Origin of the sequence: Flavobacterium anhuiense, from assembly GCF_004151235.1 — a bacterium.
Classification (GTDB): Bacteria; Bacteroidota; Bacteroidia; order Flavobacteriales; family Flavobacteriaceae; genus Flavobacterium; species Flavobacterium anhuiense_A.
This window is the reverse complement of record NZ_JUIV01000016.1, coordinates 1-57,671: the sequence shown is the minus strand read 5'-3', so window position 1 is coordinate 57,671 and position 57,671 is coordinate 1. Positions and strand designations below refer to the sequence as shown.

General features: G+C 34.6%; 30 protein-coding genes and 1 pseudogene (1 of these 31 running past the window's edge). 10 read left to right on the top strand and 21 right to left on the bottom strand.

What is annotated here, in order from left to right; translation table 11 throughout:
- The 3 genes from NU08_RS17150 to NU08_RS22380 all read right to left on the bottom strand — a co-directional run.
- Positions 1-658 carry the 5' portion of an alpha-galactosidase gene (locus tag NU08_RS17150; RefSeq protein ID WP_242502583.1) on the bottom strand. Its footprint begins 1,298 nt before the window's first position, so only the first 658 of its 1,956 coding nucleotides appear in the window; it begins with the start codon at positions 656-658; the stop codon falls past the left edge of the window.
- Between the two features lie 444 nt (positions 659-1,102).
- Positions 1,103-3,778, bottom strand: coding sequence for a T9SS type A sorting domain-containing protein (locus NU08_RS17145; RefSeq protein WP_129748335.1), 2,676 nt, complete (start codon positions 3,776-3,778; stop codon positions 1,103-1,105).
- Positions 3,779-4,452: 674 nt separating this feature from the next.
- Complete coding sequence (locus tag NU08_RS22380) at positions 4,453-4,602, bottom strand: hypothetical protein (protein ID WP_165352475.1); 150 nt, start codon at positions 4,600-4,602, stop codon at positions 4,453-4,455.
- 579 nt (positions 4,603-5,181) lie between these two features.
- On the opposite strand from NU08_RS22380, the gene NU08_RS17140 reads away from it, so the two are divergent.
- The 7 genes from NU08_RS17140 to NU08_RS17110 all read left to right on the top strand — a co-directional run bounded on the left by NU08_RS17140 (position 5,182) and on the right by NU08_RS17110 (position 19,639).
- Positions 5,182-5,727: an RNA polymerase sigma factor gene (locus NU08_RS17140; RefSeq protein WP_129748334.1), complete on the top strand. Its 546-nt coding sequence runs from the start codon at positions 5,182-5,184 to the stop codon at positions 5,725-5,727.
- Between the two features lie 75 nt (positions 5,728-5,802).
- The gene (locus NU08_RS17135) at positions 5,803-6,855 is read left to right on the top strand and encodes a FecR family protein (RefSeq protein ID WP_129748333.1); all 1,053 of its coding nucleotides are present in this window, start codon (positions 5,803-5,805) and stop codon (positions 6,853-6,855) included.
- A 176-nt stretch (positions 6,856-7,031) separates the two neighbouring features.
- Positions 7,032-10,592, top strand: a complete 3,561-nt coding sequence (locus NU08_RS17130; protein WP_129748332.1) for a SusC/RagA family TonB-linked outer membrane protein — start codon at positions 7,032-7,034, stop codon at positions 10,590-10,592.
- An 18-nt stretch (positions 10,593-10,610) separates the two neighbouring features.
- A complete protein-coding gene (locus NU08_RS17125; RefSeq protein WP_129748331.1) occupies positions 10,611-11,969 on the top strand; it encodes a RagB/SusD family nutrient uptake outer membrane protein in 1,359 nt (452 codons plus the stop codon).
- An 8-nt stretch (positions 11,970-11,977) separates the two neighbouring features.
- Positions 11,978-13,954, top strand: coding sequence for a TlpA family protein disulfide reductase (locus tag NU08_RS17120; RefSeq protein WP_129748330.1), 1,977 nt, complete (start codon positions 11,978-11,980; stop codon positions 13,952-13,954).
- Positions 13,955-13,978: 24 nt separating this feature from the next.
- Positions 13,979-16,576, top strand: a complete 2,598-nt coding sequence (locus tag NU08_RS17115; protein ID WP_129748329.1) for an alpha/beta hydrolase family protein — start codon at positions 13,979-13,981, stop codon at positions 16,574-16,576.
- A 267-nt stretch (positions 16,577-16,843) separates the two neighbouring features.
- Positions 16,844-19,639, top strand: coding sequence for a M16 family metallopeptidase (locus NU08_RS17110; RefSeq protein WP_129748328.1), 2,796 nt, complete (start codon positions 16,844-16,846; stop codon positions 19,637-19,639).
- Positions 19,640-20,048: 409 nt separating this feature from the next.
- Here NU08_RS17110 and NU08_RS22585 read toward each other — a convergent pair.
- The 18 genes and pseudogenes from NU08_RS22585 to NU08_RS17020 form a co-directional block, all read right to left on the bottom strand.
- Positions 20,049-20,186, bottom strand: a pseudogene (locus NU08_RS22585) (RHS repeat-associated core domain-containing protein); the annotation flags it as partial.
- Positions 20,187-20,425: 239 nt separating this feature from the next.
- Complete coding sequence (locus tag NU08_RS17100; RefSeq protein WP_129748327.1) at positions 20,426-20,662, bottom strand: hypothetical protein; 237 nt, start codon at positions 20,660-20,662, stop codon at positions 20,426-20,428.
- Positions 20,663-21,168: 506 nt separating this feature from the next.
- Positions 21,169-23,640 (bottom strand): glycosyl hydrolase family 95 catalytic domain-containing protein, encoded by a 2,472-nt coding sequence (locus NU08_RS17095; RefSeq protein ID WP_129748326.1) that lies wholly within the window; start codon positions 23,638-23,640, stop codon positions 21,169-21,171.
- 25 nt (positions 23,641-23,665) lie between these two features.
- Positions 23,666-25,645, bottom strand: coding sequence for an alpha-L-arabinofuranosidase C-terminal domain-containing protein (locus NU08_RS17090; RefSeq protein WP_129748325.1), 1,980 nt, complete (start codon positions 25,643-25,645; stop codon positions 23,666-23,668).
- A 111-nt stretch (positions 25,646-25,756) separates the two neighbouring features.
- Entirely contained in the window at positions 25,757-27,196 is a 1,440-nt protein-coding gene (locus NU08_RS17085) for a glycoside hydrolase family 28 protein (RefSeq protein ID WP_129748324.1), read from the bottom strand.
- A gap of 142 nt (positions 27,197-27,338) precedes the next feature.
- A complete protein-coding gene (locus NU08_RS17080) occupies positions 27,339-28,868 on the bottom strand; it encodes a glycoside hydrolase family 28 protein (RefSeq protein WP_129748323.1) in 1,530 nt (509 codons plus the stop codon).
- A 153-nt stretch (positions 28,869-29,021) separates the two neighbouring features.
- Positions 29,022-30,659, bottom strand: a complete 1,638-nt coding sequence (locus NU08_RS17075) for a sodium/sugar symporter (protein WP_129748322.1) — start codon at positions 30,657-30,659, stop codon at positions 29,022-29,024.
- A 55-nt stretch (positions 30,660-30,714) separates the two neighbouring features.
- Positions 30,715-31,857, bottom strand: coding sequence for an acyltransferase family protein (locus NU08_RS17070; RefSeq protein WP_129748321.1), 1,143 nt, complete (start codon positions 31,855-31,857; stop codon positions 30,715-30,717).
- A 104-nt stretch (positions 31,858-31,961) separates the two neighbouring features.
- Positions 31,962-35,099: a glycoside hydrolase family 2 TIM barrel-domain containing protein gene (locus tag NU08_RS17065; RefSeq protein WP_129748320.1), complete on the bottom strand. Its 3,138-nt coding sequence runs from the start codon at positions 35,097-35,099 to the stop codon at positions 31,962-31,964.
- Between the two features lie 177 nt (positions 35,100-35,276).
- The gene (locus NU08_RS17060; RefSeq protein WP_129748319.1) at positions 35,277-36,158 is read right to left on the bottom strand and encodes an inositol oxygenase family protein; all 882 of its coding nucleotides are present in this window, start codon (positions 36,156-36,158) and stop codon (positions 35,277-35,279) included.
- A gap of 496 nt (positions 36,159-36,654) precedes the next feature.
- On the bottom strand, positions 36,655-40,686 hold the full coding sequence (locus NU08_RS17055; protein WP_129748318.1) for a two-component regulator propeller domain-containing protein: 4,032 nt from the start codon (positions 40,684-40,686) through the stop codon (positions 36,655-36,657).
- A gap of 53 nt (positions 40,687-40,739) precedes the next feature.
- The gene (locus NU08_RS17050) at positions 40,740-42,575 is read right to left on the bottom strand and encodes a metallophosphoesterase family protein (protein ID WP_129748317.1); all 1,836 of its coding nucleotides are present in this window, start codon (positions 42,573-42,575) and stop codon (positions 40,740-40,742) included.
- A gap of 218 nt (positions 42,576-42,793) precedes the next feature.
- On the bottom strand, positions 42,794-43,354 hold the full coding sequence (locus NU08_RS17045) for a hypothetical protein (RefSeq protein WP_129748316.1): 561 nt from the start codon (positions 43,352-43,354) through the stop codon (positions 42,794-42,796).
- A gap of 15 nt (positions 43,355-43,369) precedes the next feature.
- The gene (locus NU08_RS17040) at positions 43,370-45,643 is read right to left on the bottom strand and encodes a GH92 family glycosyl hydrolase (RefSeq protein ID WP_129748315.1); all 2,274 of its coding nucleotides are present in this window, start codon (positions 45,641-45,643) and stop codon (positions 43,370-43,372) included.
- A 20-nt stretch (positions 45,644-45,663) separates the two neighbouring features.
- Complete coding sequence (locus NU08_RS17035; protein ID WP_129748314.1) at positions 45,664-47,976, bottom strand: GH92 family glycosyl hydrolase; 2,313 nt, start codon at positions 47,974-47,976, stop codon at positions 45,664-45,666.
- Between the two features lie 268 nt (positions 47,977-48,244).
- Positions 48,245-49,858 (bottom strand): RagB/SusD family nutrient uptake outer membrane protein, encoded by a 1,614-nt coding sequence (locus NU08_RS17030; protein ID WP_091134444.1) that lies wholly within the window; start codon positions 49,856-49,858, stop codon positions 48,245-48,247.
- A 19-nt stretch (positions 49,859-49,877) separates the two neighbouring features.
- Positions 49,878-52,889, bottom strand: coding sequence for a SusC/RagA family TonB-linked outer membrane protein (locus NU08_RS17025; RefSeq protein ID WP_129748313.1), 3,012 nt, complete (start codon positions 52,887-52,889; stop codon positions 49,878-49,880).
- A gap of 276 nt (positions 52,890-53,165) precedes the next feature.
- Complete coding sequence (locus NU08_RS17020; protein WP_129748312.1) at positions 53,166-55,334, bottom strand: alpha-N-acetylglucosaminidase; 2,169 nt, start codon at positions 55,332-55,334, stop codon at positions 53,166-53,168.
- Between the two features lie 339 nt (positions 55,335-55,673).
- Here NU08_RS17020 and NU08_RS17015 point away from each other — a divergent pair, with 339 nt between their 5' ends.
- The 3 genes from NU08_RS17015 to NU08_RS17005 all read left to right on the top strand — a co-directional run.
- Positions 55,674-56,408: a helix-turn-helix domain-containing protein gene (locus NU08_RS17015; RefSeq protein WP_129748311.1), complete on the top strand. Its 735-nt coding sequence runs from the start codon at positions 55,674-55,676 to the stop codon at positions 56,406-56,408.
- A 72-nt stretch (positions 56,409-56,480) separates the two neighbouring features.
- Positions 56,481-57,035, top strand: a complete 555-nt coding sequence (locus NU08_RS17010) for a dihydrofolate reductase family protein (RefSeq protein WP_129748310.1) — start codon at positions 56,481-56,483, stop codon at positions 57,033-57,035.
- 180 nt (positions 57,036-57,215) lie between these two features.
- On the top strand, positions 57,216-57,671 hold a 456-nt coding region (locus tag NU08_RS17005; protein ID WP_129748309.1), incomplete at its 3' end, for a MarR family winged helix-turn-helix transcriptional regulator.

Sequence of the window (57,671 nt, the reverse complement as noted above, 5' to 3'; positions counted from 1 at the left end):
CTTTTTCACCTTTTATTATTCCGTGCCCAATACTATCTCTAGTTATTTCTTTTTCTGAAAATCCAGCCCAAGCCGAAAATTGTGCTTCTTTATTTTTATTGATTGTTTTAACAGCGCTTTTCCAAACGGTATGTTCAAGCGAACCTACAATAAAACTGTTTCTTGAATTGTTGTTGAATATAATTCCAACTTCTGCACTAGTATTTTGAGAAATAGTATCTAGTTTTTTAGAATTATAACTTATAAAAGCATCATTGTCATAAGGAACAAAAACGCTATGCAGATTTTCAATTTTATCAAAAGCAATTTTGCCTAAATCTAATGGTGAGATATAATTGGTCGCAATTTGTTTTCCGTTACTTATTATTTCTATTTGAGTTATAAAGTAAGACTTATTGGTATAAGTATAAAAACTCTGAATTAAAGTTGGGTTATTTTTCTCTTTATAAGTTAAAGTATATTTTAAACCATTTCCTAAATCATCTTTAATAGTTTGTTTTGCAAAAACAGCATCTGGATATGAATCTGTCGTTATGGTTTTTCCGTTAACTATAACAGAAGCTTTTGCTCCGCTAAATACAGTTTTTCCAGATTGGCTTACTGAAATCGTTTTTTGTTTCGCATCATAAATAATGATTCCGTTTTTACCAAAATTCATTGTAATATTTTTTTGCGCTAAAGCTGATACACAAAAAAATACTGCCAGAAAAATGGATAAAAACAGTTTTTTTAAAGGAAAAGGATAGTGGTTCATTAGATAAGTTTTTTGGTTTATTATACTATTCTATACTACAATAATACAAATTAAAATTAACCCTGCAAGAATATAAGTAAAAATAGTGCTCATTTTTTCCGATTCCAAAAACATAAACTCCTATAAATCAACAAACAAGTTTACTTAACGAAAATTATTTTTTTTGTTTCAAAATAGTCAATCTGACAATAAACGGATAAAAATTTCAAAAAGATAAACAAAAAATATGCATCGCAAAAAGTACTATATTTCAAATTTGCCGTTTAAAAATTCTAAAATATCGATACAAAAAATCCCGATTCTCAACAAAATGAAAATCGGGATTTTTAAAAAGTTACTTAAAGATTTTTAATTCTTAACAAATTTAAAGTTTTGCTGCGGATGTCCAGATGCTTTCACTTTTACTACATAAACGCCTTTTGTAAGCCCGTTTACCGGAATTTCTGAACTAATTGTTCCATTTGTCGTAACAGTGGTTTTCCAAACTTCTTTTCCTGTTATATTATGCACCGAGATTGCTGTTGGACCATTAATTTCATGATCAAACTTAATTCTAAAACTGTCTGTCGCAGGATTAGGAAAAACATAATTAGTAGAAGCATTCGCCCAATTATAACTTGGAGTACTTAATGTCCCACTAGAAATAGCATAAATCGCAGCATCAGCCTGAGGCAATTGAACACTTAATGTGCTTTGAGCTGTACTCGTAGCTCCAGAATAAAGTTCTTTAACAGTATAATTGCCTGAACCAAGCCCTAAACGACTCAAACTGATATTATTTGTCGTAGCCGAATTGCTGTAATTAAAAACTGCGACATAAGTAACGTTATTGTGCGTTGCCGAAAAAACATTCGCCGCATTATATCCCGTATTTCCATCTGCAGGAATAAAGTGCATTTCATTACGTGCGACATCCATTACATCATTATTTTGCAAAAGGCTCTGCGCAGTGGTTTTCCATTGTCCAGCAACAGAAAAATCATCACCAGTAATTACCGTTCCTGTAACTACACTGCTTAATAATCTTGCACGATTCTGTCCGATTGAAGCGTTTCCGAAAACTACGTGATCTGCATCTATATAATCATAAATTTGATTTTGCCACCATCCATAAGTTGTACTATTCAAAGTATAATCAGTATCACTTATTGTCGCGTACGCATCACATGCAATACGTCTTACATGCACAAAAGGACCAGTAGCGAGATTAGGAGATATAGCTGCCTGAACCAACATAGTTCCTCCAATTTGGTCAATCAAGAATTTCATTCCTTCTTGATACGCTTCCATTCCTGTATGCAATTGGTTATTTGCAAAGCTGTCTGCTTCAATGCTTGCATGAGTTAAAAAGTCAATTTTTATCATTTCGAATCCAGCAGTTTTAAAACGATTTATAAAATATTGAATTCTCGCTTTAGTTCCTGGACTTGTTGGATCCATAGCATAAGCCCCATCCAATTCTAAAGGATTTCCATTGACTTTTGTCCAACACTGATTATAAGTATACGAACTTCCCTCAACCTGACGATTGTATTTTCCCCAATCTACAAACGGAGCCCAATAAATTCCAGCCTTATATCCTTTACTTTTTGCATAAGTAACAAATTGTGCCAATTCGGCATCGCTCATATTATCCCAATACGAATCCAAGTCGATGAATAAAGTATTATCTTCTGTTTTAAATGCAGGGCAATCATTATGAAAAAAATCTACAACTGCTTTTGCCTTCGTTAAGTTAATATTGGTCTGCATAGCTCCCCAGCTGTTCCATCCAATTGGTTTTGGAGCTGTCCAATCAAAAATATATTTAGGTTGCATCGCTGCGTTGGCTTGCGCAAATTCTTCAAATCCTGTTCTCCAGTCGTTCGTAGCATTAATCATTATTTTTGGAGAAGGACAACTCGTTTGCCCAACATTTACCCAACCGTGTCCTCGTGTATCTCTGGTTACGTCTTGTTTAGTCCAACCCGCAATAACCGAAACATAAGCCGATGAAGAACCACCACCGCTTACAGTAACACCTGTTTTCCATTTGGTATGTTCCAAAGAACCAATTACTAAACCTTTTCGATTGGTATTGTTATAAATATTAGTTACTTCTGATGCTGTAAACTCAGCTGAGTTTAAAGTATAAGCATTGTAGCGAATCCAGGCGTCATTATCGTAAGGAACAAATACTGCTCTTGTATCTCCTGTTCCAAAATTGGGCGTTATCTGGTTACTGGTTAAAGGCGACATTTTATAGCAGTTTGATCCGCTTCCTGTTAAGACTACTTGCACAGCTAAATAGTTTTTATTGGTATAAGTGTAAAAAATCTGTTGCATTCCAAGATTATAATTCCCACTTAAAGTAAAAATATGTTTGGTGCCGCTTCCTATATTGTCTGCAAACGGTTCTGAAGTATAAACTGCTGAAGCAAAATTACTGCTTAAGTATTGTTGATCACTGTTTGCATAAGCAGATGCATTGCTAATTACAGTTGCACCATTAAACTTTATGCTATAGGTTTTATTAGTGAGGTTATAAACAATACTATTGTTTGTTCCAAAAGCGATAGTTTGGTTAGTTCCTGCCGCTAATGGTGTCAAAATAAACTTATCCAGATTAGGAGCCCACGAATTCGTATTATCCCAAAGCAGAGTGGTTATTCCGCTGTTTAGATAGACACTTATATTTTTGGACGCCGCTGTACTCCATCCTCCACTTGGCTCACATGGAATTGCAATAGCCGTGGCTGAACCTGCAGTTAACCTAATCGTGCGTGGATCTCCTGTACAATAAAATAATTGCAGATTGTACCAGCCTGATGCTGTTACATTGACGTTTACCGAAACGCTACCTGTTCCTCCTAAATTACCGACTATTTTTCCTGAACAGGAATCGCAATTCTGAATGTCGGCATTTCCTGTACGAGTACCGTTTTCAAACTCGTAAGTCTGTCCCCAGCTACAGATTGTTAATAAAAAAAGCATTAAAGCTAGAATGTTTTTAACTGGTAATGTTTCATTTGTAATTTTTTGCATGGTTTTCTTAATTAGTTAGTAAATAACAGTTCTATACTGTACTATACTACAATAATACAAAAAATATTACTATGTAACTTAAAAAGAGTCGTTTAAAAAGAATTCAATAATCTTAATTGTCTTTTCATTCTTGAATTCAAAAAAAAGAGTTAAATACTTCTACGAACATCTTAAACTCTTTTTTAAATTATATTTTGGATTTCTTAGCTCCCTCTACTTGCCAATGCAGAAATTAACTTTCCTAATTTTACAACGGGTAAACTAGGTCGGAGCACAAATAAGGCACGAAAAAAAATACAATTTAAAATCTTACAAAAAACATCATTTGTAATGTGTCTCTTAATTAAAATAAAATGACAGGTTTTCAAAAAAACTAATTGCTCTGTCCTAATTATAATATCAAAATCTTAGGATATTGGTACATGTAAATTTTTTAAATCGACAAAAACACAGTAAAAAAATCTCAAAAAAAACAAAGACTAACTAACTAACTAACTTTTAAATAGTCTATCCATTTAAACAAATTCGCTAACCGGATCAATTTTTGCATCGCCGGCCAAAATCGCAATTAAAAAATCTTTAGAAAGAAAGAAAGAAAGAAAGAAAGAAAGAAAGAAAGAAAGAAAGAAAGAAAGAAAGAAAGAAAGAAAGAAAGAAAGAAAGAAATCTTTACCTTAAAAAGGATCTAATCTCCAGTTTAAAGAACTAGTTTGAATCTTGTTGAGGTCACTGAGCCAGATGGCGCCAATTGTCTTCAATTGGCGCCATTTTTTATTGAGACTATAAACAAAGTAATTCTGAATCATTTTTGCTTTTAATTTCATTTTTTTAATCAGAGCCAAATAATGTGAAAGAACCTGTATAGACTCCATATTTTTTTTCACACAAAAAAATAGGCGAATTTGAAAATAGCCTTTGACTTTAAACATGAGATTGTAAAAAATAAGGAGCAAAAATGTGCCCTTAACTTTAACTACATTTTTCGTTAGCACATCCATTTATTTAATAATAGAGTAAATTGCAGTTTTTGCTTCATTTCATCTTATTTAATTTCATGGACTTTGTTTTATAATTGTACATCTCAATATGGGTTCCGTCCAATTTACAAAATCGATTAAACGTAGTTATCGTTGACTACAATCATCTGAGCCTTCCCAAAAAAATGACAAGACTTTAATTCCGCTAAATACTCATTTTGTCGATTCAAAACTTTTAAGACCCAATACATTTAAAAACATCTAAAACAAGAAAAGCAACCTTGAAAACTAGTTTGATTTTAACAAAATAATACACATTATTTCAAGAAAAATCTTCAAAATGATGCGAAAAATTCGAAATATTATCTAATCAACTGATAAAAGTTATAGATTTGTTCAAAAATCAAAAGCAATTTCATTCCTTAAATGGAGAATACCACAACAGATATTTTTTTATGGCAGCAGATTAAAAAAGGTGATATTACCGCCTTTGAGAAGTTGTATGATATCTACGCTGATGTTTTGCTAACTTTTGCTTTACAATATACTAACGAAACTTCAATTGCTAAAGATGCTATTCATGATGTTTTTCTAGACATCTACAAATACCGAAGCGGTCTTGCCGAAAGTGTCAATGTAAAATCGTATTTGTTTAAAATCACGCAACGAAATGTTTTAAAAAAACATAAAGCTACGCAGAAAATATTTTCCCTAAGTACTGATTATGATTCTGTTATATTAAAAGAACTTTCTTTTGAAGATGCTTTGATCGAAGAAGAAAATCATACAGCGCTAAACTCCAGACTGGCTTTTGCAATGGAAGAACTTACCGAAAAACAGCGCAAAGCATTATTCTACAGATTTAACGAAGACAAACCTTATGAAGAAATTGCTTCTATTTTGGGCATTTCTATCGAGTCTTGCAGAACACTGATTTACAGGTGTTTGAAAGAATTAAGAAAAAAACTTTAAAAAAAGGTTATTTTTTATGTCTATGTTTTACAAGAGTTGTTCTCTTAGTATTATATACCCCATAAAAACATCGCCTTGCAAATTAACTTTAACAAAATATCGAACGATGAAAAAGACTCTTTAAAGAGTCAAATTCGTCATGGACTAATAGAACTGGAGCAAAAAGAATCCAGAATCAGGAATAAGAAAAGATTAATCGCCTTTTCTGCGGCTGCCAGCGTAGCATTATTAGCCGGATTGTTTATTAGTCGAACTCCAGAAAGCAAACCTAAAACAGATTTAGAGCTTTTTGCTGAAAAAGGAGAAACAACAATGTCTAATGCAGACTTAGAGAATATCTCTCTTGTACTGCAAGACCAAAAAACTATTGCTGTACAGGACAGTTCAGTAATTAGTTATGGAAAAAACGGTGAAAAAGTAACAGTTGGAACGCAGTCAATTAACACAAATGCTAACAGCACTTCTTTTAATACAGTTAGAGTTCCTTACGGTAAAAGAACGCAGATTGTTTTAACTGACGGTACAAAGGTTTGGCTGAATTCAGGTTCTTCCTTAATTTATCCAGCTCAATTTGATGGAGCAATTCGTGAAGTGTATTTAACTGGCGAAGCGGCGTTTGATGTAGCGCACAACAAAGCCAAACCTTTTTTTGTAAAAACAAAAGAATGCGATGTCCGTGTGCTCGGAACGGTTTTCAATGTAAGTTCCTATCCTGAAGACCAGACAGTCCAAACTGCCTTATTGCAAGGAAAAGTTCGAATTACGTATAACAAAAAAGGGCTGTTAAGCAATAAAGAAATTCAGGAAGATTTAACGCCTGGAATGATGGCCACAATCGACAAAGATAAAAAGCAGATTAAAGTCGAACTAAAAGATGTTGCTTCTGCATTGTCTTGGAGAGAAGGCTATTTTACTTTCAAAAGCCAGTCATTGAATACGATTTTAGGCAAACTTTCAAAATATTATAAAATAGAATTTATCAAAGGCGATAATTTAAACCTCGACGCTAATTATTCTGGATCTTTTGCCTTAAATGAAAACCTTAATTCGCTGGCGAGTACTTTAGCGAGTATTACCAACAGCAGCTGTACTGTTAACGCAAACCAAAGAACTATTACAATTAAATAAATAAAAAAATCAATTCTAAAACCACCAAAGCCTATGATAGAAGACCAGAAATAAACATATCAACCTTATTTGTAAAAACTAACCAAAAAAAAACCAAAAGATGTTGGAACCATCTTTTGGCATTGTAGAACAGTAGTCAACGCTAATTGACTATATCTTAAATTCAAAACAAAATTATGAATAAAAAACATAATTCAGAAAAGTATTTTTCTGAACGATACCACTATTACCTATATCTGCTGCTTATGAGATCTGTTACTGCATCTATTTGGATAAGTATGTGTAGTTTATATGCGAACCCTTCTTTAGGACAAAATAAAATACATGTTCGTTTCAAGAACACGCCACTAACCGAGGTATTTTCTACTTTAGAAAAACAGACTAACTATGTCTTTTTCTATAATGACGATGTGCTTAAATCTGCCAATACCATTACATTGGACAAAGATGCTACTTTAGAAGAAATCTTAAATAATGCTTTCACCAACAACAATCTTACTTTTGATATTATTGATAAGCAAGTAATTGTAAAGAAAAATAAAAAGAAAGCAGAACAGCTGGAATATGAACTAACAGGAAAAGTTACCGACAAAAATGGTGCCCCGATGGTTGGCGTAAACGTAGTGCTAAAAGGAAAACAAACTTGGGATATTACTAGAAAAGAAGGTGATTACCGAATGAGGGTTTCTCCTTATGATACCATTGTTTTCAGCTCTTTAGGATATAAGACTGTAACCGTAGCCGTTAACAATAAAAGAGTAATCAATACTACACTTGTACCAGATGTTATGGAACTCCATTCTGTTGAAATTCCTGCTTCTAACGGTTATACTGAAATCCCGAGAGAAAGAGTTACGGGAGCTATTGGAGTAATAGGCGCAAAAGAACTTGCTGAGGTTCCGACAGTAGACATCCAGTCAAGGCTAGAAGGAAAACTTGCTGGTGTAAATGTTGATCCAAGAACAGGATCAATCAGTGTCAGAGGAACAAATAATTTTGGCGGAACAGGACAGCCGTTAATTGTTATTGATGGTTTTCCGCAGTCAAGAGAAGATTTTGCATTTTCTAAAAGAGGCGTACCAGGAACTTCTATTTTAAGTTTTCTTAATCCAGATGATGTAGAAAGCATTTCGGTTTTAAAAGATGCCGCAGCAAGTTCAATTTGGGGATCAATGGCTGCTAATGGCGTTATTGTAATCACAACCAAAAAAGGAAAAAAAGGTGAACCATCTATAACTTTTAATACTACTACAAGTATTGGAGAAAAAATAGACTTGGGAAAACTTCGTGTTATGAATACTGCACAATACATCGATTATGAAAAAGATCTTGTGGCTGGCGGATTTGTAGCTGATAATATTTCGAACTGGCAAGCCCTTAATCCAAGTGCAGCACAAGAAATAATGTTCAGACAAAAAAGAGGGCAAATCTCTGTTTCTGAAAGAGATGCATTATTGAGCCAGCTATCGCAAAATGATAATTTGGGGCAGATAAACAGATATTTATTAAGAAATTCAGTTACGACCCAATACGATTTATCTATAAATGGAGGAAACGAAAAAAGCACTTACTATCTGTCTTTAGGCTATAATAAAGATCAGGCTGCAATGCAAGGAAACAATTCCCAATCTTATAATATCACATTAAACAATTCTTTTCAGCTTAAAAGCTACTTAAAGTTAAATACAGGAGTAAATTACGTTCCAAGTACCTATCAAAACAATAACGTTGCAAACGAAGCTCTTTCAAATGTATCTGCCACAGCCTTGCGACCATACGATATGATTGCTGATGAAAACGGAAAAGGAATTGACCGCTATTTCCTTTTCAGACCAGAAGTCGCAAAAGGATTTGAAGCAAAAGGATACTTGCCTTGGTCTTACAATTATTTAGATGAGCTGAATTATTCTAACGTGATAACCAAAGGTGCTAATTTAAGATTAAATGCCAGTTTAACAGCAACAATTACAGATTGGCTAAATTTTGAAGCGTCTGGAATGTACACTAATATTACCAACAAAATCAAGTCTTTGAGTGAATTAGACAGCTATTATACTCGAAATATGATTAATCAGGCAACATCAGTTAATACAGCTGGAAAATTAGTTTATGGTATACCCTTAGGATCTTATTTGTATAATACCAATTCCAGCAATGATACTCAGAGTATGCGTTTTCAGATGAATATCAATAAGAACTTTAACGAAAACAACAGCCTGCATTTCTTAGCTGGTTCTGAAATTAGAGAAGAACGCAGAGAAGGTTCAAGCCAAAGATACTATGGTTACAATATTGATACTAACTCAGGACAATCGGTAAATCCTACAGTGTATTATACTACTGTTTACGGATGGCAGAGCATTATTGGAAGCACTGATAATAGTATCAGCAAATCAAGAAACCGTTATTTATCCTATTACGGACTAGGTTCTTATGATTATAAGAACCGTTACCATGTTTCTGGAAGCATTCGTTTTGATGATTTTAATCTATTGGGAGCTTCTAGAAAAAACAGAGCATTGCCATTATGGTCTGTAGGCGGAAAATGGGACATCAATAAAGAAATTTTCTTAAGCGATGTAAACTGGTTAAGCAGTTTAGCATTAAGAGTTACTTATGGAAAATCTGGAAGTTCGCCTGCTGGAGGATTTGGAAGCCAGAGTCCTGTAATCAGTATTGGATCTGTCGATTTCAACACGCAATTACCAACAGCTTCTATTTCTATCCCTGAAAACCCTGAAATTAAATGGGAAACAACTGCAACACTAAACTATGGTCTAGATTACGGATTTTTCAAAAATCGTTTACGAGGAAGTCTTGATTTATATTATAAAAAAACAAATGATATTCTAGCAAGCCTTCCTTTCAATCCAACTTATGGATGGTCATTTGTAACGTATAATACCGCTTCTTTAAAAGGCCATGGTGTTGATCTGTCTCTTTCAGGAACAATTATAAATACTGCCTTTAAATGGAACAGCAACCTTAATTTCTCCTACAATACCAATGAAGTTACAGACTCTCGCTATGTATTAAACAGCACTAACCAATATTTTGGTTCAGCAGCTATGGTTGGAAACAGTATTGGAACAATCTATGCTTACAACTGGGCTGGACTGGATGCAACTGGACAGTCTCAGGTGTATAAAAAAGACGGTACAATCGTTAACTCTTCTCAAGGAATTGCAGCAATAGATAAAGACGATTTGAAAAAAATGGGAACTTCTTTTGCTCCTTATTTTGGAGGCTTTATTAATGATTTTTCTTTTAAAAATTTCAGATTAGGAGTTCAAATAACTTATTATGCAGGACACGTATTTAGAAATACCGTATTGCAAAATTATCCTTCATATTCTGGCGTACAGTCTGGAGCTGTTGCTAAAGACGAGCTAGTGGCTGACAGATGGAGAAAAGCAGGAGACGAAGCTATTACAAATGTTCCTGGCCTAACCAATATTAGCTTTAACAGCTTGAACCGTTACCAGATGGCAGATATTAATGTGCTTCCTGCAGACAATATTAGATTGCAGCAGATTTCGTTAGGATATAATGTGCCATCACAATGGTTAGAAAGAACATTTATTAAGTCATTAAGTTTCAATTTTGCCGCTAGAAATCTTGGATTGCTTTGGGTTAAAAATGATTTAGGAATCGATCCGCAATACTTGTCAAACGCTAATTACAATACACTTGCCCCACAGCGTAATTACTCGTTACAATTTAATTGCACTTTTTAATTTAAAAAACAGATTATCATGAAATTTCTAAAAACCGCATTATATATAATCCTTCCTTTGCTTTTACTAAACTCATGCCGAGATTATGTTGAAGTTGAACAGGTTGGAAATAACAGAATTTTAAAATATACTTCTGATTACAGGGCATTGGCTAACAGCTATAACGATATGACTTCTTCTGGAGGAATCTATCTTATTGCTAATGCTGATGTTGAATTTCCGACAACTTATCAAAACGGAGTAAGTACGATTTGGGCAAACAGCTATACTTGGCAGGACAGAATTTACGATCCTTCTCAGGGCGATTCAGACTGGATCGGATTATACAAAGCAATTTATTACAGTAACGTAATCCTAGATGGCGTAATGAGCAGCCAAAAAGGAACAGATGCAGAAAAAAAAGAAATCTATGCTGAAGCTTTTGTGCATAGAGCATTTGCTTACTTGCAGCTAGTAAACACTTACGGACCTCAATTTGATCCAGCTTCTGCGAATTCAGAAAAAGCTGTGCCTATTTTATTGAAACCTGAACTGTTTTCTTCATTAGACAGAAGCACTGTTGCTCAAGTTTACGATCAAATTATATCTGATTTAAAGAATGCCTTAGCCAATGATATTCAGGATTCTCCTCCATTTAATGTGCTTCCTTCTAAAAAAGCGGTGTATGCATTACTTGCCAGAACATATCTATATATGGGGCAATATCAGTTGAGTCTTGAAAATGCAGAAAAAGCTTTACAGATGCAAAATGGCCTGATTGATTTAAAAACATTTGCTTCTGGCTACAGTTATCCCGTTCTGATTCAGAATCCTGAAGTAATATTTTCTAAAACTTTACTCAATACCTACAATAGAGCTCCTTTGTCTCCTGATTTATTAAGCAGTTTTGGAACTAATGACTTGCGCTACGATTATTATACAATTGCTGGTAATATTGCCATCTCTCCTACTTACACAGGAAGAGGATTTGGAATTGCGACTTACAGCAATACAAACGGTATAAACGTTGGGGTTTCAGTGCCAGAAATGTATCTTATCGCAGCAGAATGTTATGCGCGAGGCGGACAGCCGCAAAAAGCAGTTGATTATTTAAATATCTTAAGAGCTAAACGTTTTAAAACAGGAACGGCTTACAGTGTTACTGCGGCAACAAACAAGGAAGCTTTGGATTTGGTTTTAACTGAAAGGCAAAAAGAATTTATCGGACGCGGATTCAGATGGTTTGATCAGCGCCGCTTAAATTTAGATCCGACTTATCAGAAAACTTATAGCCGAGTTTTCAAAGGCCAAACCTATACCCTAGCTCCAAACAGCGACGGATATGTTTTCCCAATCAATCAAAATTATATCGATTTAAACCCAGAACTGGGCAAATAAAACTTACAATGTTCAATAAATTAATAAATATCAAAGTATTGGTATTGGTGTTCTGCGCCCTTACCTTACAGGTCAAAAGCCAAGAAGTTAAATCCAGATTACGAGGAATGGTCGATATTCCGATTCCTGGAGCAACTTTCAGCATGACGTATGATCCAAAAGGCGGACCTTTAGAAAACGTTAAAAATATCAATGGTTATGCTTATGTTTTTAATGATTACAGATGGGAAATTGAAGACCTAAAAATGAAAAAAAATGGCGCTGTTTACAGCGCCGATTTTACAGTTCCAAAAAACTGTGCTTTTATGGCTTTCAAATTCTATGGCAATACCGAAAACGGATTAGTTACCGATACTAATCAGGATACTGGTTATATGCTGGTTGCTTTTAAAGAACCAAAAGTTAAAATGCCTGGTGCAGATTTGGCTTGGGCAACTTTTAGAAATAAAGATTTTAATGGCCAATTTGGAGGTTATTTTAAAGATTTTTCTATTGATGGCGATGCTACAGAATATTGGTTAAAAAAAGAAGTAGCAAGTAATGGCAACAGATTTCCAGAGTTTTTTGATACTTATTTCCAAGTTCTGAAAGTTCAAAAACCTGAAAAATTTCAGGAATTGGGCACTCGTTTCCTTGGAGATTTTACAAAAAATATGAAGGGAATGCCAGAAGAAGTTTATCTAAAAGTGTATCAAATTTATTTGAATGATTTAAAAAACAAAACAAAAGCAGATTCTCTTGAAAATGTAATCGTAAAACAGTTTCCAAAAGGAGCATTTTTAAGGCAAAAAGCTTATCAAAAAATTATGCCTACTGCAGATGCCGCAGAAAGGAATAAATTAATTGCACAATTTTTAGCTGATTTTCCATACAGTTCTGAAGTGCCGTCGTCTCAAAAGTATTTTTATAACAATATTGTAAAATTGCAGTTTACTAATTATTTTGAAAACAAAGATTATAAAAGCATTTTGGCCATGATTCCAACCATGAATTTTGCTAATTTAAATGATGCTTATCACCAGAATATTTCTAAAGCGCTGTACTTAAAAACTGTTGACGCTGCAACTATTGAAACTATGGCAGTGCCTATGATTAAACTGATGCAGGAAAAGGTAAATGACATGTCTTATATGTCAGGATTGTATTGGTCGCCAAATCAGGCCACTGAAAATGCAAAAAATCAGCTTAACAACGAATTAGTGATTCAGATTCGAATGTATGATATGCTGAAAAAATGCAAAGAAGTTTTAGAGACTTTCGAATTGCTTCCATTTGAAAAACGTTATGAAAAAGCAAGTATTAACGATATCCATATCAAAGCATTAGAATCTTTCAACAAACCAATCATTGAGGTTTTAAAAAATGCGGCAAGAGCCAATACTTTATCTGAGGGCGCAACTGCAAAACTTAAAGAATTGTATTTGAAAGAAGGCAAAAAAGAAGCTGATTTCCCTGCTTATTTGGAGCAGCTGAAAAAAGAAAACAAAACAGAAGAAAAAATCGCTCTGATTGATATCGCCGCTCCTCCAATTAAAGTGCAGTCAGCAGATGGCAAAACAAAAGATTTGGTTTTAAACAGCGGTAAAATTATCGTAATCGACTTTTGGGCAACTTGGTGCGGGCCTTGTAAAAAAGCTTTCCCAGCTATGCAGCAATTGGTAAACAATTTCAAAGATGATAAACAAGTTGAAATTTATTTTATCAGTACTCAGGAAACTAAAGAAGGCTATAAAAAAGAAGCTTTGGCATATTTAAAAGAAAAAGGTTTAAAAATCAATACGTACTTTGATTTGGTTAAAAAAGGCGGTGGCACAAACAATGCTTCTTTTGGCCAATATGCCAAAATTTTTAATTCAAGCGGTATTCCTAGAAAAGTTGTGATTAAAGACGGTAAAATCCGTTTTACATCTGAAGGATATTCTGGAAATCCAGGACAATTAGTAGATGAACTTACAAATGTCATCAATACTTTGAAAAACGAATAATTGCTTTTTGAAAATCAAAAAAATATGAAAAAAATAGTTTTACTATGTGCACTCGCTTTGGGTGTGCATAGTTTATCTGCACAGAAAAAAGCAGTAGACGAATCGGCATACCAATCGTGGCAGCGAATTAACAGCAAGTCTATTTCTTATAATGGGAAATGGATGTCGTATAATACTGTTTTTCAAGATGAAGAAAAAGAAAACAAAAAACAGATTATTATTCAGGAAGCTCCAAAAGGAAAACGATTGGTGCTGGAGAATATCAGTGATTTAAAGTTCATCGGAAAAAAAGACTGGATTCAGTACAGCAAAAATGACAGCACGCTTTTGCAGAATTTAAAAACAGGAGTTAAAAAACTTTGGAAAAGCAAGCATTACACAAATGCACTTGACGGAACCGATTTCCTGTACTACACTCGCCCTGAAACTCCAAAAGGAAAATTCTTCTTGCAGCGTTTGGTTTGTTACAATTTAGAAAGTAATGACAGTACTTTTGTAAGCAACATTAAGTCGTCTCGTTTTTTAAAGAACAAATCGATCGTGTATGTTCAGATTGAAAAGGATCAGGTTTTTCTAAAACACGGAGCAATTGGCGGAAAACAAGAAACTATTTACAGCGGAAAAGCTTCTGATTTTGGCGATTTTCAAATAAACGATAAAGAAAATGGCGGCAGTTTTACTTTGAAAGGCAATAACAGCTCCGATTTTAATGTGGTTTATTCTTTTAATCTTAATAATACTTCTACAAAAGTTTCATTCAACTATGATGATATTAAATTAGGCGAATCTGGTTATTCGATTTCAAAAACAGCATACGGATTAAACGAAAACACTCGTTTTATTACGCTATTAGTAAATTCTAATAAACGTCCTGAAAATACACAGATTGCAAAATCGAATATTGAAATCTGGAGATCAAATCAGGGAACTATGGAGCGCAGACAGGAATTACTAAGAAATACGAAAACGCTTCCAAGTGAACAAAAATTCATTTATGATATTCAAAATAAAAAAGTTATAAAACTTGCTTCAACAGGCGAATTTGATCAGGTTCTAATTCCAGAATCTGGAAACTTCAAAGGTGTTTTTGCCATTGATAAAAAACCATATGCTGTAGAAGTAGATTGGACTTTTAATGAACGTAACGATGTATATTGGATTGATGCTTCGACAGGAAAATCTACAAAAGTACTAACTGGAGTTTTTGGAAGTATAACATGGAATCCGCAAGGAAGTTTTGCTGTTTATTATAATGAAAAAGAAAAAATTTGGACAGTTTTTGATTCTGCTTCTTTGCAGTTTAAAAACATAAGTTCACAAATTCCTTTTCCAGTTTCAGATGAAAACGTAGACATGAAATCGGCCAATACGGCTTACGGAATTGCTGGCTGGTTAAACAACGGAAATACAGTTGTTCTTTACGATCAGTTTGATTTGTGGGCGATTGATCTTACGAATCAAAAAGCGGCTTATTCTATTACGAATGGTTTCGGAAGAAAAAACAATGTAGAGCTTCGTTATAATGAAACAGGCTTTATAGGAGATTTGGACACTAAAAAATCAATTACTTTCATAGGTTTTGATATCACAAGTAAATCAAAAGGAGTATATAAATTAGCTAATAATAGTACGATTACAAAAGTATTTGCTAATGCTGATTATAATGTGCGAATTGAAGCTGTTTCTGGAGATAATTCAAGTGTATTATTCAGCAAAGAAAGCTATACTATTTTCCCAGATTTATGGTGGAGCACTGCTAATTTTGGTTCACAATCTAAAATGACAGATATAAATCCGCAACAGAAAGATTATGCTTGGGGAACTGCAAAAGTATTGACATGGAAAAGCTTTAACGGAAAAGAAAACCAAGGGAATCTTTATCTGCCAGACAATTACGACAGCAAAAAAACATATCCTGTAATTGTTCATTTTTATGAAAAACATACAACAGAATTTAATGCATATCAGCTGCCAGAAATTAGTTCTTCAAACATTAATATTCCTTCATATTTAAGCAGAGGATATATCGTTTTTCAGCCAGACGTTCATTATGTTTATGGTGATGTTGGAAACAGCGTTTACAATGATGTCATGAGCGGTGTCGACTATTTAATTGCAAATGGTATTACTGAAAAAGGTAAAATCGGAATTCAGGGACACAGTTTTGGAGGTTACGAAACTTCTTTCTTAACCACTAAAACAGATCTTTTTACTTGTGCAATTGTAGGTTCTGGCGTAAGCAACTTTACTGCCAATTATCCTGTTATGAGATCCAATGGAATTTCGACTATGTTTAAATACGAAGCCGATCAATATCGTATGGGAAGTTCAATGCACGATAACCTTGACGGATACATCAAAAATTCGCCTTTATTTGCTGCAAAAAACATTAAAACCCCTATTTTGATTTTCCATAATGATAATGACCGCGCAGTTCCTTATCAAGAAGGACAATCTTTATTCTTTGCACTTCGTCGTTTAGGAAAACCTGCTTTATTGGTAAACTATAAAAAAGAAGGACATACCTTAGACGATGCCAGCAATAGAAAAGACTGGACACTCAAAATGCAGCAGTATTTTGATTACTACTTAAAAGGTGCTGCAAAACCAGACTGGATGTAATTTAATTAAAATTATGAAACACATAGAAACATAGATTTTTTTCTCTTTTTCTTTTGAGAGCAAAGAAGAAGCTAGCTTCGACACATAGAATACTATGTGAATTGATGCAAGTGAAACGCCTTTTATAAGTCTAGCAACTATGCTTCTATGTGTTAAAAAAACTATTGTTTGAGGGTTTCTCGCGAGACCTTCAAATGAATAGCAGGGACTTCTTATACCCTATTCCAACTAAAATTCAATCAAAAAAAAGAACAATAAGGATCAACAATGAAAACAAAATTAATTTTAGCGCATTTCCTATTTCTGGGTTTAACTCAGGTTTCTGCGCAGTTTAAGACTACTTTTCCATTGCCCAAAGAAGTGGCGCATGGAACGCTTAAAAATGGAATGCAATATTTCATCATGCACAACGAATGGCCGAAAGACAGAGCCGATTTCTATTTCGTGCAAAATGTTGGAGCAATTTTAGAAAACGATGATCAGGACGGATTAGCTCATTTTCTGGAACACATGGCTTTTAATGGAACAGAACACTTTAAAGGAAAAGGAATTATCAATATGCTGGAAAAACAAGGTGTTTCTTTTGGAAAAGACATCAATGCTTACACGGCTTATGACGAAACCGTTTACAACATAAGCAATGTTCCGGCTGACAACAAAACTTTACTGGATTCCTGCATGTATGTACTTCATGATTGGTCAGGTTATTTACTTTTGGCCGACAACGAAATTGATGCAGAAAGAGGCGTTATTCGTGAGGAATGGCGCACCAGAAGAAATGCAGATTACAGAGCCGGAGAAAAAATAGACAAAGTCGTTTTTCAAGGTTCAAAATATGCAAAACGAAATGTAATCGGAGATTTGAATGTCATCAATAATTTCAAATATCAGGTTTTAAGAGACTATTACAAAAAATGGTATCAGCCTCAAAACCAAGCTGTCATTATTGTCGGAGATATCGATGTGGCGTTTATCGAGAAAGGTGTTAAAGAGATTTTCGGTTCGATACCTACTCCAAAGAAAATCAACAAAAGAGAATACGAAAAAATTCCGGCGCAAAAGGAAAATCGCTATGTTCTAGCTACCGATAAGGAATTACAGCGCTCAGGGATTTCACTTTCCTATACCAGACCAAAACCTTTACTGCAAAACGAAACTGAAATGACCAAAAGCATGCAGGAAAGCCTTGCCATGCAGTTAATGAATATTCGTTTTGGAGAATATATCTTGAATAATGAAACGGCTGCTTTATCTTTTGGAATATCTAATAGCAATCTTTCCAGATTAGACAGCAAATTTTCATTGAATATTGCCCCTAAAAAAGGCAAGTTTTTAGAAGCTTTTTCAGAAGCGTATAGAGAATATGAAAGAGCCATTCAAAACGGCTTCACACAGCAGGAATTAGACCGCTTGAAAACCAAAATGCGTAGCAGTTATGACAACCGTCTGGCAAATAAAGATAAAATCAGCAACGGATCCTGGGCAGAACAATTTCAGATGTATTTCCTAGAAGCCAATCCAGTTATGACAATGGATCAAGAGTACAAATGGATAAACAGCTTCTTAGATAAAGTTACACTCGAGCAGGTAAATGCCGCTTTTAGAGCTTTAGAGCCAAAACAAAGTTTAATCTTATCGGTTTCTGCCCCAGAAGATGCTGCAACCAAATTTCCTGAAGCAAACGAGTATTGGAATGCCATAAAAACCATTTCAAACACTAAACTAGAACCGTACAAAGAAGAAGAACTTACAGCTTCATTGGTAAAAGAACAATTGACAGAAAAAGGGATTGTAAAAACCAGCGATATCAAAGCTTTCGCAAATGCGAAAGAATATACTTTGGCCAACGGTGCAAAAGTGATTATTTATCCAACCACATTAAGCAAAGACCAGATTTTGTTTTCGGCTTACAGCGCAGGAGGAAATTCGCTTGCAGACTGGCAGGATCTTCCGTCAGCTCAGATTGCTACTGGTGTGGCTTCATATTCTGGTTTAGGAGATTATAAGTTTACTGATTTAAAAAAGAAACTAACTGGTAAAACAGCTACCGTGAGCCCATATATTGGAGGCTTGTATGAAGGTTTTAACGGAAGCAGCAATAAAGAATCTTTGACAACTTTGTTACAGCTGACTTATTTATATTTTCAGCATCCAAGATTTGACGCCAATACTTTTGACAAAATTAAAGAGCAGTACCAAAACAAACTCAACAATGCTAACAATAGCAACGAAAAAGCATTAAGTGATACGATTTCGGTTTTAAACAGCAATTATAATAAACGCAATTGGTTATTATCACAAGATTTCATCAATGCTTTTGACTTGAATAAAGCAAAGAAATTCTATACAGAACGTTTTTCTAATGCTGCAGATTTTACTTTCCTTTTCGTAGGAAACATTTCTGAGAAAGATACTGAAGCAATCAATACCTATTTAGGCAATATTCCATCAAGCGAAAAAACAGAAACATACGTCGATCATAAAATTTATATGAAAAATGGAAATACTGAAAAAACAATTTTCAGAACGATGGATACGCCCAAAACGACTGTTTATCTTCATTTAGAAAATAAAGATGTAATCTATTCTAAAAAGAACCAAATTCTGAGTTTTATAGTTTCGGAGTGGCTGAAAAAACGTTATTTAGAAACCATTCGTGAAGAAGAAGGAGGCAGTTACGGAGTACAAGTTGCGGCCAATTTATCGCAATCCCCTTCTCCATTATACTCTTTAGAAATCAATTTTGACTGTAATCCTGACAAAGCAGATGCGTTGATAAAAATCATTCACGCAGAACTAACAAGAGTACAAACAGAAAATATTCCTGCCAACATGCTGGAAGACATTAAACAATCGATCATTAAAAATTATCAGGAACAGATTAAAGAAAACAGTTACTGGCTTAATGTGCTCACATCGTACGTTCGCAACGATGAAACACCTCTTGATATAGAACTTCTTAAAAATACATTAAACACCATTACTGCGAAAGATTTAAAAGAATTTACAGTAAATGCCTTGAAGAAATCAAACAGCGTACAAGTGCTTATGAAAGCAAAGTAAGAATCAATTTTAAATCCATTTTTAGTTTCAAGGTTTAAAACATTCTTATCGATTTTTTTATTTTTTTTTATTTTAATTAGTTTTTAAAGGCTGTCTTTTGGCAGCCTTTTTAGTTTCAAAATCATCTTAAAAGCCTCCGTTCAAATCTTTTTAGTAATGTTTTAAATTTTTATTGAAAGGGATTACATTTGTGCGACAAAACCTAAATAGCATAAAGTAATTCATAGAGCCAAAGAAAGACAATCTTTCCTTAACTTAAAACATTCTTTTAAAATCCTCCATAAATTTTGTAATTTATATATTGGTTTAATGCTATGAAACTGCCTGCCATACGCTCGGCCATATTCGTTTTTTAATCGCTCCTCTTCGTCTTTTTGTGCTTTTTTGCCTTCTCTTCTTCCGTAAGCCAGCCGATCGGATCTGTATATTTCAAAAGATTATTCAGCACATACCCATATCGGTTATAGTTCTGGGTGTTGCTTGGATCCTGAACATAATTATCCGTCTGCAAACGGAGCAATTTAGGATCATACAAGCGCCCATCCATGCCCTCATTATAAAAGTGAGCTAGTTACAATGTAGGGACTAACTAATATATTTCTATTATAAAGCCAGATTTACAACAATAATTATTATAACAATATAAAGCCGAGCACTTGGCTTTTTTTAGTACTCATGAATATTTATCTTTTTTCAGGAGATGAAGCTACTATAATTATTTCTTGGCCATTTTTTAAATCATTTTTATTAAAATTGGCCCAGCCAAAAACATTTGTTCCATAAAGACTAATTATGATATTCTTCGGTAGAATCTAATCTAACTTTAACCGAACCAGTAGAATCTGTTATATATTCGCCAACCGTAACAAATTTTTTCTTTAAATACCCAGGCTTAACCATTCTAATTTCAGTAGTGTCTGATGCATTAACCCTATACTGTTTTGTTTTACTGTCAATGGCTTTAATTTTTACAGTAATTTGATTTTCTAAATCACTTTTCTTTTTACAATTCAAAATTAGCATAGCTATAAAAGAAATGAATAAGACAGTTTTTATTTTAAGGGTTTCTAATCGGATATTCAGTTATATTTAAATGATTAATTAATACTCCCTGAAAATAATATCCCGTTAAATTGACATTATTAATTAAAGGCCATTGAAAATTACCTCTTACTGGACTGCCTTGAAATGGGTTTTCCGGTAATGTTTATTTAAAGGAGTAAATCTTCAATTATTATGTTTTGCTCGACTGAGGCAAAAAATTGGTTAATTGCCTAATAATTTATGATAGGGGTATTTATTGATTCCCGCAAGGGAGAAAAAAATAATTCTAATGTGGCCAAATTTTTCATTCTGCATTTCAAAACTAATTAATCAAGCCTTAGTTTGGGGCCTTTTTATTAAATCCATTTTTCTCGTAAAATGCAATAGTCCGAGACCAATTTCAAGACAAGAGCAGTATGGGCAGTAAAATTTTTTTTGCGTTCACAATATTTTGTTTTTTGTTGTTTTTCATTAATTATCTACTCTTATTTTATGGGCGTTATGTTATAAGAAATACCTTTTTTAGTCTCAAAAACTGCAGTGTAGCCAATGGAGGATTTCTCACTCTTTATATTTAATTTTTCTACTGCAAATGGCAGAGAGGATCTTATAGAACAGGTCCCCCCAATGTTAGAGATAATTTTAGCGTGAATCATTTTTCCTTCATTCCATTTTATATCCACCGTAAAATTGCCTTTTGCCGTAATTCCTCTAATTTCACCATCTGTCCAAGAATCTGGCAATGCTGGAAGAAGATGAATTTCTTTATTCTGGCTCTGCATCAGCATTTCGATCACGCCTGCAGTTCCTGCAAAATTTCCATCGATTTGAAAAGGCGGGTGCGCATCAAACAAATTTGGATAACAGCCTCCATGTCGTTTGTACTTAGGATCGTTATCTTTTGTCAATCTTAATTGATTTTTGAATAATGTATACGCATGATTTCCGTCCAAAAGTCTTGCCCACATATTTACCTTCCAAGCCAGACTCCATCCTGTTCCATCATCGCCACGCAGTTCTAATGTTTTCTTTGCTGCCGCGGCTAATTCTGGTGTATTTAGCGGAGAAATTAAATTTGCAGGATGCAAAGCATACAAATGAGAAGTATGTCTATGATGCGGATCTTCTTCTTCAAAATCTTTATACCATTCCTGCAATTGTCCTTTGCTTCCTATTTGAAAAGGAAGTAATTCTTCTGCCGCCTTCTTTACTTTTTCTCTGAACTCTGAATCGGTATTTAAAACTTTAGAGGCTTCAACCGTATTTTCAAACAAATCTTTAATAATTCCAATATCCATTGTAGAAGCTGTTGTTACAGTTCCCTGTTTCTTTCCGTCGTAATAGAAAATATTTTCTGGCGAAGTTGAAGGCATTGTGACCAAATGACCATTTTTGTCTTTCTGAAGCCAGTCTAAACTAAACTCTGACGCTCCTTTGATAATTGGATATACTTTTTTCAAGTAGGATTTGTCGCCAGTATATTCATAATGTTCCCATAAATGTCTGCTCAGCCAATTCGCTCCCATGTACCAGTTGGCCCACATTGGATCTCCTTTTCCAAAATCGCCTACAGGATTGGTCATTGCCCAGATATCTGAGTTATGATGCAAAACCCAGCCATTGGCATGATAATAACTTTTGGCTGTTTCTGCTCCTGTTACAGAAGCATTTTTTACATAGTCGTCAAGCGGAAAAAATAATTCAGGCAAACTTCCCGACTCTACAGGCCAGTAATTCATCTGTAAATTGATATTTGTAGTGTAGTTGCTGCTCCATGGCGCACGAAGTTTATTGTTCCAAATTCCTTGTAAATTGGCGGGTGCATTGTGCGTACGCGAAGAAGATATTAACAAATAACGGCCAAACTGAAAAAACAAAGCTTCCAATCCAGCGTCTTTTTGCCCTTTTGCATATTCTTCCAATCTTATGTCTGTTGCAAGATTAGATTTATTGGTTTCTTTTTCATTCAGCTTTAAGGAAACTCTATTGAAGAGTCTCTGAAAATCTGCGATATGTTCTTTTAATAAACTATCATATTTCTTCGTAACAGCCTTTTTAATTGGACTTTCAGCAAATTTATGTTCGTCTTTCCCTTCACTGTCTGGACATTTACCAAATCCATTAAAGCTTGTTGCCGCTGAGACGAAAAGCAAAATCTCTGAGGCATTTTTAATCACTAATTTATTTCCCTCCGAGCTTATTTCTCCGTCTTTTATTATTGGTTTAATAATCAGTTCAAAACGCATTCCTCTGCATCCTGACGGATCTTCGTAAATGACTGGTTCTTGGTTATAATCAATATAATTAGGATCGGAATGCGATGGTGCTTTTCCTTTTAAAACCAAAGTCTGATTTTGTACTATTCTTTCATTTTTCAAAAGACTTGAAGCATCAAGTGTAACAGAAAGTTTCTTTAATTGATCTGCCGAAAGTTTAATGATAATACATTGTGCTGGTGCCGAAGCAAAAATCTCTCTTTTGTACTTTACGCCGGCAATAGTAAAATCTGTTACTGCCAATCCTGTTTGTAAATCCAGACTTCTATTGTAATTCTCTATTTTTTGTCCGCCAAAATCCTGCTTCAAAATAAGATCTCCCATAGGCATAAAACTTTCACTGTAAGGTCCCTGCATATTTTTAGTCAAAATATTGGCCTTTTCAAAATCTTCATTTTGAAGAGCTTCTCTAATTAAAGCCAGATTCTTAAAAGCATCCGGATTTACATTTTGATGCACTGGTCCTCCGCTCCACAAAGTAGCTTCATTCAATTGGATTAACTCCGAATCTACTCTTCCAAAAACCATTGCTCCAAGTGTACCATTTCCTATCGGCAGAGCTTCCGTCCACTCCACGGCAGGCTGATTGTATTGCAGTTTTAAATCTTTTTGCGCGAAAACAGAAAATCCTGTCAGCGTTAACACTAAAAAAAGGTTTTTTTGAAGAGAATGATACGGCATGTATTTTATTTTAAATGGATATTATTTAAATCGTTTTTAATTTCAAAACAGTTACAGAATAAGCAGGAAGATTCAATTGCTGTTTTCCTTTCGTTATTTTATAATCGCTTTGTTTTGGAGTAATTTTTTTAGGTTCTGAAAAGGTATTTTCATCTTCTAAATTTGGACTTACCAAACTAATTATACTTCCTTTTGATCCCAATTTTGCTCCTTTCAAGTCGATACTCACTTCTGATGCTGTGGCTGCAGTATTAACCAGTTTCACAATAATTTCTTTGCTATTTGCATCTTTTACTGCCGATACATATAAATTGTTCTGACCAATTAAAGCTTTTCCATCCTGAGTAATATTTAATAAATCTGTTCCTTTGTTGGTAGAGAATAACTGTTGTACATAATAGTTTGCAGAACCGTACGACTGGAGATTATTAAACCAAATCATATCTGGAGTCCACTGCCAAGCATCTTCATGAGCCATTAAAGGTGCATAAGACGTTAAATGAACTACTTCTGCATTTCTCTCCAATCCTGTCATAAAAGCCGCTTCTGAGAAAGCACATTCCCAATTATTCCTATTGTTTGGATTTGCCCCAGAAACACTTTGTGCCGCATATTCTCCAGCAAATATTTTTGGCCCCTTGCGATCATAATTATCGTAACGGCCAGCATTTTCCCTAAACCATTTTGGGCTTTGGTAATAATGTTCATCAACCAATTCTGCATTCAGCTTCTTAAGTTCTTCCATTGCATAATCAAAATGTTCTCCGTCTGGCGAAGGACCGCTTCCTGATACAATAATGATATTTGGATATTTTGCTTTTATAGCTTTTTCAAAAACTTTATATCTTTCAATATAATCAGCGCCCCATTGCTCGTTTCCAACTCCGATATATTTTAAGTTAAACGGCTTTGGATGTCCCATATCCGAACGAATTTTTCCCCAAGCCGTAGTAACAGCTCCATTAGCAAATTCAATTAAATCCAAAGCATCTTGCACATACGGATCCAGTTCGTCCATAGATGCTAATTCTCCTGTATTGTACTGGCACGCCATTCCGCAGCTCAAAATTGGAAGCGGTTCTGCTCCAATATCTTCTGAAAGCTGGAAATATTCAAAAAATCCTAAACCAAAACTTTGAAAATAATCTGGCGTTAATTTATGATTGAATTCAACATTCCATCTGTTTATCATGGTTTTTCTATCCTCAATATTCCCAATCGATTTTTTCCATTGATAACGATCTGACAAAGTTCTTCCCTCTACAATGCAACCGCCTGGAAAACGTAAAAATCCAGGTTTTACATCGTATAAAAGCTGAACTAAATCTTTACGAAGTCCATTTTTTCTATTCTTCCACGTATCTTCTGGAAACAATGAAATCATATCCAAATCAATCGTTCCGGTTCCCTCAAAAGTGATTTTCAGTTTTGCTTTTGCCTCAGTTTCAGTTGCCGTAAATTGTGCGGTATAATTGGTCCATTCATCTGATTTTGGAACTATACTGGTTTCTCCAAGCACTTTTTGATCTTTATCAATCAGTTGGAAAATAATCTTTTTGATGGCTCCTTTATGATTAGCTGCTTTAAACGAAAGATTATATCTCGCATCTTTCTTCACCCCCATTCCTCTAAAACCTTCATTTATTAAAGCATAACCTTTGTCATTATTAATTTCAACCCTGCAAAAATTAGTATTATTTGCCGCTACGTTGATGGGCAGCGCCATTCCAGATTCTTTATTCATGGAAGATCTGTTGCTTTTAGGCTGTTCCCATCCCATTAAAGGTTTCTCAAATTCAAAAGATCTGTTTTTAATCATTTCAGCATAAAGTCCACCATCAGCAGCAAAATTGATGTCTTCAAAAAACAAACCGAACATGGTCGGCTGGATTTTAGTTATCGTTTTGGAAGCATCAACCTCCAAAGCCGCTTTTTGGGCATTTCCGTAAATACTGCTAAATAGTAAACCTCCTATGAATAATGTTGAAATTACGTTTCTTTTCATTTGTATTGTTTTGTTTTTATATTGAGAATGCACCTGCAATTTATTAATTAATCTTTTGAAAGCGTATTTTTATTGTATTTTTTACACTTATATTTTTCTCACAAGAATAAATTACTTTTTAACTGCCTCATACTTATTTGGGAAAGCGGCTTCTCCATCCAAATTGATTACTTTCAAAACATCGACATTTTTACTTTCAACCGCATATTTAAAATAATCTGGTTTGTTTTTTCCCCATTGAACTGTGCAATTCTGAACTTTTATACTTTCAGCGTTATCAAAATAAAATCCTGACGTGCTTCCTTTCACAAAACCCTCTACATTTGCAGGTCGTCTGTCGTATAATCCACCGGGAAAAGAAGTCATTTTATCTATAAAAACACTAACATTGTCAAAAACAATATTCTTGATTTTATCTTTTGATTCGCCACTCACAAAAACACCGTTTTCTCCTGAGCATTGGATATTAGAAAAATAAATATTCTTAATCTCGCCCACTTTTCCTTCTGTTGCTCCTTTTGGAAAACGCCAATTGGCATCTTTATGATTTATTTTTGCTCTGCTGAAAGCTGTTATATAAATCGGTTCTGCTTTTCCCCACCAAGTATCCGTGTTTAATTTACTTTCTATAATAATATTAGAGAAAATAACATCGCTTACTGTTCCCTCGTCACGATTCTGAATCCCTAATGCACGATTGCTGTTTTTAATTATGCAATTATTAAAAACTACCTGTCTAATAGCATCCATATTTTCCGAACCAATTTTAATAGCGCAGCTGCTGCTGGTCATAGTACAATTAGTCACTGTAATATTTTCGCAGGCACCAAATTCTTCAAATTCTCTTCTGTTTTTCAAACAGATGCAATCGTCACCGCTTTCGATATAACAATCACTGATTCTGACATTTTTAGAATGATCCAAGTCGATCCCGTCACTATTGCGGACCTTTAAACTGTTCAATAAAGTAATCCCGCTAATTACGACATCGTTACAGCCAATTAAATGAACTGTCCAGTAGGCCGAATTTCCAATATGAACATCTTTAATTCTAATATTTTTTCCGCCTATGATCGTTAACACATGAGGTCTTGGATCTAATACATTAAACGGTTTTAAAACATAAGCATCTTCTTCTTCCTCTCCCATAAAAGAAATTCCGTTTCCGTCTATTTTCCCGCTGCCGCTAATGGTAAAATCTTCTATATTTTCTCCTCCAATCCAAATCGTCCCTTCACCCGGATTGGTTCTGAAAGCACTTTTTGTATAGAGTTTTTCATCTGGACTTGCCAGTAATTTTGCCCCAGCTTCAATATGCAAATCGACTTTTGATTTTATATCAATTGGTCCAGCCAAAAAGGTAAAAGGTGCAGGAATCAAAACTCTTCCGCCCGTTTTGCTGCAGGCATCAATTGCTTTCTGGATGGCTGCAGCATCATTGGTTTTACCGTCTCCTTTTGCTCCGTATTTTTTAATGTCGTAAACCTTTTGTGCCGCAGCAGTGAGGGAAATACAAAAAATAAGTAGCGCGATTATAGATTTCTTTTTCATGTTTTTAATTTTTTTATGCCACGAAGGCTCAAAGACACTAAGTTTTTTTGTTTCACGCTCCCGATAGCTATCGGGAGCGCGAAATAAAATTTTACAATCTCTGGTAAAAAACTTTGAGTCTTAGCGCCTTTGTGGCCAATTCTTAATGAGCCGGTAATTCAAATTTATTCTGTTCTGGTTCGATTTTTCTTTTTGCAGCTTCACTATCCAAATCACTTGATGAAACATCTTTAAAAACAATCTGATTGATTTTGTCTGAAGGAATGTCAATTGCTTTCATGGTCAGATTTTTTACATCATCAAAAACAAAAGCAGGACGAAAATCTTCTTTATCCAAAATCAGTTTTATGTTTTTCATTTCGATTCCGTTTACGTGACGGACATAAAATCCCCATGAAGGCAATTCGCCAAACATGGTAAATTCAGGATATCCGTTGATATTTTCTTTTACATCTTTTAATCGGCTTAAAGGATGATATGCCATACCTTTCGAAGCTCTTCCCGGATAAACGATTTCAATATTCTCTAAAGTCACATTTTCTATTGAATGCCCTGGAATTCCAGCTATAGAAGACGGAAACGGATTATGGAAATAATCAACCTCAGGCCCGCGCATATCATAATCAATATCTGGACGACCAAAAGGGACTTGCACTTTTACATTTTTAACCGATACATTCTTGATATATCCCGGTTTATCTCCATTTCTATGCCCCAAACGAATCAATACAGCATTACCAGTATTGGTTGCCACTATATCTGAAACTTTAATATTTTCAATCTCCGCTCCATCAACAGATTCAATTGCAACAGCAGATCTGAATGTGTCAAACACCTTGATGTTTTCAATCGTCACATTTTTAAAACTGCCATAAGAACCCGTTCCAAATTTCACAGCGTTGGCACTTGATCTAATGGTACAATTTCCAATGTAAATATTGTTATTGTGCAACCCTGGCACTTCAGATTTTAAACAAATTCCATCATCAGCAGTATTTACATTGCAGTTTGTAATTCGTACATTTTCACAGCCATCAAGATCGATTCCGTCATTATTCCAATACGCACGGCTTTCTACTTTCATAAAATCAATAACAATGTTTTTGCATTCTCTAAAGCACTGCGTCCAGCCAGGACTGTTTTTCAAGGTAATTTGAGTCATCGTGATAGAATCACATTTTACAAACGAAATCAGTTTTCCTCTTCCGTCTTCAGGGCGCATTCTTCTGTAATTATATTTTGGGTCTATTCGAACTCCCGTGTGATGCAGAGAATCAATTGCCAGAGCCAGTTCTCTTCCCTGTCCGTCAATAATTCCTTTTCCGTTTACAGCAATATTTTTAGATTCATTCGCAATAATAAAAGCTCTAATTCCTTCATATTTTGGATAATCCTCTGGATTGGTGCTGCCAAGTAAAATGGCACCATCCTCAAAAAACAATTCTACATTACTTTTTAAAACAATACTTCCAGATAAAAAGGTTCCTTTAGAAAAAAGAATTCTACCGCCTTTGTTTTTATTGGCCGCATCAATTGCTTTTTGGATTGCCTTTGTATTCAAAGTTTTTCCGTCTCCAACAGCACCATATTTTTTAACATCAAATACTTTCTGTGCTGAAACAGATAAGGAAATACAAAAAATAAAAAGTACGATTACAAAATTTCTTTTCATTTGTTATTTTTTTTATGCCACAAAGACACTAAATCGCTAAGTTTTTTTTTAAAACCTTCTCTCCTTAATAAACTTTACGCTTTTGCGAGCAATTTTCAATTTAATCCTTTTAAATAAACTTTGAGTCTTTGTGCCTTCGTGGCAAAACATAAATTACCAGAAAACAGTGTACAAAGCCACTAAAATTCCACAGATAATAAAAGATCCAACTATAAACTCTGATGATACTTTAAACATCGATTTATCAACTTCAATTTTATGAACTTCAGCTTCCTCTTCTGATACTGGTTTTGCTAAACTGATTCCGACCATTATCAATACGATGATAAAGAAAACAATAGTCATGCGATCCAAAAAAGGATAATCAGGAAAAGCACCTTCTGTCCACATTGGCAGAAATTTCAAAATAGCTGCAAGTGGTACTGTTAATAATGCCCCAGCCAATCCAGCGGCTGGAGTTGTTTTTTTCCAGAACATTCCCAACAAGAAAATCGCTAAAACTCCCGGTGAAAAGAAACCTACATATTCTTGAATAAACTGATATGCCTGATCTAATGATTTTAATGCTGGAGCTACAAATGCTGCAATAATCATACATACCACAACACACCATCTTCCGGTACGAACCAGCTTTTTTTCTGATGCTTGGGAATTAAAATATTTTTTATAAATATCTAAAGAAAATATAGTCGAAATACTATTGGCTTTTCCTGCCAAAGAAGCTACAATTGCAGCTGTTAAAGCTGCTAGAGCCACGCCTTTTAATCCTGCAGGCAATAAATTCATTAAAGTTGGATAGGCCTGATCTGGTTTTAAAACTCCTGCCGCATCCACCATTTCCTGCTGAAACATTCCGTTCTCGTGCATTACAAACATTGCGATACCAGGTAAAACAGCAATAATTGGAACTAACAATTTTAAGAAAGCCGCAAACAAAATTCCTTTGCGTGCTGTTTTTAAATCGGCTCCCAAAGCTCTCTGAACGATATATTGATTACATCCCCAATAAGCCAGATTATTAATTAGCATTCCGCCCACTAAAACCGACATTCCTGGCAGTTCATTGTAATGTGGATTGGATTTTTCTAATATCATATGTAAATGTCCTGGTGCTTCATCAACAATAATGGCAAGTGCTTTTAAAATGTCTTTTCCAAAACCAAACTGATCTGAAAGTAAGGTCAAAGCTAAATAAGTGGTGACTAAACCTCCCAAAATCAAAACAATAACCTGAAACATATCGGTATATCCAATTACCTTCATGCCTCCCAAAGTCACAATTACAGAGAACAAACTCAGCGCAATAACGCAAAATTGAAAACTTATCGGAGCAATAGAGGAAATCGCCAAAGCGCCTAAATATATAATTGAAGTAAGATTTACAAATACATAGATCAACAGCCAGATAATTGCCATAATTGTACTTACCGTACCGCTGTACCTTTTAGCAAGAAACTGAGGCATAGTAAATATCTTGTTTTTAAGATAAACTGGTAAAATAAACATAGCCACTATGATTAAAGTGGCAGCCGACATCCATTCGTAAGAAGCAATCGCAAGTCCGATGGCAAAGCCCGAGCCGCTCATTCCTATAAAATGTTCTGCTGAGATATTAGACGCAATCAATGATGCTCCAATTGCCCACCAAGTAAGAGAGCCTTCTGCTAAAAAATATTCGTTGGAACTAGTTGCTGCAGTTTTCTTGCTTCTGTAAATATACATTCCATAGGCCGTGACTATGATAAAGTAAATAAAGAAAACAATGTAATCTGCGGTTTGTAATACATTCATAATGTGTGGTTATTGTGTGGTTAGATAGTAAAATGTATTGTAAGATCTGATCGCATCAAATCTTGAGAAACCATTTTCTTTTATACAGAAAATAAAGTAAAAGAAGTTGTACACCAGTTACTGAGAGCGCAACAAATACTGGCTGCCAGACAATTGGCAAATACTGTATCATACCTCCAAAAAAGTAATCTGCGGTATGTTTAAAATCTACAGAACCTTCTGCTGCGATATATATTAAAATCGAATTTGAACCAATTAAAATCAACGGAAATGCCCATTTATGAAAACCAGACAAATCAATTATCAAATAGAAAAAGACAAAAAACAGAATACTGAATCCGCCGACAAAACATACAAAAGAGCTTGTCCACAAATGCTTGTTGATTGGAAAATCAATGTCCCAAATTAAACCTGCAATAATTAGCAATATAGCCGTCAAAGCCATCAAAATTAACTTTGCATTTATTGAAAACTGATTTCTTGCTTTTAAAAATGTTCCTGTAAAAACTCCTAATAAAGCTGTAGAAATCGCGGGAAGAGTCGAAAAAATGCCTTCTGGATCATAAACGGTACTGTGAAGTCTGCCTGGTAAAAATAGGCGGTCAATATACCCTTCCAATGATCCCTCTTTGGTTAAAACTCCCGCTCCAAACTCAGGAACCGGTATCCATTTCATGGCCGCATAATAACCCACCAAGATGCCTAAAAACCAAATAAATTGTTTTTTAAAATCAAAATTCAAATAAATCATTCCGGCAAAAAACCAAGCTATTCCAATTCTTCCTAAAACACTCGCAAAACGGGTATGATCAAATCCATCAAAACGCAATAGTCCATTAACCACGAAGCCTAAAACCACTAAAATTCCAGTTCTCCTCAGCATAGAAAGGTATATTTTTCGTTTTTCTTTTGAGGGCAATTCCTGCGGAGTTGATACTCCCGCTAAATTCATTTTCTTCTCAAAAGAATATGGCATAGAAACGCCTGCTACAAACAAAAACACAGGGAAAATCATGTCATAGAATGTAATGCCATTCCATTCCGCATGATGCAATTGCGATGACATCCATAGAAAAATAGGAATTGGAGCCGCCTTGGCTAGAGCATGAATTATATGTTCGCCGCTCATAATCCAAAACATTACAAATCCGCGCAGCGCATCTAAAGAAATTAATCTTCCGTTTGTAGGGTTACTCATTTTTTAGTTCTAGTTTTAATTTTCTATCGCAGTATTCAGTCGCAGTCGCAGTATTCAGTGTTTATGTTACTGAAAACTGTGACTAGAACTAAACAACAGGTTATTTAAAGTGGTTTAATAATAAATCCGTAGCTGTATTCGCTTTGGGTTAATACATATTGTTCATGTGGCGGTTGTCCCCAACTGTTGTCGCCCCCCAAGCCTCGCTGAGTCAAGTCTACACATACGACTACTTCATTTCTCGGAGTAATATCGCTGGAATGAATGTTCTTTTTAGAAATTCCTCCATCAAAATCACTCGGATAATTATTCAAAGTACTCATACATAAAGGCTGCAGACCTTTTATTTCCAAGCCTTTTCCTGTATTGCTTGACAATTTAAACCAGCGTATATCGGTCTTATATCCATTTTCTTGTGGGCGTGTATAAGGCACATATTGGTCTGCAACTTTACTATTATAAATTCCTTTGAATGAAGAAGTTTTCCTATCTGGATAATTTTCTAAAGGACCTCTTCCGTAATAATCCAGATTCTCCAAAGTATTTTTCAAGGTGAAAATCATTCCGAAACGCGGCAGTTCTGGTACTGGATTATTTCCTTTTTTATAAAAGGCTTGAATTTCTAAAGCACCATCATTTTCTAATGCATACTTAATTGTGTAATCAGAAGCAACATCATTCAATTTTAATTTTGCAACGATATATTTTTTACCGTTTTCTTCTGTTTGCTGAATATTTTCTAACGAAGTGTTTTTTCCAGCTGTTCTCCAGACATTGGTTCTAATCTGCATTTTATTTCCGATATCATTATCAGTTGGAGCTCTCCAGAAATTCGGTTCAGGATATTCTGTAAAGTATTGCTCGCCTTTTAAACTGTAATAAGATATCAGTCCTGTTTTTTTACTGATGTTAACTGTAACATTATCTGAAGTCAAAACAAATTGGTCTTTTTCATCTTGAATTTTTGCAGAAGCAGGTTTTTCAGACTTTTCGAAATATTTACCGTCTTCAATTACAAATTGTTCTTTGGCAATTTCAAAGTTTTGAGGCCATAATTCTGAACCTTCTTTTGTGTAAGCAAAAACATTCAACAAATATTCTGTTCCTTCTTTTGATTCTAATTTTGGCAAATCAAGCTTGAATTGTTTTTTAGTTTTTGGATCTAAAGCAACATTCAAATTTCCTTGTTTGATTACTTTACCGTTCTCTAAAACTTCATATTTAAAGTTGTACTTGTTCAGATTTGTAAATCCAAAATCATTATTAATTTCGATTATACCATTTTTGATATCTACCGCTTTAAATAAAATATTCTGATAGACTTTCTTCACTTCAAAAGCCCCAGGATGTGGTGTTCTATCTGGATAAACTAATCCGTTATGGCAGAAGTTTTCATCATTTAAATAATTCTGACTTCCCATATCGCCACCATAAGTCCAGTATTTACGCCCCGCTTCATCGACTCCATAAAATCCCTGATCTACCCAATCCCAAATAAATCCGCCTTGCATATTTTTGCTGCCGCGAATAATGTCCCAATATTCCTGAAAATTACCGCTGCTGTTTCCCATTGCATGCGAATATTCACACATGATATACGGACGGCTCACTTCTTTTCTTGCCGCATATTCTTTCACGTATTCAATTGTTGGATACATTGGACAAATGATATCTGTATTCTCATTTTCTTTTGCCTGCTCAAATTGAACCAAACGCGAATTATCTCTTTTTTTGATCCATTTATATGCTTCATGAAATACTGGTCCATTAGCACTTTCGTTTCCTAATGACCAAATGATTACCGATGGCATATTTTTATCTCTTTCAACAAGACTATAAATTCGGTCCAAATGTGCTTCTCTCCATTCTGGAAGATAACCCGGATTAGTTTTTGGATTCATCCACTTTAGAGGCTGTCCTTCCACTCCCATTCCATGGCTTTCAATATTGGCTTCATCGACCAAAAACAAACCGTATTTGTTGCACAATTTTACCCACAGAATATTGTTTGGATAGTGACTGCAGCGTACAGAATTTATATTTAGCTGTTTCATCATTTTGATGTCTTTCATCATCGTAGCTTCGTCCTGGTAATGTCCAGTTTCTGGATTATGCTCGTGAATATTTACACCATGAACCATCAATCTGACACCATTTACCAATAATTGCCCGCCCTTTAGTTCCACTTTTCTGAATCCGATTTGCGTTCCAACCGTTTCTACAATTTCTCCTTTTGTGTTTTTTAAGGTGAGAATTAAAGTATATAAATTAGGAGTTTCGCTACTCCACAATTTCGGATTCGATACATTCTGAGAAAAATTAAGATTCTGAATTTTTGAAGCTTCAAAATTGACATTAAACTCTTTGTTAAAAACATTTTTACCCGAGGCGTCAAGTAGTTTCGCAATTAGCTTTTGATTGTTTACCGCTTTTGAAGTCAGATTTTTTAAACTCACATCAACATTTAAACTTCCGTTTTTATACTTTGCATCTAAATCTGGTTTTGCAAAGAAATCCGAAATGCGAACATTGTCTGTACTATACAAATACACATTTCTGTCAATTCCAGAAAGTCTCCACATATCTTGATCTTCCAGATATGAACCATCACTCCATCTGTAAACTTCAATAGCCAAATCGTTTTTACCTGGTTTCAGATATTTCGAAATATCAAATTCAGCTGGACTTTTGGTGTTTTCTGTATAACCTACTTTTTCACCATTTACCCAAATGTACATTGCCGCTGTTCCTGCTTCAAAATGAAGAAAAACATGTCTATTCTTCCAATTTTCAGGCAGCACAAAATCTTTTTTATAAGATCCTACCGGATTATCCCAATGATTAATAAAAGGCGGATTTTTTTCGAAAGGATACGTTATGTTGGTGTAAATCGGAACTCCATATCCGTTTAATTCCCAATTCGAAGGCACTTGAAGTTCTTTCCAGTGTAAAGTGCTGAAATCTGTTTTATAAAAATCCTTTGGACGCTCGTCTGGTGTTGGCGACCATGAAAATTTCCATTTTCCATTCAAAGAAAAATACCAAGGCGAATTTTCATAGTTATCAATGATTACAGAAGTTTCATCTGCATAAGGAAGAAAAGCTGCTCTTGCGGGTTCTCTGTTGATTTGAAACACAAGAGGATTTTCCCAATCGTTGCGATCTTTTTCCTGTGCCAAAACAGCTGCGCCACAAAGTATAAGCAGGCTGAATAAAAGTATTTTGGTTTTGGTTTTCTGCATTTGTTTTGGTTTTAGATAGCTGACATTATTTTTTTTAAATATATAGAAACATAGTTTTTTACTTTATTTCAAAGGCGTTTGACTTATTATAAAATATCAAGCTATGTGTGGGAAACTAGTTCTTATAATACATCTTTAGCTCAAAAAACTATGTTTCTATGTATCTATCTGGCCTTTTTAAAACTTCAATTTCTCAGGCAGATATTTAGCCACTAATTCTTTATAATAAGGAAGCAATGCCTTTACATCGGGTTTAACTGGGGCTTTTGTATACAAATCGTAAGGATTGAACTTTCTAACCCAGTCAAACATTTCAATGTCTTTTTCATTCATTAAATGTGAATACGCATTTTCTTTGTGCTGAGAATAGAATGAATGATAACGAATCATGTATAAAGCTGGTTCTGGCAGGTAATCTTTCATAATCTGATATAAATATTCGTCATGTCCCCAACTCATCTTTACCTTATCCAATCCGCAGTTTTCTGTGTAGATTCCAAATTTGGTATTGAATCTTGGATCTGTGTAATCTGGGTTTTCTTTAAAAAATTCTGAGTACACGATTTTATCCGAATAGGCACATCCAACAGGAAATGTATCTCCTACAACTGCCCATTGCGGCTCTCCAAACAAGCATAATATTTTACCCAAATCATGAATAAAACCCGTCAAGACAAACCAATCAGGATGGCCATCAGCTCTAATTGCTTCTGAAGTCTGTAAAAGATGCTGCGTCTGATCTAAATCAATATCTGGGTCACTGTCGTCTACAAGCGTGTTTAAAAAATCAACAGCTTCCCAGATTGACATTTCTTTTTTATTGAATTGCAGAAATTCCTGTTCTTTACTGCAAACAAAATCATAGGTTTGATACGTATGGTTTATTCTATAAAACTCCTTAACTGTTTCTACCCTTTCTGAATCGACATAATTCCTAAATTCTTCTTTTTGCTTTTCTTTTACATTTTTTTCAGAAGGATCAGGATATCGCATTAGTAAATCATCTTCCCATTCATCTAAATTTTTCAAAGGATTATCTGTATCTATATGCTTTTTCATAATGCTTAATAGTTAAAAGTTACAAGACAAAAATAGAATTACATACTCCTTTCAAAATGGACTAATACATCAAAAACATGGATAAAATTGATTATTGTAGGATTTTTTCACACTAAACAAACGAAAAGCTATGGCAATGTGTTTTTTGCCACGAATTCACGAATTTTTATTTGAAGACAGATGCTACTTCTTTTTTTAAGTAAAAATTACACGGATTTTTTCTAAATTATTTAGATGAATATTTATAATTGTTTAAGGGCAGAATACCGCTAATGGAAATATATTTTGTACCCAAGGTTGAAACCTTGGGCTATGTTTTTAATGGAGTTAAAATCTTTACGGAGTTACTTATGGAAATTTGCTTCACCTATTCGCTATCACTCAGGTTCTCGTCGGAATGAAAATAAGCGATTTGTAGAAATTAGTGCAATTAGAACAAAAATCCGATCTAATATGAGCTAAAAAAATTCGTGAATTCGTGGCAGAAAAAACTTAATTATATCAGTTTACTCGGCGGAAAACCAAACTGTTTTTTGAAGCAACGGCTGAAATATAACGGATCATTGAAACCAACCAAATTGGTTACTTCAGAAACATTATACTTTTTAGTTTTAAGCAATTCTGCCGATTTTTTCAAACGTATGGTTCTTATAAACTCGTTTGGGGCCAAGTCGGTAAGTTCTTTTATTTTTCTGTAGAGTTTAGACGAACTTACTCCCAATTTATCACACAAGAAATCGGTAGAAAGATCTACTTCACTTAAATTATCATTGATCAGATTAGTCACTTTTTCCATAAATTCTTCATCTATTGGCGAATGTGTGAGCATGCTTACTTTGCTTTCCACTTCTCCAGAAAATTTCTGTTTGAGCTCCAATCTCGATTTGATCATATTCTCAATAACTGTTTTCAATAATAATGGCTCAAAAGGTTTTACAAGATAACCATCTGCTCCAGTGTCGTAACCTTTTACTTTATCCATATTTTCAGAAAGCGCCGTCAGCATTATAACCGGAATATGGCTGATAAATTCGTCATTCTTAAGTTCTTTACAAAATTCTAGTCCATCCATAACAGGCATCATGACATCTGTAACGCATAAGATAGGCTTAATTTGTCGGCAGATTTTCAAACCTTCCTGCCCATTTTCGGCTTCGTAAACTTTATAATAATCAGACAAATAATCAACTAGATATTTTCTTAGTTCACTATTGTCTTCAATAACCAAGATTTTTTCTTTTAAATCTGTACTTTGTATGATTTTCTTAGCTGCTTTTTCTGGAATAAGCATGCTTAGATTGTCATTTTTAAGAGCATATTCAAACACTTCTTTATTCTCATAAGAAGAGCGATCTATCGGAATTTCGACTCTAAATGTACTTCCTTTTCCTGGTGTGCTTTCAACCGAAATAATCCCTTTATGAATTGAAACCAAAGATTTTACAAGCGACAAGCCAATTCCCGATCCGGTATTGTTTGCCTGACTGTTAGACGCCTGATAAAAACGTTTAAAAATTTTATTCTGGCTTTTGAATGGTATTCCGATTCCATCATCAGTTACCTCAATTACCAAAATATCTTCAACCGTATCTTTAAGCCCGACATACAAATCTACATTTCCGTTTTTATTGGTAAACTTCAAGGCATTCGATAAAAGATTATACAGTATTTTATCATACTTGTCATTATCCAGCCATCCGTTTATCTGCTCATCTTCAGAAATAAAATTGAGCTTGATTTTTTTGTCGAAAGCCATTTCTTTAAATGAATCAAAAATATTCTTAGAATAGGAAAGAATATCCGTCTGTGTCACCTTTAGCTTCAACTCACCTGATTGCGCTTTTCTAAAATCTAAAACCTGATTTACCAGATTCAACAATCGGCTTGCATTTTGATAAATCAGATTGTATCTGCTTTTTTCATAATCGGTTGCATTGCTGTTTTCCTCCAAAAGCTGTTTTGCAGGCCCCAAAATCAATGTCAAAGGAGTTCTTAATTCATGCGAAATATTCGTAAAGAAACGCAGTTTTTCGTTGTTCAGTTTTATATCATGTTCTCTGTTTACTTTTTCGGTAAGCAGTTCTTGTTTTAGTCTTATCCTGTTTTTAATCTCTCTTCTGATGAAATAAAAAACGCCAAACAGAATTGCAAAAAACATTAGAAACGAAGTTGGCGTGAGCCAGAACGGAGGCAGGATTTTTATTTTATAAGAAACCGTTTTACTCCAATATCCGTCACTATTGCTCGATCTGATTTTAAAAGTATAGTTTCCAGGATAAAGGTTGGTATATTGAACGATTCTTGAGGTACTATTTGCCGTAATCCAATGTTTATCAAAGCCTTCTAGCATATATTGAAACCTGTTCAATTTTTCATTTGCAAAAGAAGGAGTAGAAAACTGAATAGAAAAATTGCGGTTTTTATGGCTCAGCTCAATTTCTTTACCATAATTCAGATCTTTTGAAAGCGGTATTTCTCCATTGATTTCCATTTCTGGAAAAACTTCTTCGTTCTGAATTTTAAATTCAGAAATCACCGGCAATGGCGACCATTTGTTTCTTTTCATAGCTGGAGGCGAAAAAGAAATAATTCCGTTTTTCCCTCCCAGAAAAATATTCGAATTATTAAAATAAAAGAAGCCGCTGGAGCTGAAAACGTCCAATCTATTACCGCTGTTTACATGATAGATACTGATTTCTCTCAAATCAGCTTTAACAAAAGCAATATTATTGTTATTGATATTTAGCCACAAATTCCCTTTTGTATCCGAAAGAATATCGGTAATCCATTTTCCCGAAAGTTCTTTCAAATTTTTTATGGGTTCAAATTCGTTCTTTTTCGGATTGTATAAGCATAGTCCAAAACGTGTTGAAGCCCATATCTTGCCTTTTACATCCACTAAAACATCGCTTACATTTTCATCATGAGGAACTCCCTTTTCTTTAACAAAAAGAGAGGAATAGGTTTCTATTTTCCCTGAATTGATATTGTATTTTACCACTCCCGTTTCTGTAGCAAACCATATATTATTTTTGGCATCCCTATCAATCGCATTGATTTGAAAGTTTGGCAAAAGCTTGCTTGAAGTCTGTATCTGTAGAGTTTTAGTATTTAAAATTAAAGCACCTTCTCCAAATGAACCCGCAATGAGAGATTCTCCATCAATTTTAGAAAAAGCAAAAACAGGCGAATTATCAAATCCGGTATGTATTTCTCTGGAAGAATTTGTCATGTAATTGTACACCAAAATATTTCCATCCCAAAGACCGCAGTAAAATATCTTTCCATCATCTGAATAAATGCTGGCAATATCTTTTCCTGTATTATGCAACGGGACTGAGCCTTTTGTATTGGAGATAAAAAGTCCGTTATGATAGGTCGCAACAATTACTTTTTCATCGTATGTTTTTGCAAAACCTCTTATTCTTGGCGCCTGATTTCCAATAGAACGCGATATGTCTTTGTTTAAAGTAAACTGATTTTCATAAGGATCATATTTATCCAGACCATCTTCGGTTCCAATCCATAGTACGCCAGATTTATCAAAATAAAGTGAGGCTATTAAATTATCAACCAGCGAACTATCATCTGACAAAATAGAATAATACCATTTGTAATTTCCTTTTTGAATATCTTCCAACTCATTGCAAACCAGCAACCCTCCTAACGTTCCAACCCAATATTTCCCGTCTGGGGCTTTTGCAACAGATAGAAAATATGGACCTAAAGCGCCTCTAACCTGTTTGTTATCGATGTATAGATTAACAAACTGATTTCTGGCTTTATCCAATTTATACAATCCTTCTCTAGTTCCGATAAAAATATCTGATTTGGCATCTTCATAAATAAAATTGAGATAGGGATTTTTGACATTTGAATTTGGTACAGAGAGCGTATAGGTCATAATCCTGACAATTGCCCCTTTTGCATCCATTGTAATTTTGGCCACACCTGATTTTTCATAACTACCAACCCAAACATTGCCTTTTTTATCTTCAAAAATCTCTTTGACATAATCAAAGCCTTTTAGCTGGACTTTTTCAAATCGGTTTTCTTTTAGAGAAAACAAATAGACTCCTTTGGTCTTTGTACCCACCCAAACTCTCTTAAATTTATCAGCATAAACCGATCTCACTTCATCATCAGGCAGGCTGTTTGGATCGTCTTTTTTATGAAAAAAAGTAGTAAAGACATGAGTGTCCATTTTAAAAAGCGTCAATCCTTTTCGAGTGCCGATCCATAAATTATTAGAAGCTTCATCTAATTCTAAAGCTGTAATATCATCATTGTATAATTTATTTTTTCCAGGAGTAGAACTCATATAATTCTTGAACTGATAGCCATCGAAACGGTTTAATCCAGAGAATGTTCCAAACCACATAAAACCTTTTTTATCCTGCACAATATGGCGTACCGAATTATGAGACAGTCCATTATTATCATTATAGTGCGCAAATTTTATATTCTGTGAATACGAATAATAAAAACTGCTAAACAATAAGAATGCTATAAGGAATTTTAGTCTCATGAAAATAAATTATAAATGCAATTTAATCTTTTTTGATTTAAAAAATATCAAAATTATTTAACAGATAAATTATCAATTTTACTGTTTTTTAAATCAATCATAAAATGATCCGAAGGTTCGCCATTCATCGTTTTATTAAATATTTCTGACCATAAAATCAGTTTCTGATCATCTGCTTTTTTTAACTGTCTGCATATGATTTCATATTGTTTTAATCTTTCTTTTCCAATTTTTGAAAATGCTAATTCGTCAGCACTTTTTAAACGGTAAAAATCGAAAATCATATCAAAACCATTCCAAGATTCAAAATCGGAAAGGGTCAGAGAATTCTCTTTCAAATCTCTATCTGCTTCTTGCATATTTTTGTTCTTTTCTAATAAATCTCTTCCTGATAGGTTAACTATTGATTTTAGAAATTCTGCAGGAAAATCCTCAGGCAAAAACCTTAGACGAACCAATTCTTTTAAATGCCAATTGGTAAATTCTTCATAATCTTTTGCTTTGAGAATTTCTTTATCCCAAATGTCTTTGCTTTTTATTTCTTTTAAATGAGCATATTCCTCTTCATAAAAAGGAAATAGACTATTGAATTTATTTACTTTTCCAATTACGACAGTTTCGACCTCTAGTGTTGAATTGGAATGAATCGTCAGTATTTTATAAGCTGGCATATAAGCGGCAAGCGATGGAGTTTGAATATTAAACAGTGTATTTCCTTTTGCTGTTGTTCTTACGCCTGTATCGTTTATGTGCATGTGTCCCCCAAAATGAATCTGAATTCCAGCATCTGCAAACTGCTGTGCGACATCTTCATTGGGAACACGCTGCAATTGCATTTTATCGGCGCCGAAAAGCAGTTTTAATTCAGCTGAAGCATTATTATTAAATTCTACCATTGGATAATGGCTAAAAGCAATTAGTATTTTTCCTTTTGCTTTTGCTTGCTCTGCCACTTTTTTTACCCATTTTAGCAAATGGCTTTTATAAATCAGAACATTATTGTACCCTGTATTTGCTCCAGAAAAGTCATGAGGATCATTTGGTTTTCCTGATAATTTTTCATTCGGAACATACGCATTGGCATCAATTGCTAATAGCCAGATTCCTTTTACAGATTCAACCAAATAACTTGCATCTGGCAGCAACAAATTGGTGTTTTTAATTGTATACGTTCTTTTTTCTAAAGCGGATTCTTTTTGGGCTTCTTCAAAATTATATTCTTCGTACGAATAATTTGAAAACGGTGTTTCCCAGTATAAATCAGTCTTTTTAGGAAAGAAACCAAAATCACGCATTTCTTGAATCGTTTCTTTATAGCCCCAGTTTTGAATATCTGCAGTTATAATGGGAACTAGATCGCTTTTACTTGTCTTGAAATTATTTGAAGAACTACTGATGATTTGCTCTTTTCCATCTTTTCCGAGAAAGTCCGTTTTAACGGCATCTTGGGAAAAAGGCCTCACAACATCGTGATTTCCTGTGGTTACATAAAATGAAATACCATATTTCTGAGAATAATCGTTGAGTATTTTTCGTAATCCGCGAACATGAACGGGCTGTCCATCATCACTAAAGTCACCTGGAAGAACTACCTGTTTTATGCCTCTTTTTGCAATGTCATTTAACGCTTCTAAAAAAGCAAAGTAGTTTTCATTAAAAATTCGAGTTGAATGCAGTTGCGCATTCATGGTTCTAATGTTCGCGTATTCGCCCGTTACAGGGTTTTGAATGCCTTGATAATTGCTATCTTCAAATTTGGCAAAAATATCCTGTAAATGAGCATCGGCTATAAAAGCAATCTTTATTTTTTGGCCATGCGAATGCTGTTCTGTTTTACAGGAAATCAGAACTGCAAAAATCAATACCCAACAGAAATTTTTAAATGCCATGGTTTATTATTATAACTCAGAAACTTTAACCCTTTGGGTGAAATTAATTTTAACACATAGAAACATAGCTTTTGTAAACTTTAAAAAAGGCGTTTCACTTATTTGAAAACACATAGCTATGTGTTAAAGCTTGCTTTTTTTGGTAATCTTAAACAAAAGCAATAAAATAGTCTATGTTTCTATGTGTTAAAATTAATTTTACCCAATAGTTAACTTTATTAATCCACAACCTTTACCAACGTTGGGTTGATCCCTAATGGATTATTTGTAATTTTACAGATTAAGGGAAAATCGGGATTTTTTACAATCCACATTTCAGTTTCATCAATCTTCGCTTTTACATGCAGAGCATCAATTGGTTTGCCTTCAATTAGAACACTTTCTGCATTTTTTTCATCTAGAACATAGGTTGTATTATTATAAACAAAGAAACCTTTTTTTACTAAATCTTGATAAGCCGATCTAGAAATCATAAAAAAAGTTTCTGTTGGTTTTAAATTTAAAACAGGTTCATATTCTCCTTGATTAAAACTTAATTCGGTTCCATTTTGCACAGCTTCAGAAAGCATTACAATTTTACTTTTCACGCCTCTGGTTTCCAATTTAAAAGCTAATTTATCAGTTGCTATTTCTGCTATGAGCTGCAGACTTCTGGTTTGTCCGTGAAGCTTGCATACATAATGCAGCTGTGTGTTATTTTTAATTGTCGGAATGTATTGCTGTGCGGTTCCTTTCTGATAAACGATGCAGAAAAGAAGCATTAAAAATATATTTTTCATCCTGTTTATCATTTTTTATTTATTTGGCGGTAAAATTGTCGTTCCCCAAGCTGATGGTTTTGAATCCATTTCTAAAACCAATTCGCCACCGTTATTAATATCATCATGCATAATCCATGCTTTGTTGTATGGTTTTCCATTTAGTAGAGCGCTTTTTATGTATCTGTTTTTATCCGTCATTTTTTTAGCTGAGATGGTAAACTTTTTACCATTTTCCAACTGTATTACTGTTTCTTTAATCAAAGGCGTATTGATCAGATAATAAGGCTGTCCAGCATTTGGGTATAATCCCATCATGTGGAAAGCCAGCCAAGAAGACATAGCGCCAGAATCATCATTTCCTGGCAAACCTTCTCTTGAAGCATTAAAATTATTCTTTATAATGGTTCTAATCCTGTCACTACTCAAATAGGGCTTCCCAATCCAGTGATACAAACATGGCGTTAAAAATGACGGCTCATTGGCGACATTAAACAAATTATGATCAAAGAAAATATCCAGCCTATTTTCAAACGCTTTCTCTCCTCCCGATTTTTTAATCAGTTCTGGAACATCATGCGGAATGCTAAATGAATATTCCCAAGAAGTCCCTTCGTAGAAAAACACGCACCAATGGCATACATACCAAGGAGATTCGATAATAACAGGCGTATATTTAAAAGTAGGTTTCTGGATTTTAGATTCTCCAAAAACGACATCATCAAGCCAGTTTCCGTCTTTGTCTTTTGGCATGATAAATCCTTTTGCTCCGTTATTTTCATAATCGGCACGCCATAAATTCTGCCAGCTTTCAGCTTGTTTCATGTATTGATCATACAATTCTGTTTTGCCTAAACCTTTGGCCACTGTGGCAATATTATAATCGTTGTACGAATAATCGATTGTTCGGTTTCCTGCGCGGTCAGTGCCATAAGGAACGTAACCTAATTTAAGGTAATCCAAAAGTCCGCCGCGACCTTCTCTTTCTTCATTTCCTCCCGGCGGCACTGTAGCGTCTTTAATCATGGCTTGTAAAGCCAATTCGTAATCAATTCCTTTTAAGTTTTTCACAAAAGCATCAGCTATAACCACCTCAGCATTTGATCCGCCTTGAGTTCTTCCATTATCATTTCCGCTTCTTCCTTCTGGCATATATCCTTCACGTTTGTAAATATTAAGCATCGCGTTGATTATATCTACTTTTCGTTTGCTGTCAATTAGCGTGATTAACGGACTTGAAGTTCTAAATGTGTCCCAAATCGTATAAAAATCATCGTAATACGGCTCATCATTTGTCCATAAAGGATTCTCTCCTGTTCTATCCACAGGCATAATCATAGTGTGATACAAACCTGTATAAAACATTTTTTTATATTCGTCTGAAGTGTCTTTTGAAAGCTGAATACGACTTAATAAATTCTCCCATTTATTTTGTAATGTGTTCAATACATTATTAAAATCCCAATGCGGAATTTCAATATCTATATTATTCTTCGCTTTTAATTCGCTCAAAAAAGAAATTCCGATTTTTACATTCAATTCTTCTTTTCCTCCATTTCCGAAAGACAATAATGCTGCAGTTTTTTTGCCAGAGTCAAATTGGCTTTTCTGATTGGTATAGAATTTTCCGTCTTTAAAAGTTACATATTTAGATATAGGCTGATCGAAAACAGCATAAAAATAAACCGTGTAAGCTCTTCCATTGTTCCATCCGCCTCTAATTCTGCTATAGCCTCTCACTTCCGTATCTGAAACTATTTCAATTTGTGACCCAACAAACTGCTGGGCTTCTCTAGCATCAGGAATCTTTTCTTCTCCGAGAAAAAATCCTGGGTCTATTTTTAATTCTTTGGAACTGTTTTTTGGATATGTAATTCTATAAAATGAAACTTTCTCACCTGTTGTGATTTCGGTTTTGATATTATTTTCTTTGAAAATGGTTTCGTAGTAACCTAGTTTTACATTTTCTTCAGCTCTAAAAGAAGTCTGATCCATTTTATCCAAAGTACCCGAAAAAGGCATAATCAGTATGTTCCCGTACTTTGGTCCTCCCCCCGTTCCACTCACATGCACCTGACTGAATCCCGTTACTTCTTTTGGTTCTGGAAGCCAGCCGCTGTTTGGACTAGAAGTACAATCGGGACTTGGCTTTACCATTCCATACGGACAAGACGGGCCAATAAAAACTCTTCCCACGCCTTCTGAACCTATCATTGGATCAACATATTGATGCACATTCTGCTGAGCACTGCTATTTAGGGCAAGAAAGAAACTTGCTGCTAAAAAAATGAGCGACTTTGTATTTTTCATTCTTTATTATTTCTTTAGTATTAAGATTTTGGCTGATCTGACATTTCTAAGATTAACTCACCTCCATTTGTAATCTGTTGATGCGAAAGCGTAAAGTCTTCTACTGCTTTATTATTGTATCTGATGTTTTTTATATATACATTTTCTGAGCTATTATTCTGGGCTCTAATTACAAATGTCTTTCCTGAATAATATGCTGGATTCAAATCTATCGTAATTTTGTTGAAAATTGGGCTTCCTATTTGGTAAACTGCATCCTTGTCTGTTCCCCCATTCATTTGAAACAAGCCTATTTTAAGCAAAACGTTTAAACTTCCCATTAGACCTTGGTCTTCATCTCCATTATAGCCAGTTGCAGGAGATAATCCGCTGAAAGTGGTTTTCACTACGTTTCTAGTCCAGAACTGCGTTAAATCGGCTCTTTCTAAAAGAGTAAATATATTGGAAGTTTGGATTGATGGCTGATTTCCGAAATTTACAGGAATCCTGCTGAATTCTGGATGCAATTCTGCGTCATGTGAAGTTCCTGAGGTATAATTTTGCTCTTTAGCTGTTTCAAATTGAATATTCAATTTTTCTGCCGCCTTTTCTTTTCCGCCCATTAATGCTGCTAAACCTTTAATATCATGAGGAACAAACCAAGTTGACTGTGCTCCGTTAGATTCAATAAATCCATTTTCATACTGATACGGATCGTAATTCTCTCGCCATTCTCCTTGCGCATTTCTCGGACGCATCCAGCCAATTGATGGATCAAATATATTTTTATAATTCTCGGATCTTTTCATGAAATATAGATAATCATCTTCATGGTTCAGTTTTTTTGCCAGCTGTGCCAAAGTCCAATCCTGATAGGCATATTCTAAAGTTTGGCTTGCTCCGTCTTGGTGGCTGCCAAAATCCCCATCAGGAAGCGGATACGGCACATATCCTTTTTGCAAATAATATTTTAGTCCGCCTCCAATATTGGTATTGTGTTCATATCCAGCTTTTCCCATAATACCGCCTGGCATATGATTTTTTTTGAGTGCAGTATAAATCTCTTCTAAATTTTCTTTTACAATTCCTTTTTGGATTGCGCTCACTATAAATGGAGTTGTCGATGCTCCTGTCATTACATACGTATCATTTCCGCCAGCGGGACCCCGAGGAATAATACCTCCATCTTTATAATACTGCATTAGCGAATGCACAAATTCTTCCATAATCTCAGGATAAACCAATCCCCAGAGGTTGCTAATCGTCCATTGTGCGCCCCAAAAAGCATCAGAATTATAATGGTTGAATTTCGGTTTTCCATCAGCATTTACAGGCAGCTGTCCCACCCTAAATTTTTCTCCTGTATTATCAGGATAAGCTCCATTTGCATCGCTAATCATTTTTCTTCCTTGTAAAGCATGCCATAAATCGGTATAAAATCTTCTTTGATCGTTTTCAGTACCTCCTTCTATTTTTATTCTTCCTAATAAAGCACTCCATTCTTTTCTTGAATTGGAAACTGTTTGGCTAAAATTCCAATGCGGCAATTCTGCTTCGATATTGATCGCAGCGTTTTCTATTGCGGTATAAGAAATGCCGACTTTCATCAGTATCTGTTCTTTTGTTCCGCTAAAAAGGACTAAATAATTCCCCGTTGCAGGATCTCTTTCTACAGAAGCAATTGGCTGATTTGTTTTGACTTTAAAAAATACGGTCAATGGTTTTGGACGCCTGAAATTAGTACTCAAAACTAATGATCCTGAAAGTTCAAAATCATTGTTTTTTTCTAATTTTCCATTGGTATTTTCGCAAGGGCCTAAAATGGTATTGAGGTTAAAAAGAATGGCTTTTTGTGCATTTTTGGGAAAAGTATATTGATGAAATCCAACTCTTGGTGTGCTGGTCAATTCTGCTGTAATCTGATATCTATCTAATTTCAACGAATGGTATCCTGGTGTTATGATTTCGGTCTGATGGCTGAATTTGGAATAAAAATCTTTAAAAACGGTTGATTTATTCGTGTCAGAAATCGTAACTGGCATTATAGATACACCAGACATCTGCCATTCGTGAATGTGGCTGAAACCTTTAACTGTGTCTGTAGTGTATTTATAGCCGCCTCCCCAATCGCCTTTAATTTCAGTATCGGGACTTAAATTAACCATACCAAAAGGACGGCTTGCTGATGAAAAGTAAAACCATCTTGAATTTTCGGTGTCCAACAACGGATAAACCATATCTGACAATTGTTTCTTTTGTAGAGAATTGGTTTTCTGAGCGTTGCATGACAATAAAAAAACTAAAGTCAAACTTATGGCAATATGTCCTATTTTATAGATTTTACTTAGTTCCATTTATGCTGTGTATTGATGGGACAAAATTGGGCTGATAATGATTTTAATAAAAATTAAAAGAATGTTGCAAAGCTTAATCTCTCATTTATCTTCAAAAAACACATTTGATTAGGCTTTGCAAGCATTCTAAAAATGAAACAAAAATGAATTGGTTATTATAAATAGCAAAAACCAATGTTACTTTTAGTAAAAAGGAGAAGAATTTTGTGCTCTTCTCCTTTCAAAATTAAATTGGGTTACAATGCGTACCTATTCAAAACCCTTATTTTTAATATCCGTCATTTTGAATTAAAGCTGGATTTAAAACCATAGCATTGGTTGGAATCGGGAATACACGACGATAAACATCTGTATTAGTTTTATAGCCCCATGATCCTTCATATTTTCCAAAACGAATCATATCGTTTCTATGCCAAGCTTCCCAAGCAAACTCACGGCTTCTTTCTTTGTAAAGCTCTTCTAAAGTAACGCCGCTTACAGGTGCAGATGTTGTACGGTTAGAACGAACCATGTTTACCAATGCATCTGCACTTTGACCTAAAGTTACAGCGCCTCCGCGAAGGATTGATTCTGCTTTCATTAACAGCACATCTGAATAGCGTAAGAAAGGAACATCATTCTTTTGATTACGATTTGTTGAAGTGGCATCTGGGTAGAATTTAATATTTCTATACCCCATGTTCCAAGCAATTTCATCGTTTCCAAGATCAAATAAAGCTTCACTCTGGCGAGGTATAATATTTGGCGTTAAATTTACTTGATAAGTGTATGAAGCACCTCCGTCAGATCCTGTGTAAAACTGGTCATATCCTTTTTTAGTTGTTGTAACCATAACTGGAGTCACGCCATCATTCATGTACTGAAGACCAGTCAACCACTGTTTGTTACGAATATCATTAGGATCATTAAAATAAGCATAAAATTCAGGAAGCGTACTTCTAGGCGCACTTGGCGTAAAAGAAAGACCAAATTTAGCTCTCTCAGAACGTGGCACATCATAACGTGCGTGATACATTTGTCCGTTGTAGCCAACTGTAACTGCTGCTGGATCATAAGGAACTGCAAAAATAAACTCTTTCATTTGTGGTCCATTGGTCGGGTAAAACATCTGCAGGTAAGTTGCTCTTGGCTCAACAGCATATAATCCTGAATTAATTACCTCATCGCAAGCTGCAATACAATCTGTATAACGTGAGGTTCCTGAATATATCTCAGCATTCAGATATAATTTGGCTAGCATTGCATTGGCAGTCTGTTTGTTTGGTCGTCCATAAGTGCTAACCCCAGATGCAGGATTCAAATTAGGAACGGCACTTTTTAATTCCTTTTCAATGAAATTAAAAACTTCTTTTCTTGGTGTTTTAGCATGAGCAGTAAAATCTCCATATAAAGTATCCAAAGGCACATCTCCATAACTATCCATTAACATGAAATAAGAAATAGCACGCATTGTTTTGATCTCTGAAATCAGAGTCTTTTTCTCTGTTCCTTCAGGCATTGTCTGTCTTAAAATTGAAATCGTCTGATTGCATGTTCCAATCACTTTAGATGTCCAGTCCCAAAGACTTCCAATGATACCATTATCGGCATTCCAGTCATGGTAATGCATGGCAATATAATTTCGATTATCAAACCAGTTTCCTCCTCTTGCAGGCAAAATAGATTCATCTGTACTTAAAGATTGAGCCCACCACCAAGCAAAAGAAAATTCTCCTCTGAAAGCTACATAAACTGGACCCGTAGCCTGAACATATTGTGTTGAATTTTGAGGAAACACATCAGGTGTCAATTGTGTTGTAATAGGCACATCAAGGTCACTGCAAGACCATACTAAACCAGCCATAAGTACTGGGAGTCCTAAATATTTTAATATCTTTTTCATAATTTTTAGCATTTAATTTTTAGAAGGTCACATTTAAACCGAACAAATACGTTCTTGTTTTTGGATAGAAGTTATTTGAATCTACACCAGGAGCTGTTCCTCCTTGTTCTACCTCAGGATCAATTCCAGTATATTTAGTAATCACAAATACATTATTTACCGTGTGATAAAGGCGAAGACTGCTTATGTATCTGCCCACTTTACCAAAATTATATCCTAATGTCATGTTGTCCAATCTTATATAGCTGCCGTCTTCGATAAAACGATCTGAATATTTAAATGAGTTTAAATCATTTGGAGATTCATTTCCTGCATCAACCAAAATATTATTGGTCATTGCCGTGCTTGGTCTAAACAAATCGGCACGAGTTGCGTTGAAAATTTTATTTCCAAAAACTCCTCTGAAGAAAATACTTAAATCAAATTTTTTGTATTGAAAATTATTTGCCCATCCCATTAATAATTTAGGCTGTGCACTTCCTGCATAATGATAATCTACTCCGATTTGCGGTGTTGTAGTCAAGTCACCATTTTTGTCATAATACTGAGAAACCCCATCTGCATTTTTCCCTGCATATTTCAATGTAAAGAATTGCCCAAGAGGTTTTCCTTCTTTAAAAATCTGCAAAGTACTTCCTGTTTGTCCACCTCCGTCTGGCTGTACACGGCGGATAGAGTCACCTCCAACAAAAAACGGACTAGTTAATTTCACGATCTCATTTTTGTTATGAGCCAAATTCAGGTTAGAATTCCAGCTGAAATTTGCCGTTTTAACTGGAGTTGTGCTTAAGCTAAGCTCAATACCTTTATTAGACATTGTACCTCCATTTGCCACAATTGTTCCTACTGGCACCAATACTGGATTAACATTATAGTTGAAGATCATATCTGTTGTCTTTTTGTCGTAAACGTCAACAGAACCTGTTACTTTTCCTTTTGCAATAGAGAAATCAAGTCCAATATTTGCTGTCGCTGTTTTTTCCCACTTCAAATCAGGATTTGCTGCCTGGTTAGGTCCATAAGCCCCAATCTGCTGTCCGTTGTAATAAAAAGTTCCTAAACTTCCAGATATAAATTGAGCCGTGTAAGCATTAAACCCAGAAGAATTTCCTGTTACCCCCCAGCTTGCACGCAGTTTCAAATCGCTAAAAACATTCTGGTTCTGCATAAAACTTTCTTTATCTAATCTCCAAGCACCTCCTACAGATGGAAAATATCCCCATTGGTTATTTGCACCAAACATAGATCCACCGTCTCTTCTTAGAGATCCTTGCAAAAGATATTTATCTTTATAATTATAGTTTAAACGTCCGAAGTATGAAATTAAACGTGTTTTTTGGTAGGCTCTGCTATCTCCAAAATTTACTACATAACCATTAACTGAAGTGTAATTACTTAAAGCTAAGTTATTATATCCAACATTATCTACAGGAAAGTTTGTCGTAGTAGCTTGAAAACCGTCTCCTAAAGTATTTTCCTGCCATGAGTAACCCAAAACAGCTTTTATTTTATGATCTCCAAATGTTTTATCCCATGTGAAGAAACTCTCTATAATATTATTTCTAGTTTCATACGAATTTCTCAATGCAGAACCATTTACACCAAAATTAACCAATGTTTTTGTCAAAGGTGGATCTGGGTTATTGTAAAAGTTGGCACTGTTGTATTGAGAATAATAACTGTCATAAAACTCTCCATGAGATGCAGTTAATCTCTGATGTGCTAAATTCAAATTATACGTAATTCCAAAAGGAAGTTTTACTTCTGCAGTAAGATTACCTACAAGGTTGTCTGTTCTAGTTTCGTCAGTACCATGCTCAATTAAGGCTACAGGGTTAAAATATCCTGGGCTCACAAAATTTTCAAAAAGACTACCGTCAGGATTTCTTACCGGAGATACAGGAAGATAACTTGCTGCCTGCAAAAGCACTGTATTACGTTGCGGTACATTTTGATATTTCGTATTTGAATTAGTAACGTTCAAGCCAAATTTAACTTTATCGTCAAAAGCATATTGTTCAACAGACAAACGAGCAATTATACGAGAGAAATCACTTTTTAACATAACTCCTTCTTTATTAATCGAAGTGATGCTTGCAGTATAGCTTCCGTGATCTCCTCCACCACTCATAGAAAGGTTATGGCTGCTTGATTTGGCACGTCCAGGTCTTAAAATTTCTTTTTGCCAGTTCGTGTTGGCACCTTTGTCATTTTCTGGAGTAAAATTTAAATTGTTTCTTGTTGTAAAATCTCTCAACTGATCTGCATTCATCATATCCAGATTGTTTGAAACTTCTTCCCAACCAACATATCCATTGTACGCCACTTGCGTTCTACCCTTACTTCCTTTTTTTGTTGTTACCATAATAACCCCGTTTGCAGCACGGTTACCATAAATTGCTGTTGCAGCAGCATCTTTCAAAACGTCAATAGTCGCAATATCATCTGGCGAAATCACAGAAATGTCTACACCAGGAATACCATCAATTACATAAAACGGTCCTTGAGAACTATTTAATGTTGAAGCCCCACGCAAAACAACAGAAGCCGTTTTTGTTGGATCGCCACTGGAAGAAATATTCAAACCAGAAACCTTTCCTTGCAAAAGTTGTCCAACGTCGCTGATTGCACCTCTGTTCAAATCTTCAGCCTTAACAGAAGAAACTGCAGTGGTTAAGTTTTTACGTGATCCTTTACCGTAACCTACAACAACAACTTGTTCTAGATTGGTTGTAGTAGAAAGCAATTTAATCGAATAATTTGTTTTCGTTCCGTCTAATTTAACAGCTTGATCTTCAAATCCCATAAAAGAGAATACAAGTGTAGCATTTTTGTTTGAAGCAGTAATTTTAAATTTACCGTCAAAATCTGTTGTTACAGTATTAGTTGTACCTTTTTCAAGTACATTAACGGCTGGCAGAGGAATACCTTTGTCATCCAATACCACACCTGACACATCTGTTTTTTGTGCCCAGGTATTAATTGAGAAGCCAAAGAAGAAGGCTAATAATAAAAGTTTAAGTTTTTCCATTGTAATATTGGTTAATTAGTTAAAGTATTGACGAAATTAGCGCTAAAGAAATGTTAACAAATGGACAAGTTATTCATAAACATGGATAATTTCTATAAAGTCAATGGTAATAAGGCTTTGCAAAGTTTTTTTTCTACAATTATATAGTCAAAAACTGACTAATAAATCGATTTCGAAAGTTTTTCTTTTTCATACAGATAGTATCGCTTTAGGTTATTTTATAAATATGAGCTTAAATTATGTTTATATACGCATTAATTGTAATCTTAGAATCTTTTATTTGTTTTTTGTCCAATTAATTTCCCAATTTTTAATTGATTCTCTTTCCTTACTTTCATCAAAAGAAGTATTGCCAACTGATGCCTTTTTTAAAGCTTGCAAAAACATTTTCCATCTTGGCCAGTAAAATTCTTTATACATTCCTTTCCATGATCTTGAAGCATAATCATTAAGATGCCCTTCTCCACCCCAAAGAGTTATTAATGTTTTAGCATTTTTGATATATAATGAAGAAACCTCTGCCGAACTTCCGTAATCTGAGGCCGATTTAACCCATTGGTCTAAATTATTTAAAGGTTGTCCAGACATCATCTTATCTGTTTCTAAAACTTGTTTTTCGATCTGTTTAAACAATTGATCTCCTTTTGCAATGTTTTTCTCCTGATACGCTTTTACGCATTCAATCAATTCTTCGTCAATAGAAAGTGAATTGTAATGCCTTGAAACATCGATTAAATCGTATTGAATAAGATTCTTCTTACTGTACTTTTTAGCTTCTATTTTCAAAATATCCAAAGCTTCTTTTAATTTGCTTTTGTCTCCCGGATTTCCTTTAAACTCTGTAATTTTGATTGTAGGACGTTTGAATAATAGATATGCTCCAGCCCAGTCGTTCCACCAACGTGTTTCCCAATATTTAACATTATAAACAGATTTGATCAATAATTCCCAAGCATGAAAAACAGATTCTGAAGTCTGCCCATACCTTGCATTTAAATATTTAGCCATCCAATCATTTAAAGGCTGTTCTGCTTTAGTCCATGGCAGATCATATATATATTCGTAAACTATCGAATTGTTATTTAATCCTTCAGGCATTGCTCCGTAGCCTACAATATTTCCTCTATTTGAATTTTTAAGTAAGCTTGCTAATTCGTCTTTATAAAAATTCAAATCTCCATAAACAGGGTTCGATCCTCCGTAATTATGCACATATCCGTATGTCCATTGTTTGCCATAAAAAGCTTCTTGATTTTCCCATACTTTATATCTATCGTTGGCATAATCTTGAACCATCACTTTCTCATTTGGAACTTTGCTTAAAAATGCCTTCGTCGCTTCCTTTGTCCAAAATTCTTTATTATCTCCAAAAAGCCATCCTTGCATAACCCAAACTGCACCAGGAGCCGCTTCGTTTATAGTTTCATAAACAGCACTTCCATAATTAGAAAGTTCTTCATATTTATTATGTTCTGAAACAGGAGGTTCTATTTCATTGAAAGAATCGGCTAAATAAAAATTAGACTTTCCGTACATTTTGGTATAAATTTCAATAAAGCGTTTTCCTATTTGTTTGAATAAAGGATCTTTGGAATCTAACAGAAAAGTGCTTGCAAATCCACCGCCTGACCATGATTTAAGTTCGGTTATTTTAGCTTCGGGATGTTTTTCGGCGAAAGCCTTTGGCACATAACCGCTAAAAGCTGGCACAACAGGATGCATATCTAAAGCTCTCATTCGTTCTAAGATTTTCTTTTGAAGAGCTTCTTTTTTAAAAAACCACTCCTGTGGCAACGGTCCTTCTAGACTATTAATATTTCCCATACGCTGCCAAGGCAGATAGGCTGGGCCTGCAAAGTGAGATTCTAATTGCGCATTGGTTAAGCCATATTCTTTCCACAGTTCCTGCCAAACCGCTTCTTGACCTTCCATAGCAGTTGGAAGATTTATCCCGTGAAAAGCCATCCAGTCAATTTCTTGTTCCCAGCGTTTCCAATCCCACCAAGGAGTTGTATAGCCAAAAGTACAAGCATTGAGGTATTCTCTGTATTGAAAAGGCGTATCTCCATTTTTTGAATATTTCGGCCATGTTTTAGGCAGTTCAATTCTGGTTCCTTCCCAACTAATTAAAACTGCTCCTATGTCTTTTAAAAAATTATATGCAGCATAGCAGATTGCTGTATTAGTAGAAGCTTTTATCTTTACGAGATTATTATCTGTTTCAATTTCAAACCAGTCCGATTTACTTTTTTTGTCTTCCTCAATGCTTAACTGAAATTCGTTAACGCGACTCCCAACAAGCCTTTCAATAACCCCAAAAGCACTTTTTGTTTTTTCTTCATTTTGGCAAATCCCTTTTACGGAACCGCAAAACAAGAGCATACAAGCCACAACAGCCAATTTCAGGGAACTGCTCTTTTTAATTTTAAAATTCTCACTTTTCATATAAATCATATATTTATTAAATTGTCTTAATTCACTTTAGCCAAATAAAGCAAAGGAGATTAAATAATTAAATTAATCTCCCCTGCACAAACAAAACCTAACAAAAATTTTTCACTAATAATTAGCGGTCTTACATAAAACCCAGAACCAAACCATGAGATCCTGAACTGAAAAATAAAATTATATATAATGATGTCCTATAAGATGGATTTATCAGTCAAAAGCATAGACATATTTCACAGACTATTTAATAGGCATTTTTGAAATTAAAGCTTAAATTCGTACCAATCTGCTATATCGAACGAAGGTTACCTATTTTTGAAACAAAAAAATGGATGTATGGAGTACAAAAAAATAAAACCTTGTAAAGAATTAGAGCCTTACATTCATTTCTTTTGGGAACTGAAAGGAAACCTATACAAATCACAACAGGAACGAGTTTATCCTGACGGCTGCAGCGGAATTATAATTAATTTAGGAAATAGCTGTTTGACCGATAATGGCTCTCTTTTTTTGGAGTTTGGAAAAACCTATGCTGTTGGTGCAATGGATTCTTATAAAGACAGTTTAATAGATATGGATACTCATTTAGCAGGAGCATGTCTAAAACCAGCTGCTTTTGCCAATTTCTATAGCTACGACCCGCAACGTATATTGATAAACAATACTGTTGAATTTGAAAAATCTAATTCCTTTCATACTGATACGGTATTTGAAAAATCATTCGATTATTTTAACCGCTTCTATTTGGATAGATTAAAAAATAAAAACATTCCTCTGCAATCTGTTATTAATGATATCGATTTAGCAAACGGACAAATCAGCATTTACGAATTGGCTAAAAAGAATTGCACAACAGTAAGACAGTTGGAACGTAATTTTAAAAAATACATTGGACTCTCACCAAAAGAATATTCAAATATCATTCGTTTTCAAAATGCTTTAAATATTATTAAAAAAACAAATCAAGATCGAAGTCTTTCGGATATTGCATTTGAATGTGGCTATTATGACCATTCGCATCTCAGTAATGAAATTAAGCGAAATACTGGACTTTCACCATCATCATTGTAATTTGTCGCATTTTTACAAAGTATAATCGGTGGCACAAAAGTACATTTGACAAAACATTAAACTTAATAAAAAATGCGAAAAATATCACTTTTCATCGCTATGAGCTTAGATGGCTACATAGCAAAGCCAAATGACGATCTAAGCTTTTTGAAACTTGTCGAAAAAAAAGATGAAGATTATGGATATGCAGAATTTACTGCTAATGTAGATACTTTAATTATTGGCAGAAAAACTTATGATTATGTTCTAAAGGAAATTGGTTCATCTCATTACGACAACGGTCAAAGAGATATTTATGTCATCACACGAACTGAAAGACCACAAATAGGGCGGACAATTTTTTATACAGGAAATATAGTCGAACTTGTCAAAAAACTAAAATCTGAAAAAGGCAAAAATATTTATTGTGATGGCGGCGCTGAAGTCATAAATGAACTTCTAAAGAACAATTTGATAGATGAGTTTACAATTTCAGTTATTCCCATTTTATTGGGTGACGGAACAAGACTTTTTAAAGATGGAAGACCAGAACAAACGCTTGAATTTATTTCGGCAAAAACATTTGAAACTGGATTAGTCCAGCTATATTACAAAAAGAAAAATGAATTGGCAAAAGGAATAATATAGGCTGAACTTACGCCAACGTATAAGGATTTACACACTTTGCAATCCATCCTTCACTGCTTTCTTCCTCGGCATTTCTCACGAGAATGTCTGATGTTTGGCGTAATGCTTCCTGAATAACGTTTCAATAGAGTTCACATTCTCATATAAATTATTTATCTTTGTCACTAAGATACTTAGTTTATGAGTGAAATTAATAACCAAGATGTACTGTTAAGATTCCAAAATGCGAGCAGAAAGTATTCTGATGCATCTGCATTTATGCATGCTGCGATTGCACGAAAAGCAGGGCTTTCGGGAACCGACCACAAATATCTAGGGCTTATTCTTCCCTACGAATCTATAACCGCGGGAGAAATTTCAAAACTTACGGGTTTAAGCACAGGTGCCGTAACGGGATTAATAGACCGATTGGAAAAAATGAAGCTCGTGGAAAGGCATTTCACCAAAGAAGACCGAAGAAAGGTCATCATTGTTCCAAATGTCGAAAACAGCATGAAGCTTCTCAAGCCTTCCTTTGACGAACTGCAGCAGAAAACTATGGCATTGCTTTCCACTTTTTCAGAAGAGCAGATCAAAACTATAGAAAGCTATTTTATTAAAGCCACAGCCATAATGGAAGAAACAAAAGATAATTTA

Excerpts from the sequence above, each read along its gene's own strand:
- NU08_RS17120 (WP_129748330.1), top strand. The coding sequence starts at position 11,978 with ATGTTCAATAAATTAATAAATATCAAAGTATTGGTATTGGTGTTCTGC.
- NU08_RS17075 (WP_129748322.1), bottom strand. The coding sequence starts at position 30,659 with ATGAATGTATTACAAACCGCAGATTACATTGTTTTCTTTATTTACTTT.
- NU08_RS17050 (WP_129748317.1), bottom strand. The coding sequence starts at position 42,575 with ATGGCATTTAAAAATTTCTGTTGGGTATTGATTTTTGCAGTTCTGATT.
- NU08_RS17095 (WP_129748326.1), bottom strand. The coding sequence starts at position 23,640 with ATGCCGTATCATTCTCTTCAAAAAAACCTTTTTTTAGTGTTAACGCTG.
- NU08_RS22380 (WP_165352475.1), bottom strand. The coding sequence starts at position 4,602 with ATGAAATTAAAAGCAAAAATGATTCAGAATTACTTTGTTTATAGTCTC.
- NU08_RS17060 (WP_129748319.1), bottom strand. The coding sequence starts at position 36,158 with ATGAAAAAGCATATAGATACAGATAATCCTTTGAAAAATTTAGATGAA.
- NU08_RS17010 (WP_129748310.1), top strand. The coding sequence starts at position 56,481 with ATGCGAAAAATATCACTTTTCATCGCTATGAGCTTAGATGGCTACATA.
- NU08_RS17030 (WP_091134444.1), bottom strand. The coding sequence starts at position 49,858 with ATGAAAAAGATATTAAAATATTTAGGACTCCCAGTACTTATGGCTGGT.
- NU08_RS17055 (WP_129748318.1), bottom strand. The coding sequence starts at position 40,686 with ATGAGACTAAAATTCCTTATAGCATTCTTATTGTTTAGCAGTTTTTAT.
- NU08_RS17065 (WP_129748320.1), bottom strand. The coding sequence starts at position 35,099 with ATGCAGAAAACCAAAACCAAAATACTTTTATTCAGCCTGCTTATACTT.
- NU08_RS17045 (WP_129748316.1), bottom strand. The coding sequence starts at position 43,354 with ATGAAAAATATATTTTTAATGCTTCTTTTCTGCATCGTTTATCAGAAA.
- NU08_RS17080 (WP_129748323.1), bottom strand. The coding sequence starts at position 28,868 with ATGAAAAGAAATTTTGTAATCGTACTTTTTATTTTTTGTATTTCCTTA.
- NU08_RS17035 (WP_129748314.1), bottom strand. The coding sequence starts at position 47,976 with ATGGAACTAAGTAAAATCTATAAAATAGGACATATTGCCATAAGTTTG.
- NU08_RS17140 (WP_129748334.1), top strand. The coding sequence starts at position 5,182 with ATGGAGAATACCACAACAGATATTTTTTTATGGCAGCAGATTAAAAAA.
- NU08_RS17020 (WP_129748312.1), bottom strand. The coding sequence starts at position 55,334 with ATGAAAAGTGAGAATTTTAAAATTAAAAAGAGCAGTTCCCTGAAATTG.
- NU08_RS17070 (WP_129748321.1), bottom strand. The coding sequence starts at position 31,857 with ATGAGTAACCCTACAAACGGAAGATTAATTTCTTTAGATGCGCTGCGC.
- NU08_RS17090 (WP_129748325.1), bottom strand. The coding sequence starts at position 25,645 with ATGAAAAGAAACGTAATTTCAACATTATTCATAGGAGGTTTACTATTT.
- NU08_RS17125 (WP_129748331.1), top strand. The coding sequence starts at position 10,611 with ATGAAATTTCTAAAAACCGCATTATATATAATCCTTCCTTTGCTTTTA.
- NU08_RS17025 (WP_129748313.1), bottom strand. The coding sequence starts at position 52,889 with ATGGAAAAACTTAAACTTTTATTATTAGCCTTCTTCTTTGGCTTCTCA.
- NU08_RS17040 (WP_129748315.1), bottom strand. The coding sequence starts at position 45,643 with ATGAAAAATACAAAGTCGCTCATTTTTTTAGCAGCAAGTTTCTTTCTT.
- NU08_RS17145 (WP_129748335.1), bottom strand. The coding sequence starts at position 3,778 with ATGCAAAAAATTACAAATGAAACATTACCAGTTAAAAACATTCTAGCT.
- NU08_RS17100 (WP_129748327.1), bottom strand. The coding sequence starts at position 20,662 with ATGCTAATTTTGAATTGTAAAAAGAAAAGTGATTTAGAAAATCAAATT.
- NU08_RS17015 (WP_129748311.1), top strand. The coding sequence starts at position 55,674 with ATGGAGTACAAAAAAATAAAACCTTGTAAAGAATTAGAGCCTTACATT.
- NU08_RS17130 (WP_129748332.1), top strand. The coding sequence starts at position 7,032 with ATGAATAAAAAACATAATTCAGAAAAGTATTTTTCTGAACGATACCAC.
- NU08_RS17115 (WP_129748329.1), top strand. The coding sequence starts at position 13,979 with ATGAAAAAAATAGTTTTACTATGTGCACTCGCTTTGGGTGTGCATAGT.
- NU08_RS17110 (WP_129748328.1), top strand. The coding sequence starts at position 16,844 with ATGAAAACAAAATTAATTTTAGCGCATTTCCTATTTCTGGGTTTAACT.
- NU08_RS17085 (WP_129748324.1), bottom strand. The coding sequence starts at position 27,196 with ATGAAAAAGAAATCTATAATCGCGCTACTTATTTTTTGTATTTCCCTC.